At 60.7% G+C, this 57671-nt stretch carries 47 protein-coding genes, 1 other RNA gene and 1 riboswitch (1 of these 49 running past the window's edge); of the genes, 28 read left to right on the plus strand and 20 right to left on the minus strand.

Annotation, left to right across the window (positions count from 1 at the left end; all coding sequences use genetic code 11):
- Nucleotides 1-62 precede the first annotated feature (62 nt).
- The 3 genes from AC07SU_RS12635 to AC07SU_RS12645 all read right to left on the minus strand — a co-directional run bounded on the left by AC07SU_RS12635 (nucleotide 63) and on the right by AC07SU_RS12645 (nucleotide 2902).
- The gene (locus AC07SU_RS12635; protein WP_101266603.1) at nucleotides 63-647 is read right to left on the minus strand and encodes a TMEM165/GDT1 family protein; all 585 of its coding nucleotides are present in this window, start codon (nucleotides 645-647) and stop codon (nucleotides 63-65) included.
- 88 nt (nucleotides 648-735) lie between these two features.
- Nucleotides 736-857, minus strand: a riboswitch (yybP-ykoY riboswitch).
- A 50-nt stretch (nucleotides 858-907) separates the two neighbouring features.
- Nucleotides 908-1906 (minus strand): methyltransferase, encoded by a 999-nt coding sequence (locus tag AC07SU_RS12640; protein ID WP_494997197.1) that lies wholly within the window; start codon nucleotides 1904-1906, stop codon nucleotides 908-910.
- Between the two features lie 30 nt (nucleotides 1907-1936).
- Nucleotides 1937-2902, minus strand: coding sequence for a 2-hydroxyacid dehydrogenase (locus AC07SU_RS12645; protein WP_494997198.1), 966 nt, complete (start codon nucleotides 2900-2902; stop codon nucleotides 1937-1939).
- Nucleotides 2903-2986: 84 nt separating this feature from the next.
- Between AC07SU_RS12645 and AC07SU_RS12650 the strand changes: the two genes are divergently transcribed.
- The 5 genes from AC07SU_RS12650 to AC07SU_RS12670 all read left to right on the plus strand — a co-directional run bounded on the left by AC07SU_RS12650 (nucleotide 2987) and on the right by AC07SU_RS12670 (nucleotide 12129).
- A complete protein-coding gene (locus AC07SU_RS12650; protein ID WP_176995052.1) occupies nucleotides 2987-3619 on the plus strand; it encodes a LysE family translocator in 633 nt (210 codons plus the stop codon).
- Nucleotides 3620-3857: 238 nt separating this feature from the next.
- Nucleotides 3858-5540: a fatty acid--CoA ligase gene (locus tag AC07SU_RS12655; RefSeq protein ID WP_494997199.1), complete on the plus strand. Its 1683-nt coding sequence runs from the start codon at nucleotides 3858-3860 to the stop codon at nucleotides 5538-5540.
- 333 nt (nucleotides 5541-5873) lie between these two features.
- Nucleotides 5874-7736 carry a DUF1302 domain-containing protein gene (locus tag AC07SU_RS12660; RefSeq protein ID WP_176995050.1) on the plus strand — a complete coding sequence of 621 codons (1863 nt, stop codon included), beginning with the start codon at nucleotides 5874-5876 and terminating at the stop codon, nucleotides 7734-7736.
- Between the two features lie 43 nt (nucleotides 7737-7779).
- Nucleotides 7780-9144, plus strand: a complete 1365-nt coding sequence (locus AC07SU_RS12665) for a DUF1329 domain-containing protein (protein WP_494997200.1) — start codon at nucleotides 7780-7782, stop codon at nucleotides 9142-9144.
- A gap of 255 nt (nucleotides 9145-9399) precedes the next feature.
- Nucleotides 9400-12129, plus strand: coding sequence for a winged helix-turn-helix domain-containing protein (locus AC07SU_RS12670; RefSeq protein WP_494997201.1), 2730 nt, complete (start codon nucleotides 9400-9402; stop codon nucleotides 12127-12129).
- 164 nt (nucleotides 12130-12293) lie between these two features.
- Here the strand turns inward: AC07SU_RS12670 and AC07SU_RS12675 are convergent, their stop codons facing one another.
- Nucleotides 12294-14087 carry a GmrSD restriction endonuclease domain-containing protein gene (locus AC07SU_RS12675; protein ID WP_494997202.1) on the minus strand — a complete coding sequence of 598 codons (1794 nt, stop codon included), beginning with the start codon at nucleotides 14085-14087 and terminating at the stop codon, nucleotides 12294-12296.
- 231 nt (nucleotides 14088-14318) lie between these two features.
- Here AC07SU_RS12675 and AC07SU_RS12680 point away from each other — a divergent pair, with 231 nt between their 5' ends.
- Together AC07SU_RS12680 and AC07SU_RS12685 are read left to right on the plus strand one after the other, a co-directional pair.
- On the plus strand, nucleotides 14319-14963 hold the full coding sequence (locus tag AC07SU_RS12680; protein ID WP_494997203.1) for an MBL fold metallo-hydrolase: 645 nt from the start codon (nucleotides 14319-14321) through the stop codon (nucleotides 14961-14963).
- Nucleotides 14964-15195: 232 nt separating this feature from the next.
- A complete protein-coding gene (locus tag AC07SU_RS12685; RefSeq protein WP_178922755.1) occupies nucleotides 15196-15966 on the plus strand; it encodes a YiaD family glycine zipper/OmpA-like lipoprotein in 771 nt (256 codons plus the stop codon).
- Nucleotides 15967-16031: 65 nt separating this feature from the next.
- Here AC07SU_RS12685 and AC07SU_RS12690 read toward each other — a convergent pair whose 3' ends face one another.
- The 4 genes from AC07SU_RS12690 to AC07SU_RS12705 form a co-directional block, all read right to left on the minus strand.
- Nucleotides 16032-16613, minus strand: a complete 582-nt coding sequence (locus tag AC07SU_RS12690; protein ID WP_178922757.1) for a BON domain-containing protein — start codon at nucleotides 16611-16613, stop codon at nucleotides 16032-16034.
- Nucleotides 16610-17203 carry a phosphoheptose isomerase gene (locus tag AC07SU_RS12695; RefSeq protein ID WP_024073509.1) on the minus strand — a complete coding sequence of 198 codons (594 nt, stop codon included), beginning with the start codon at nucleotides 17201-17203 and terminating at the stop codon, nucleotides 16610-16612. The genes AC07SU_RS12690 and AC07SU_RS12695 overlap by 4 nt, the downstream gene beginning before the upstream one ends.
- A 92-nt stretch (nucleotides 17204-17295) precedes the next feature.
- Nucleotides 17296-17667, minus strand: coding sequence for a YraN family protein (locus AC07SU_RS12700; protein ID WP_176995041.1), 372 nt, complete (start codon nucleotides 17665-17667; stop codon nucleotides 17296-17298).
- Nucleotides 17667-19478 carry a penicillin-binding protein activator gene (locus AC07SU_RS12705; RefSeq protein ID WP_494997204.1) on the minus strand — a complete coding sequence of 604 codons (1812 nt, stop codon included), beginning with the start codon at nucleotides 19476-19478 and terminating at the stop codon, nucleotides 17667-17669. Before AC07SU_RS12705 ends, AC07SU_RS12700 begins: the two co-directional genes overlap by 1 nt.
- Before the next feature lie 176 nt (nucleotides 19479-19654).
- On the opposite strand from AC07SU_RS12705, the gene rsmI reads away from it, so the two are divergent.
- The 18 genes from rsmI to lpxC all read left to right on the plus strand — a co-directional run bounded on the left by rsmI (nucleotide 19655) and on the right by lpxC (nucleotide 39196).
- A complete protein-coding gene (gene rsmI, locus AC07SU_RS12710; RefSeq protein ID WP_178922761.1) occupies nucleotides 19655-20560 on the plus strand; it encodes a 16S rRNA (cytidine(1402)-2'-O)-methyltransferase in 906 nt (301 codons plus the stop codon).
- 96 nt (nucleotides 20561-20656) lie between these two features.
- Nucleotides 20657-21010, plus strand: an RNA gene (gene rnpB, locus AC07SU_RS12715) — RNase P RNA component class A.
- A gap of 355 nt (nucleotides 21011-21365) precedes the next feature.
- Complete coding sequence (gene mraZ / locus AC07SU_RS12720; protein WP_004371993.1) at nucleotides 21366-21821, plus strand: division/cell wall cluster transcriptional repressor MraZ; 456 nt, start codon at nucleotides 21366-21368, stop codon at nucleotides 21819-21821.
- Nucleotides 21818-22765, plus strand: a complete 948-nt coding sequence (gene rsmH, locus AC07SU_RS12725) for a 16S rRNA (cytosine(1402)-N(4))-methyltransferase RsmH (RefSeq protein ID WP_371319325.1) — start codon at nucleotides 21818-21820, stop codon at nucleotides 22763-22765. Before mraZ ends, rsmH begins: the two co-directional genes overlap by 4 nt.
- Entirely contained in the window at nucleotides 22762-23055 is a 294-nt protein-coding gene (ftsL, locus tag AC07SU_RS12730; RefSeq protein WP_003188663.1) for a cell division protein FtsL, read from the plus strand. Before rsmH ends, ftsL begins: the two co-directional genes overlap by 4 nt.
- Entirely contained in the window at nucleotides 23055-24797 is a 1743-nt protein-coding gene (locus tag AC07SU_RS12735; RefSeq protein WP_176995252.1) for a peptidoglycan D,D-transpeptidase FtsI family protein, read from the plus strand. Before ftsL ends, AC07SU_RS12735 begins: the two co-directional genes overlap by 1 nt.
- Entirely contained in the window at nucleotides 24797-26260 is a 1464-nt protein-coding gene (locus tag AC07SU_RS12740) for a UDP-N-acetylmuramoyl-L-alanyl-D-glutamate--2,6-diaminopimelate ligase (RefSeq protein WP_176995038.1), read from the plus strand. The genes AC07SU_RS12735 and AC07SU_RS12740 overlap by 1 nt, the downstream gene beginning before the upstream one ends.
- Nucleotides 26253-27623, plus strand: coding sequence for a UDP-N-acetylmuramoyl-tripeptide--D-alanyl-D-alanine ligase (locus AC07SU_RS12745; protein ID WP_494997205.1), 1371 nt, complete (start codon nucleotides 26253-26255; stop codon nucleotides 27621-27623). Before AC07SU_RS12740 ends, AC07SU_RS12745 begins: the two co-directional genes overlap by 8 nt.
- On the plus strand, nucleotides 27623-28705 hold the full coding sequence (gene mraY, locus AC07SU_RS12750) for a phospho-N-acetylmuramoyl-pentapeptide-transferase (RefSeq protein ID WP_123714635.1): 1083 nt from the start codon (nucleotides 27623-27625) through the stop codon (nucleotides 28703-28705). Before AC07SU_RS12745 ends, mraY begins: the two co-directional genes overlap by 1 nt.
- A gap of 6 nt (nucleotides 28706-28711) precedes the next feature.
- The gene (gene murD / locus AC07SU_RS12755; RefSeq protein WP_494997206.1) at nucleotides 28712-30058 is read left to right on the plus strand and encodes a UDP-N-acetylmuramoyl-L-alanine--D-glutamate ligase; all 1347 of its coding nucleotides are present in this window, start codon (nucleotides 28712-28714) and stop codon (nucleotides 30056-30058) included.
- Nucleotides 30055-31278: a putative lipid II flippase FtsW gene (ftsW, locus tag AC07SU_RS12760; RefSeq protein ID WP_176995035.1), complete on the plus strand. Its 1224-nt coding sequence runs from the start codon at nucleotides 30055-30057 to the stop codon at nucleotides 31276-31278. Before murD ends, ftsW begins: the two co-directional genes overlap by 4 nt.
- Entirely contained in the window at nucleotides 31268-32338 is a 1071-nt protein-coding gene (murG, locus tag AC07SU_RS12765) for an undecaprenyldiphospho-muramoylpentapeptide beta-N-acetylglucosaminyltransferase (protein WP_494997207.1), read from the plus strand. The genes ftsW and murG overlap by 11 nt, the downstream gene beginning before the upstream one ends.
- The gene (gene murC, locus AC07SU_RS12770) at nucleotides 32331-33779 is read left to right on the plus strand and encodes a UDP-N-acetylmuramate--L-alanine ligase (RefSeq protein ID WP_494997208.1); all 1449 of its coding nucleotides are present in this window, start codon (nucleotides 32331-32333) and stop codon (nucleotides 33777-33779) included. The genes murG and murC overlap by 8 nt, the downstream gene beginning before the upstream one ends.
- Nucleotides 33776-34732, plus strand: a complete 957-nt coding sequence (locus AC07SU_RS12775; protein ID WP_494997209.1) for a D-alanine--D-alanine ligase — start codon at nucleotides 33776-33778, stop codon at nucleotides 34730-34732. The genes murC and AC07SU_RS12775 overlap by 4 nt, the downstream gene beginning before the upstream one ends.
- A 4-nt stretch (nucleotides 34733-34736) precedes the next feature.
- Entirely contained in the window at nucleotides 34737-35606 is an 870-nt protein-coding gene (locus AC07SU_RS12780; protein WP_494997210.1) for a cell division protein FtsQ/DivIB, read from the plus strand.
- 15 nt (nucleotides 35607-35621) lie between these two features.
- The gene (ftsA, locus tag AC07SU_RS12785) at nucleotides 35622-36884 is read left to right on the plus strand and encodes a cell division protein FtsA (RefSeq protein WP_137199717.1); all 1263 of its coding nucleotides are present in this window, start codon (nucleotides 35622-35624) and stop codon (nucleotides 36882-36884) included.
- 82 nt (nucleotides 36885-36966) lie between these two features.
- Nucleotides 36967-38172: a cell division protein FtsZ gene (gene ftsZ, locus AC07SU_RS12790; RefSeq protein WP_046070969.1), complete on the plus strand. Its 1206-nt coding sequence runs from the start codon at nucleotides 36967-36969 to the stop codon at nucleotides 38170-38172.
- 112 nt (nucleotides 38173-38284) lie between these two features.
- The gene (gene lpxC, locus AC07SU_RS12795; RefSeq protein ID WP_003171886.1) at nucleotides 38285-39196 is read left to right on the plus strand and encodes a UDP-3-O-acyl-N-acetylglucosamine deacetylase; all 912 of its coding nucleotides are present in this window, start codon (nucleotides 38285-38287) and stop codon (nucleotides 39194-39196) included.
- A gap of 203 nt (nucleotides 39197-39399) precedes the next feature.
- Here the strand turns inward: lpxC and AC07SU_RS12800 are convergent, their stop codons facing one another.
- From AC07SU_RS12800 to AC07SU_RS12830, 7 genes are all read right to left on the minus strand, one after another.
- Nucleotides 39400-40896, minus strand: coding sequence for a diguanylate cyclase (locus tag AC07SU_RS12800; protein WP_494997211.1), 1497 nt, complete (start codon nucleotides 40894-40896; stop codon nucleotides 39400-39402).
- Between the two features lie 76 nt (nucleotides 40897-40972).
- Nucleotides 40973-42466 (minus strand): sensor domain-containing diguanylate cyclase, encoded by a 1494-nt coding sequence (locus tag AC07SU_RS12805; RefSeq protein WP_494997212.1) that lies wholly within the window; start codon nucleotides 42464-42466, stop codon nucleotides 40973-40975.
- 76 nt (nucleotides 42467-42542) lie between these two features.
- Nucleotides 42543-43865, minus strand: coding sequence for an OprD family porin (locus AC07SU_RS12810; protein WP_494997213.1), 1323 nt, complete (start codon nucleotides 43863-43865; stop codon nucleotides 42543-42545).
- Between the two features lie 393 nt (nucleotides 43866-44258).
- Entirely contained in the window at nucleotides 44259-45623 is a 1365-nt protein-coding gene (locus AC07SU_RS12815) for a heavy metal sensor histidine kinase (protein ID WP_494997214.1), read from the minus strand.
- Nucleotides 45613-46290 carry a heavy metal response regulator transcription factor gene (locus tag AC07SU_RS12820; RefSeq protein ID WP_176995026.1) on the minus strand — a complete coding sequence of 226 codons (678 nt, stop codon included), beginning with the start codon at nucleotides 46288-46290 and terminating at the stop codon, nucleotides 45613-45615. Before AC07SU_RS12820 ends, AC07SU_RS12815 begins: the two co-directional genes overlap by 11 nt.
- 9 nt (nucleotides 46291-46299) lie before the next feature.
- Nucleotides 46300-49395: a multidrug efflux RND transporter permease subunit gene (locus AC07SU_RS12825; RefSeq protein WP_494997215.1), complete on the minus strand. Its 3096-nt coding sequence runs from the start codon at nucleotides 49393-49395 to the stop codon at nucleotides 46300-46302.
- Nucleotides 49392-50558 carry an efflux RND transporter periplasmic adaptor subunit gene (locus AC07SU_RS12830; protein WP_494997216.1) on the minus strand — a complete coding sequence of 389 codons (1167 nt, stop codon included), beginning with the start codon at nucleotides 50556-50558 and terminating at the stop codon, nucleotides 49392-49394. Before AC07SU_RS12830 ends, AC07SU_RS12825 begins: the two co-directional genes overlap by 4 nt.
- A gap of 216 nt (nucleotides 50559-50774) precedes the next feature.
- On the opposite strand from AC07SU_RS12830, the gene AC07SU_RS12835 reads away from it, so the two are divergent.
- The 3 genes from AC07SU_RS12835 (at nucleotide 50775) to AC07SU_RS12845 (ending at nucleotide 53631) form a co-directional block, all read left to right on the plus strand.
- Complete coding sequence (locus AC07SU_RS12835; protein ID WP_494997217.1) at nucleotides 50775-51008, plus strand: hypothetical protein; 234 nt, start codon at nucleotides 50775-50777, stop codon at nucleotides 51006-51008.
- Nucleotides 51009-51172: 164 nt separating this feature from the next.
- Entirely contained in the window at nucleotides 51173-51955 is a 783-nt protein-coding gene (locus AC07SU_RS12840; protein ID WP_176995022.1) for a transporter substrate-binding domain-containing protein, read from the plus strand.
- Nucleotides 51956-52062: 107 nt separating this feature from the next.
- Entirely contained in the window at nucleotides 52063-53631 is a 1569-nt protein-coding gene (locus AC07SU_RS12845) for a methyl-accepting chemotaxis protein (protein WP_494997218.1), read from the plus strand.
- Nucleotides 53632-53715: 84 nt separating this feature from the next.
- Here AC07SU_RS12845 and AC07SU_RS12850 read toward each other — a convergent pair whose 3' ends face one another.
- From AC07SU_RS12850 to AC07SU_RS12870, 5 genes are all read right to left on the minus strand, one after another.
- Nucleotides 53716-54459, minus strand: coding sequence for a YkgJ family cysteine cluster protein (locus AC07SU_RS12850; protein WP_494997219.1), 744 nt, complete (start codon nucleotides 54457-54459; stop codon nucleotides 53716-53718).
- A gap of 108 nt (nucleotides 54460-54567) precedes the next feature.
- A complete protein-coding gene (locus AC07SU_RS12855) occupies nucleotides 54568-55050 on the minus strand; it encodes a GNAT family N-acetyltransferase (RefSeq protein ID WP_494997220.1) in 483 nt (160 codons plus the stop codon).
- 3 nt (nucleotides 55051-55053) lie between these two features.
- Nucleotides 55054-55956 carry a chemotaxis protein CheV gene (locus tag AC07SU_RS12860; RefSeq protein WP_176995018.1) on the minus strand — a complete coding sequence of 301 codons (903 nt, stop codon included), beginning with the start codon at nucleotides 55954-55956 and terminating at the stop codon, nucleotides 55054-55056.
- A gap of 208 nt (nucleotides 55957-56164) precedes the next feature.
- Nucleotides 56165-57139, minus strand: coding sequence for a 2-hydroxyacid dehydrogenase (locus AC07SU_RS12865; protein ID WP_494997221.1), 975 nt, complete (start codon nucleotides 57137-57139; stop codon nucleotides 56165-56167).
- Nucleotides 57140-57351: 212 nt separating this feature from the next.
- On the minus strand, nucleotides 57352-57671 hold the 3' end of the coding sequence (locus tag AC07SU_RS12870; RefSeq protein WP_176995016.1) for a LysR family transcriptional regulator. 649 nt of this gene lie beyond the right edge of the window; the window shows 320 of its 969 coding nt (coding positions 650-969); the start codon falls outside the window, past its right edge; its stop codon occupies nucleotides 57352-57354.

The following is a 57671-nucleotide window of genomic DNA, read 5'->3' on the forward strand; positions in this document are numbered from 1 at the left end:
CCCCCCCCCCCCCCCCCCCCCCCCCCCCCCCCCCCCCCCCCCGCGCTCCTACAGGTTATGCGTTAGATCCAGCCGCTGCTCTGCATGGCTTTGTACACCGCCACCACGGCCAGGATGAAGAACGCCGTCGCCGCCAGTCGACGAATCAAGGTCAGCGGCAGTTTCTCCGCCGCGAAATTCCCCGCCAATACCACCGGCACGTTGGCAATCAGCATGCCCAGGGTGGTGCCGATAATCACCAGCCACAACTCTGGGTACTGCGCCGCCAGCATCACCGTGGCGATCTGCGTCTTGTCACCGATTTCCGCCAGGAAGAACGCAATCAGCGTGGTCAGGAACGGCCCGAATTTGCGCGTGGTGCTGGCTTCGTCGTCGTCGAGTTTGTCAGGCACGAGGGTCCACAGGGCCGTGGCGCAGAAACTCGCGGCGAGGATCCAATGCAACACCGCATCCGAGAAGAAGCTGCCGAACCAGGCTCCCACGGCACCGGCCGCCGCATGGTTGGCCAGGGTCGCGGCGACGATGCCGGCGATGATCGGCCAGGGCTTGCGAAAGCGTGCGGCAAGGATGAGCGCGAGCAGTTGCGTCTTGTCGCCGATTTCGGCCAAGGCAACGATTGCGGTAGGTACGAGTAATGAATCCAGCATCAGGTAGGTTTCCAGGGGCGGGTCGACACGGCTATGACACGTACAGCCTTCCCGCCCCGGGTAAGGTGTGCGTGTCATAGGTCTTGTCAAACCCCGGTCCGTCTGTGCGGACTCCTGGGTCGCATACGCCATGGTCTGCTGACCAAGTATGTTGACGTATGCCGGACGAGCGTGGCGCTCGTGGGAGACTACTCCCCTAGGACGGAGCGGATTCTGCCTAGGCAAAACCCATTCGGCAAGCCTTCTTTTTCAAACGCTTGTCAGCCGCGCTTGGCACGGTAAATGCGGAAACCATTGCCTTCGGCCTTGATTGCGCACACGCCCAGATGCTCTTCGATCAGCGGTTGGTACTTGAGGAAGCTGTTGGCGACCAAGCGAAGTTCGCCGCCTTTTGCCAGGTGTTTCGCCGCTTTTCGCAGCAGGTTTTCCGTGGCGAAATAATCCGTGTGCACCCCGACATGGAACGGCGGGTTGCTCAAAATCGCGTTCAAACCCATCGGCGCGGCGTCGATTCCGTCACCGGTCAGCACTTCGGCTTCCAGACCATTGGCAGCCAGCGTCAGGCGGCTGCTGGCGGCGGCGAAGGCATCCACGTCGAGCAGGGTCACGCTGTTGTGCGGGTAGCGACGTTTGACCGCAGCCCCCAGCACGCCGGCGCCGCAACCGAAGTCCAGCAGGTGGCCGCTGGGCAGTTTGTCCAAGTGCTCCAACAGCAATTCGGTGCCACGATCCAGGCGCCCGTGGCTGAACACGCCGGGCAGGCTGACCACTTTGAGCGGCCCTTCGGCCAGCGGCACGTCGAACACCTGGGCCAGGCTTTCCAGCTCCACCGCTTGCGGGGCGTTGGCCACGGTGACTTGCCACAACTGGCAGTGCCGCGCGTTATCCAGCTTGCGCGGCTTGCCAAAGGGGATCATCTGTTTGGCGGCACTTTCGATGCCGGCCTTTTTCTCCCCCACCAGAAACAGCTCGGCACCGGGCAGGCGTGCGGCCACGGCGTTGAGCAGGTAGTCGGTGAGGTCCTTGGATTTGGGCAGGAAGATCACGGCGGCATCGAACGCACGCTCGGGCACGTTCACGCCGAAGTGGCTGCGCTCGGGGAAGCGTGCGTCCAGGGCAGCCTGGTCGCCCGCGTGCCAGCTCCAGCCGTGGGCGTTGGGCAGGCGGCCCAGCAAGTCGTCGGCAGGCAACCCGACCAGCAGCAGGTTGCCTTGAAAAAGTTCGGCCTGACGAAGCAGTACTTCACTGCGCGGATCCATGGTCTGCTCCTTGAAAAGGGGCGCAGTTTATCAACTCACGACGCGCAACGGTGCGCCGCTGAAAAAGCCCCGGGCGTTTTCCGCCAGTTGGCCGACGATGCGCTGGCGCGCCTCGCGACTGCCCCAGGCGTTGTGCGGGGTGACGATCAACCGAGGAATGTCGCCGGCCAGCAGCGGGTTGCCGTTGACCGGCGGCTCCACGCTCAGCACATCGGTGGCCGCGCCGCCCAGGTGACCGCTGCGCAACGCATCGGCCAGCGCTTGTTCGTTGATCAAGCCGCCGCGTGCGGTATTGACCACAAACGCGCCAGGCTTGAGCAACGCCAGTTCACGGGCGCCGATAAAGTCGCGGGTGTGTTCGTTGAGCGGGCAGTGCAGGGTCAGTGCGTCGACCTGGGCCAGCAGCTCATCCAGCGGCACGCGATCGGCGCGGGCAGGGCGCCCCGGAATCGCACCGAGCAGCACGCGCATGCCGAAGGCCTCAGCCAGGCGCGCTACCGCGCCGCCCAACTCGCCGTGGCCGAGCAGGCCGAGGGTCTTGCCTTCCAGCTCGACAATCGGGTGGTCCAGCAGGCAGAACTGCTTGGCTTGTTGCCACTTGCCGGCGCTGACATCCCGTTGATAGTCCTTCAAACGCGTGGCCAGGTTGAGCAACAGCATGATCGTGTGCTGCGCCACCGACGGCGTGCCGTAGCCCTGGCAATTGCTCACGGTGATGCCATGGGCACGGGCGGCGTCGAGGTCGACGTTATTGGTGCCGGTGGCCGACACCAGAATCAGTTTGAGTTCCGGGCAGGCCGCCAGGGTTTCGGTGCTGAGGGCGATCTTGTTGCTGATGACGACGTGGGCGCCCTGCACCCGTTCAACCACGTTCTGCGGGGTGGTGCCGGTGTACAGCTGCAATTCGCTGAAGCTGTCTCGCAGCTCGCTGAGGTCAAGGTCCCCCAGGTCCAGGGAAGGGTGATCAAGGAAGACCGCACGGCGATTGTTCGTCATCAACTGTACCTTTTGCGACAGGGTTTGAAGGCGTAATCTCCGGAGCCTATCAGATGAAATAATCAGTTACTTAATGGAGTGAGCATGTACGTCGCCGAGTTTTTGACCGTAGCCTTGATTCACTTGTTGGCCGTGGCCAGCCCCGGCCCGGATTTCGCCGTGGTGGTGCGTGAAAGTGTGACCCACGGCCGTCGCGCCGGAACCTGGACAGCCCTGGGCGTGGGCTCGGCGATTTTTCTGCATGTGGGTTACTCGTTGCTTGGCATTGGCTTGATCGTGTCCCAGTCCATCGTGCTGTTCAACGCACTCAAATGGGCGGCTGCGGCGTACCTGCTGTACATCGGCTTCAAGGCCTTGCGTGCCCAGCCCGCCAAGCCACCGGTCGAAGGCGAGTTGCACCGCGAAGCGGGCGAGCGCACCCCGCGCGGTGCCTTTACCGCAGGCTTCGTGACCAATGGCTTGAACCCCAAGGCCACGCTGTTCTTCCTGTCGCTGTTCACCGTGGTGATCAACCCGCACACACCGCTGGCGATCCAGGCCGGTTACGGCGTGTACCTGGCGGTCGCGACGGCGCTGTGGTTCTGCCTGGTGGCCATGCTGTTCAGCCAGCAGCGCGTGCGCGCCGGGTTTGCGCGGATGGGGCACTGGTTTGACCGCACCATGGGCGCGGTGCTGATTGCGATTGGGGTGAAGCTGGCGTTTACCAGTATGAAATAACCCTGTGGGAGCCGGGCTTGCCCGCGATGCAGGCGACTGGGTGTTTCAGAAATACCGAGTTAAGGCCATCGCAGGCAAGCCAGCTCCCACATTGGATCTCTGCAAGGCTCCAGTAATGGCTCAAAGCTAGCATTCATTGGGCTCTGCAAATCATTCCTTTGGCTGATTTGGCTGAAACATAACGTCTCTAAAGTGCAGGTCTTCAAGCCAAGACCGTGCAGTCAGATAAGGGATTCGTATGTTGCAGACCCGTGTTATCCCGCCCGCCGAAGGCGCGTACCAATACCCGCTGTTGATCAAACGCCTGCTGATGTCCGGGACTCGCTACGAGAAAACCCGGGAAATCATCTACCGCGACAAACTGCGCTACACCTACCCCACCCTGATCGAGCGGGTTGCCCGGCTGGCCAATGTGCTGACCGAGGCGGGGGTGAAGGCCGGCGATACCGTGGCAGTGATGGATTGGGACAGCCATCGCTACCTCGAATGCATGTTCGCCATCCCGATGATCGGCGCGGTGATCCACACCATCAACGTGCGCCTGTCGCCGGAACAGATCCTCTACACCATGAACCACGCCGAAGACCGCTTCGTGCTGGTCAACAGCGAATTCGTGGGGCTCTACCAGGCGATTGCCGGGCACCTGACGACCGTCGACAAGACCCTGCTGCTCACCGACGGTGACGCCAAGACCGCCGAGTTGCCAGGCCTGGTGGGCGAGTACGAAACCCTGCTGGCCGCCGCCAGCCCCGCGTACGACTTCCAGGATTTCGACGAAAACTCGGTCGCCACCACCTTCTACACCACTGGCACCACCGGCAACCCCAAGGGCGTGTACTTCACCCACCGCCAACTGGTCCTGCACACCATGGGCGTGGCGACCATCATGGGCGGCGTCGACAGCGTGCGCCTGCTGGGCACCAACGACGTGTACATGCCGATCACGCCGATGTTCCACGTACACGCCTGGGGCCTGCCGTATGTGGCGACCATGCTTGGCCTGAAACAGGTCTACCCCGGCCGCTACGACCCCGAGTACCTGGTGGAGCTGTGGCGCAAGGAAAAGGTCACCTTCTCCCACTGCGTGCCGACCATCCTGCAGATGGTGCTCAATGCCAAGGCCGCCCAGGGCGTGGATTTTGGCGGTTGGAAAATCGTGATTGGCGGCAGTGCGCTCAATCGCACCTTGTACGAAGCCTCCAAGGCCCGTGGGATTCAGCTGACGGCCGCGTACGGCATGTCCGAGACCGGGCCGCTGGTGTCTTGTGCCCACCTCAATGAAGAACTGATGGCTGGCACCGAGGATGAACGTACCACCTACCGCATCAAGGCCGGTGTGCCCGGGCCACTGGTGGAGGCGGCGATCATCGACGCTGACGGTAACTTCCTGCCCGCCGATGGCGAGTCCCAGGGCGAGCTGGTGCTGCGTGCGCCGTGGCTCAGCGAAGGTTATTTCAACGAGCCACAGAAGGGCGCCGAGCTGTGGGAAGGCGGCTGGATGCACACCGGTGACGTGGCCACCCTTGATGCATTTGGCGTGATCGATATCCGTGACCGTATCAAGGATGTGATCAAGACAGGCGGGGAGTGGATCTCGTCCCTGGCCCTGGAGGACCTGGTCAGCCGTCACCCTGCGGTACGTGAAGTAGCGGTGGTGGGCATTGCCGACCCGCAGTGGGGCGAGCGTCCGTTTGCCTTGCTGGTGGTGCGTGATGGCCATGTGATAGGTGCGCGTGAGCTTAAAGAACACTTAAAACCGTTTGTTGAATTGGGCCACCTGAGCAAGTGGGCGATTCCGAGCCAGATTGCGGTTGTTACTGAAATTCCCAAGACCAGCGTAGGAAAGCTCGACAAAAAACGTATCCGCATCGACATCATCGAATGGCAGGCCAACAACAGTACGTTCCTGTCCACCCTGTGATCCCTTCCGCCGCGCCCGTTCGGGCGCGGCAATGCTCTATCTGGCGCCTTCACTTGTGATTTGCCGATTTTCAGCCATCCTTGCCCCGCCGACCTTCGTCGGCATGGCGAAAGGGTTGTGGCAGACGGGTTGGTGATGCAAATCACACTTTAGAGGGATCAAGCGATACCCCCTGCTGGCTATAGTCCTTCCCAGAGTTTTTCAAGGATGTTGCGCTTCGGGCCATGGGGGCTCGGTTGCCGTTCGGCATTGGAATCGTTGTATTCCGGCCGTTACATGCATCTGTAAGAAAAAACTCACTGCCATAACAATAATGCACATGGAGTAGCGTCGATGACCTCAGTAAACCAGTTCTGGCGCCGGGCAAGACTGCCCTTGGCTGTCAGTCTCGCTTCTACGCTCGCCGGGCCCGCATTCGGCGTCAGTTTCAACATCGGTGAAATCGAAGGCAGCTTTGACTCCTCTCTGTCGGTGGGGGCGAGTTGGTCAGCGGCAGGTCGTAACAAAGACCTGATTGGCGTTAACAATGGCGGCAAGGGGTTGTCGCAAACGTCTGACGACGGCCATCTGAACTTTGATAAGGGTGATTCCTTCTCGAAGATCTTCAAGGGTATCCATGACCTTGAATTGAAATATGGCGATACCGGTGTGTTTGTGCGCGGCAAATACTGGTACGACTTCAAACTCAAAGACGATGACCTGGACTTCAAGAACATCAGCGACGACCACCGCCCAACGGGCGCGCGGTCTTCCGGTGCGCAGATCCTCGACGCCTTCGTCTACCACAACTATTCGATTGGCGATGAGCCAGGTTCTGTACGCTTGGGCAAGCAGGTGGTGAGCTGGGGTGAAAGTACCTTCATCGGTGGCGGTATCAACGCCATCAACCCGATCGACGTGGCCGCTTTCCGTCGCCCAGGGGCTGAGATCAAGGAAGGCCTGATTCCGGTCAACATGTTCTACCTGTCGCAGACGCTGACCGATAATGTGTCGGCTGAAGGCTTCTACCAGATTGGCTGGGACAAGACCGTTACCGACAACTGCGGGACCTTCTTCTCGCAGCCGGACATCATTACCACGGGCTGTAATGACAACTTGCGAGTGTTGAACAAGCGCTCGACGCTTCCGGCTGCAGCGTTGCCGGGTTTGGCTGCCCGTGGCGTCGATATAAACGAAGAAGGGGTGCTGGTACGCCGCGCGCCAAACCGTAATGCACGTGATGGTGGCCAGTACGGCTTCGCAATGCATTACAACTTTGAGCCGCTGGACACTGAATTCGGCGCTTACTACATGAACTATCACAGCCGCGCGCCGATCTTTAGTGCCACTGGTGCACCTCAGTCGATCTATAACCTCGCCCCCTTCTTGGGAACGGCTGCGCCTTTGGTGGTGGCAGGCAACTCGAAATACTTCGTTGATTACCCAGAAGATATCCACCTCTTTGGGTTGAGCTTCTCCACCACGTTGCCTACTGGGACGGCCTGGAGTGGAGAGGTTAGCTATCGGCCAAATGCGCCTGTGCAGTTGAACTCTACGGACATCCTGTATGCCGGCGTGGTGCCTTTGGGTGGCCCGGTGCTAGGCAACGCCTCGCTGTTGAAAGGCGTTCCCGGGCAGGACCTGGATGGCTATCGCCGTAAGGAAATCACCCAACTCCAAACCACGTTCACGCACTTCTTCGATCAGGTCATGGGCGCAAGCCGCCTGACGCTGGTAGGCGAAGTCGGCATGACCTACGTCGGTGGCCTGGAGAGCAAATCCAAAGTGCGTTACGGGCGTGACCCGGTGTTCGGCCCAGGCACATTGCCTAACGGTGCTTGCGCGGCACTCAACAACTCGACTGCACAAGGTGGTGGGTTGCCCAACGCCAGCAGCCTGAACACCAATTGCAACAACGACGGCTTCACCACCGCCACGTCCTGGGGCTACCGTGGGCGGGCCATCTGGGAATACCCGGATGTGTTTGCAGGCGTCAACCTCAAGCCTAACGTGGCCTGGTCCCACGACGTAAAAGGTTACTCGCCAGGCCCTGGCGGTAACTTCGAGGAAGGTCGCAAGGCTGTCAGCCTGGGCCTGGATGCCGAATACCAGAACACCTACACCGCGAGCCTGAACTACACCAACTTCTTTGGAGGGGATTTCAGCACCGTGGACGACCGCGATTTTATCGCCCTGAGCGTCGGCGTGAACTTCTAAGCACACACTCTTTTTGCAGTCTGTATTTCAGGAAGACCAGAACATGAAAATAACTAAAAGTCTGTTGCACGTGGGTGTGCTTGGGCTGTCGATCCTGGCGAGCAACGTCATGGCGGCAGTCTCGGCGGATGAAGCCGCCAAGCTGGGCACGACCCTGACCCCGATGGGCGCCGAGATGGCCGGTAACGCGGCGGGCACCATTCCGAAATGGTCGCCGCTGCCAACCAACGCCGGCGCCGTCGATGCCCGTGGTTTCCTGGCCAACCCTTACGCCAGTGAGCAACCGCAGTTCACCATCACCGCGGCAAACGTCGAGCAGTACAAAGACAAGCTGGCGCCAGGCCAATACGCGATGTTCAAGCGCTACCCGGACACCTTCAAGATGCCGGTCTACCCGACCCATCGCGGCGCCACCGTGCCAGCCGATGTGTTTGCGGCCATCAAGAAGAACGCCACCAATACCAACCTGGTGTCGGGCGGCAACGGCCTGGAAAACTTCGAAACGGCCATCCCGTTCCCGATCCCGAAAAGCGGCGTGGAAGTCATCTGGAACCACATCACCCGCTATCGTGGCGGCAGCGTGACGCGCCTGGTCACCCAGGCCACCCCGCAAACCAATGGTTCGTTCAGCCTGGTGTACTTCCGCGACCAGTTCGTGTTCCGCGACAAGATGAAGGACTACGACCCGAAAAACCCAGGCAACGTGCTGTTCTACTTCAAGCAGCAAGTGACCGCGCCGGCGCGTCTGGCCGGTGGTGTGCTGCTGGTGCACGAAACCCTGGACCAGGTGAAGGAACCGCGTTCGGCGTGGGTCTACAACGCCGGTCAGCGTCGCGTGCGTCGGGCACCGCAAGTGTCGTATGACGGCCCGGGTACTGCTGCTGACGGCCTGCGTACTTCCGACAACCTCGACATGTACAACGGTGCCCCGGACCGCTACGACTGGAAGCTTGAGGGCAAGAAAGAAATCTACATTGCCTCCAACAGCTACAAAGTCGACGATCCGAAGCTCAAGTACACCGACATCATCAAGGCTGGCCACATCAATCAGGACCTGGCACGTTACGAGCTGCGCCGCGTCTGGCACGTGGTCGCGACCTTGAAGGAAGGCCAGCGCCATATCTACGCCAAGCGTGACTTCTTCATCGACGAAGACACCTGGCAAGCCGCGGTGATCGATCACTACGACGGCCGTGGCCAACTGTGGCGCGTCGCCGAAGCCCATGCTGAAAACTACTACGACAAGCAAGTGCCGTGGTACGCCCTGGAAACCCTCTACGACCTGCAGTCCGGCCGCTACCTGGCCTTGGGCATGAAGAACGAAGAGAAACAGGCCTATGACTTCGGCTTCACCGCCACCACCAGCGACTTCACCCCGGCGGCCTTGCGCCAGGACGGCGTCCGCTAACCCACAGCAACATCCCCTGTAGGCGTTGGGCTTGTGTGGGAGCTGGCTTGCCTGCGATAGCATCACCTCGGTAGGTCTGATAGACCGAGGTGGCTGCATCGCGGGCAAGCCCAGCTCCCACATTTGTTTGTGTTGAGATTTTTTGTCGCAGTTCTTTTTCAGGCAAATGTTGCAAAGATCTACAAACCCGCCGCTTTTACCGCTAGTCTGCGGACATCTGCAATGCCGACAACAGCCTTCTACAAGAGCCCGGCGATGACTGATCTGTCCCGAATCCAAGGGCCTGCAAACGTCGTGATTCCGACCCTGGAAGCACGCTTTTTCAGGCCTCCGCTGCCTGACGGCTATGTGCTGCGGCCTCGCCTGTGCGAACGGTTGAGTGCCGGGTTGGAAGGGCGGTTGCTGCTGGTTAGCGCGCCGGCGGGGTTCGGCAAAAGTTCGTTGGCGGTGGAGTTCTGCCAGGGTCTTCCGGCCCATTGGCAAAGCCTGTGGCTGGGGCTGAGCCCCCGGGATAACGACCCCGGCCGCTTCCTCGAGCGCCTGCTCGACGGCTTGCAGCAATATTTCCCCCAGATCGGCGCCCAATCCCTGGGGCTGCTGAAAATGCGCCAACGCCACCAGCCGTTTGCCTTTGAAGAATGGCTCGATGGCTTGCTCGATGAGCTGACGCTGCACCTTTCCACGCGCGCGCCGTTGTTGCTGGTGCTGGATGACTACCACCTGGCTCAGGGTCCGGTGCTGGATCGCTGCCTGCAGTTTTTCCTCAACCATTTGCCCGACGGTCTGGTGGTACTGGTCACCAGTCGCCAGCGTCCGGATTGGCATCTGGCACGGTTGCGCCTGTCACGGCATCTACTGGAACTGCATGAGCAAGACCTGCGGCTGACCCACGATGAGTCGTTGGCTGTATTGGATCAGCACAGCAACTCTTTGCGTGGCGAGGCGCTGGATAACTTGATTCGGCGCAGTGAAGGCTGGGTGGCTGGCCTGCGTTTCTGGTTGCTGGCCGCCTCTGAGGCCGGCAATGAAGGTGCCTTGCCGCAGAACCTGCACGGCGGGGAGGGGCTGATTCGCGATTACCTGCTGGAAGAAGTGATCGACTGCCTGCCCGTCGAGGTCCAGGCGTTTCTCTACGACACCGCCCCCCAGGAACGCTTTTGCGCCGAACTGTGCGACGCGGTGCGCGACGCCCACGACAGCGCCGAGACCTTGCGCTACCTGCAGGCCCACCAGGTATTTTTGGTGCCGCTGGATGAGCAGGGTCACTGGTTTCGCTATCACCATTTGTTTTCCGACTTGCTGCGCACCCGTCGCGCAAAGAACGCCACATTGCCGGTGGCCAGCCTGCACCTGCGAGCGTGCCGCTGGTTCAACGCCCAGGGCCTGATCGATGAAGCGGTGGAGCAGGCCCTGCGCGCCGGTCACCTCGACGTGGCGGCGAACCTGGTGCAGAACCTGTCCGAAGAGCAACTGCTGGCCGAGCAGAACGTGGGCATGTTGCTGCGCTGGAAAATGGACTTGCCCGACAGCCTGCTGATCAGCACGCCGCGCTTGATCGTGCTGTACAGCTGGGCCCTGGGGCTGGCGTGCCAGCTGGATGCGGCGGAAGAATTATCCGGCTACCTCAGCCGCTTCCTGCCGGCGCCGTCGGCCACCGCGCAGAAGTCGATGCTGGCCCAGTGGCTGGCATTGAGCGGGATCATCGCCCGAGGGCGCGGGGATCGCGAACTGACCCAGCGCTATTGCAGCGAGGCCCTGGAAAGCTTGCCGCTCAAGCGTTATGGCCAGCGCTTGATGTGCCTGTCGACGCTCTCCAACCTGGCGATTGTCGATGCCGATTTGTGGCGTGCCCGTGGCCTGAACCGTGAATCCCTGGAGCTGGCGCAGCGCGTCGGCAACCCATTGTTTGAAGCCCTGGCTCATTACGATCGCGCCCGCGTGTTGCAGGCCAGAGGCGAAATCCTGCGTTCGCTCGATGAAGTGCGCCAGGGCTTGCAACGCTTGCATGGCCTGGCGCCCCAGCGGCTGTACGCCGTGCGAGCGCGGTTATCGCTCTACGAAGGCTATTTGCTGCTGGTGCGTTATCAGCCTGAAGCCGGCCTGGCGCGCTTGCGTGCCGGCCTGGCTGAAGCGCGTGCCTGCCGGGACATCAGTGTGCTGATCGGGCATTGCGTCATCGCCAACTTCGAGGGGCGGCGTAATGATTTCCCCAAGGCGTTCGCCGAGCTGGCCGAAGCAGAGCGCCTGATGCATATCTGGGACGTGCCGCCGATTTACTACCTGGCGATGATCACTTTGATCAAATGCGAACTGTGGCTGGCCCAAGGGCGTACCGACCTGGCCGATGCCTGGCTGGCGCGGCTGGGGCAGACCTACAACGGCGAGCATGCCGCCGCCGCACCGGAGTTTCACCCACACTTGCCGCAACATATCGGCCTGCAACAAGCCGCACTGGACGCCACGCGCCATCAACCTGTCGCCGCCCTGCAACGGCTCGATGAACTGGCGCAGCAGGCGCACAACGACGGTCGCCAGATGATTGCCCTGATGGCGCTGACCCAACAGGCGCATCTGCTGCTCGACAGTGGCCAGGAAACCAAGGCGCTGCCGGTGCTGGCTCGTGCCCTTGAAGCGGGGGCGGGAGGTGCGTTGCAGCCCTTCCAGCGCTTGCTCGAAAGCCACCCCGACTGGATGCGCGAGCAGCTTGGTAAAGACCCCCATGGCTTGCTGAATCAAAGCCTGCTGGGGCTGCTTCCGGTGGTTGCGGTTGTCGAAACCTCACCCAACCACGAAACCTTGAGCACCCGCGAACTGGCGGTGCTGCAACTGATCGCCCAAGGCTGTTCCAATCAGGAAATCAGTAACCGGTTGTTTATTTCACTGCACACGGTGAAGACCCATGCGAGCCATATCAACAGCAAGCTGGGCGTAGAGCGGCGCACGCAGGCGGTGGCTAAAGCTCAAGAGCTGAGGTTGTTGGTTTAAGGCGGAAGAATTTTGGCGTGTGTTAGTACGAATTAACTTTTGATTGGTAAGGAAAAGCGTTTTATGCAGGTGGTAAGTTAAGTGGTTGGAGTTTTTAAGTGATTAAATAGTACTTTATGCGGAGGGTTTTTAACCCTCCTATTATATCTATGTTGTGCTTTTGACTAATTGTGTGAAACGCTGTGGGCGGTGGTTGCTGTAAAGTTTTTCATGAATTGAAATATCTCCGTCTTGGTGATTGATGTGTTGTCTGACGAGATTCGTTTGTAAAAATCATCTGCGTAAGGCTGGGGCTCGTGTGTTCTTCTTGCGCTAAGAACGAGGATTTCCTTATCGCCATATTGAAATGAGACAATTTTTGATTTTATCATTTGTTTAAATTCTGCGGAAATTGGCTCTTTTTCAATAAGGTGAATTATTGTTCTTTTATAGCTTTCAATGCTGGAGTAATTTTTTTCTGCTTCGTTGTTAATGCCGACGATATAGAAGTTTGAATAGGTAAGGTAGTCCGAGTTGTATACTTCTTTATGGCTTTCAGCTGATTCTTTTGACTCACATACACCTATTACAATATGGCATTCGCCATCGCTAGTGTTTGTCATCGCGGTGAGCGTTTTGATTGCTCTAGACAAGGTTTTTTCTTTAATTGTTTTTTCTGGCGGTGTGGTTTGAATTAGTCCACTTTTGAAGTCGTAAAAAGATTGTTCTGTGCGAGATTCGTTTAATATGTTTTCCAGGTTCTTAACCCAGTAACCGAATATTCCGTCAGTTGTTGTTGTGGGTGAGGTGTGTTTCTTCAGAACTCCAACCATTGAGTCAATTAACCCGCAGCGATCGTTGTTGTTCCATTTCTTTTCAGAGTCTAATAGTCCCATGTGTTTTTTAAATGAGCCTTTTAGAGTTTCGCAAGCATCCTTGTAGTTGTTTATTTTTGACTTTTGTTCAATTATTAAAGTATATAGCGCTAAAAATATTACTTGATAGGCGCTTGCCGTTTTAGTCGCTTGCCCTTGGAATACCAAGTCCCGAAAGCCATTGTCCGAATGTTTTAAGATTTTATCTAGTTCGTCGAATATATACGCAAATTGTTTTAGGAAGTTTTCTGCGCCGATGGTGTTTAAGGACCTTGACAGTTCCTGATGTTCGTTTGTTTCAGAATCGTAAATTAAGTCGAGATATGATGCGGTTGTCTGTGAGGACTTTTTGTCGAGCATAAAAGATACAAGGTGAGCTACTAGCTCTTCGTCGCGAGATGAACGGATGTTTTCTGGTGTTATAATATTGTTCTTTGACCAGAAAATCTCTTCTAATAATATTCCGTAACCCAACTTTGTGTTACTTATGCTAATGTTTTTCATAGCATTAAGAGAAAGTTTGTCTTTGTGTGAGCTGTCTTTTCTTATGTATATTGCGCACATGTTGATTATTTTTGGTATAGGGCCTAATGCGCCAGCTTGACGGACATCATGCTTTGAGAGGCGGCGCCCCCCCGTATTTATTCTTCTAAATGTTTCATCGATTTCTTTAGGGCTTGTGAATGGAGTAATGGAAAAGGGAACTTGATAGTTGAGAATTTTTGTACAGTGTTCTGTCGAGAGTTTTGGCTCTTTCTGAATTATTTTTCCTTCCTCGTGTAGCGCTAATGTTGTTGCGGTACTCTTTAAATCGAAGTATTGACCAGCAACAGGGAATTCACCCTCTATAAATGCGGTTATCGCGTTTAAGCGTTGTAGTCCATCAAGTATTTCGTATTCGGTCCTTGAGGCGTCTGTATTTCGAGATGTGAGAATCATGGGGATAGGGTAGCCACTAATTAAAGAGTCTATGAATTTTTCTTTTTCATAGACACTCCATACTAGTTTTCTCTGGTATCTTCTATTAACTATTAACGAGTTCTCAGAGTAAAGCTGAAAAATGTTCTGAACTGATTTTGCTTGTATGCTTAGTTCGCTGCTCATTTCGGTCCCTGATTTTACTGTAGTATCAGCAGTTCTTGGTGAAGGCATAATGCTACTATTTTTTTTTATTTTTTCATAGTTCGATTTTTGTTGTTGTCACTCTGGGTTTGCTTGATGGGTCTTTAGAGTGGGCGAACTCGCTTGAGCGTATGAGTCCGCCTTTTATTGATGCTGTTCGCTGAGAGGGATGCTAGGTATTAAAGTAATGGTTCTTACTGACAGGACACTGCAATGATTTTTTTAGGATTTGAGGTTATCCGCGAAACCTTCCCCGTCGGCCCGTTGCAGTGTAACTGCACCATCATTGGCGACCCGATCACCAAAAAAGCCATCGTGGTCGACCCGGGTGGCAACCATGAGCTGATCCTGGCCCGCCTCGACGCGCTGGGCCTCAAGGTGGTGAGCATCATCCATACCCACGCCCACCTTGATCATTTCCTCGCGTCCGGTCAGCTCAAAGAGAAGACCGGCGCTACCCTGCATCTGCACAAGGAGGATCAATTCCTCTGGGATAACCTGGAAATGCAATGCCAGATGTTTCGTGTGCCCTACACGCCAGTGCCTTCCCCGGATCGCTGGCTTGAGCACGAAGAGGAATTGGCCTGCGGCTGCGGCGTGGCGCTGCATACCCCGGGGCATACACCGGGCTCTATGAGCTTCTGGTTTGCCGATGCCAAATTGTTGATTGCCGGCGACACCCTGTTTCGCCGGGGTGTGGGGCGCACGGACCTGTGGGGCGGGGACCAGGCGACTATCGTGCGGTCGATCAAGCAGCGCTTGTACACCCTGGATGAAGGGGCGACGGTGGTGGCCGGCCATGGCCCGGACACCCGCTTGGGCGATGAAATGCGCGAGAACCCTTTTGTACGGGCATAGGCGGTGATTCGGTGTTTTTCCGGATACTAAGAGGCGACCGTCCTACCGCACATGGAGTGAAAATGACAATCACCGTTCAGGAAGCGTCTGCTAGGGTTTTAGTGTGCTCACCTGTTGTAGAGCCGGAGCCTGTCGGGCAGGGAATTTTTGCCGTTTGTCGTGTTCCAAGCTCGGCACAGGTCCATTGCCAATGTCCTCTGCATCACAGAATGCAAAAGTAGGAGCTTCCTTCATGTTCACTTCGCGTCGTCTGCTTGTCGTTGCCACGGCTGTTGCCTTGTTGTCCGGCTGTGCGTCTCCTAATCCATACGATGGTAGCCAAGGACAGGCAAACGGCTCATCGGGTATCAGCAACACGGCCAAGTACGGCGGCCTGGCTGCACTGGCCGGTGGTTTGGCCGGCGCTGCCATCGACCATAACAACCGTGGCAAAGGTGCCCTGATCGGCGCTGCCGTGGCCGGCCTGGGTGGTGCAGGTTATGGCTACTACGCCGATCAGCAGGAAAAGAAACTGCGAGCCAGCATGGCCAACACCGGGGTTGAAGTTCAACGTCAGGGCGATCAGATCAAGCTGATCATGCCGGGCAACATCACCTTCGCGACCAACTCGGATGCGATCTCCAGCAGCTTCTACCAGCCGCTGAACAACCTGGCTAACTCGCTCAAGCAGTTCAACCAGAACACTATCCAGATCGTCGGCTACACCGACAGCACCGGCAGCCGCCAACTGAACATGGACCTGTCCCAGCGTCGTGCGCAGAGCGTGGCCAACTACCTGACGTCCCAAGGCGTGAGCCCGACCAACCTGAGCGCACGCGGTGCCGGCCCGGATAACCCGATCGCCAGCAACGCCGACGTCAATGGCCGTGCCCAAAACCGTCGTGTAGAGGTGAACCTGGGCCCTATCCCCGGTCAGCAATATGGCCAGCCTGCCCAACAGCAGCAACAGGCGCCACAGCAGAACAACCAGTTCCAGGGCAACCCGTACCAGCAGTACCAATAAACGCTGGTCACTAAAAAGGGCGCCGTGCAGTCAATGCACGGCGCCCTTTTTTATTGCCGGTTACATCAGTCGATGTATTCGAACAGCTTCACGATCTTCTGTACGCCCGACACGCCCTGTACCAGGTTAGCGGCGCGGGTGGCTTCTGCCTGGGTCAGCAGGCCCATCATGTAGACGATGCCGTTATCGGTGATCACTTTGATCCGCGAGCCCGGAATGGCGTTGTCAGTCAGCATCTGCGCCTTGATCTTGGTGGTCAGCAAGGCATCGTTGCTGATGGCCAGCAGCGTGATCGGGTCCATGACCTGCAGTTCGTTGTGCACCTTCTTCACGCGCTGCACGGTCGAGGCGGCTTGTTCGGCCTGGGCCTTGAGGTCGGCACGCGGTGTCTGGCCGGCCAGCAGTACTACGCCGTTGAAGCTGGTGACCACGATGCGCGAAGCGCCATTGCCCAGGTCGGTGGCGGCCTTGGCGACGTTGACTTCAACCTTGGTTTCGATCAGCGAGTCATCGATCTTGCTGCCGAAAGTGCGAGTGCCCTTGTCGTCCTGGATAGGGGTGTCACGTGTTGCAGTGATGGCCGTGCTGCAGCCGCTGATAGCGAGACACAGGGTGATGGCCAAAAGGCTGAGGCGGTTAACGGTCATTCTTCACTCCCAAACAGTTGGCTGTCGATCAGATCGCACAGGCAGTGGATCGCCAGCAGGTGGACTTCCTGGATACGTGCGGTGACAGTGGCCGGGACGCGAATTTCCACGTCCTCTGGCAGCAGCAATGACGCCATACCGCCGCCATCACGACCGGTCAATGCTACGACAATCATTTCGCGATCATGTGCGGCCTGGATCGCCTGAATAATATTGGCCGAGTTGCCACTGGTGGAAATCGCCAGCAAGACATCGCCGGGTTGGCCCAGGGCGCGGATCTGCTTGGAAAAGATTTCGTTGTAGCTGTAGTCGTTGGCGATCGAAGTGATCGTCGACGAATCGGTGGTCAAGGCGATGGCCGGCAGGCTCGGGCGCTCACGCTCAAAGCGGTTGAGCAGCTCCGAGGAGAAGTGCTGGGCATCGCCGGCCGAACCGCCGTTGCCGCACGAAAGCATTTTGCCCTCGTTGAGCAAGGCATTGACCATGACCTGACTGGCTTGCTCGATGTGCGGTGCAAGTACGTCCATCGCCTGTTGCTTGGTGTCGATGCTGGCCTGGAAAAGCTGGCGAATTCGGGATTGCATGTCCATCTGTGTGACCTTAAGTAGCGCGGCTGTTTGGCACAGGAATGTGCAGCCCGCAAAGCAAAGAGCAAAAGTGTGTGGTGAAGATGTCCGGTGAATCAGCTGTCGAAGGCATCTTTGAGCCAACTCAGATCAGCCTGACCAGACGGTGTGCTTTCTATGGCAACCACATCGAAACGGCAGGGGGAATCAGCCCAGCGATGCTCTTTTTGCAGGAAAAACTGCGCGGCGAGTATCAGCTTCTGACGCTTGCGCCCGTCGATACTGGCGAGCGCGCCACCCCATTGTGCGTGTTTTCTGTAGCGGACTTCGACGAATACTACTGTATCGCCGTCAAGCATGACCAGATCAAGCTCACCGCGTTTACACAACCAGTTCTGCGCCAGAAGGCGCAGACCCTGTTGTTGCAAGTGCTTCAGAGCTTGAAGTTCGGCATCCTTGCCGCTTTGTGCGCTGGACCGCTCGGGCATCAGCGCGGGGTGTCTGGCAGGCGCTGGATGTCGCCGCCCACGAACTTCGCCCATGGCATCTGGCGATCAACGCGCTGGTTGGCGTTGATGCCCAGGCTGCCCGACAGGCCGTCAACGCGGGTGTCCGGCAGTGCCTTGAGCTGGCCCAGGCGCGGCGCCAGGCGGTAGGCATCGACGCCCATCGCATACAGGCGGCCCAGGCTGCCATTGGCTTGCGGCCATTGTGCGGCGACCTGGTTGCGCAGCGGGTCGGTAGTGCTGAGCAGCCAAGGGGTTTCGCAGAACATGACGTTGGTCATGTCCAGGTACTGGTTCTTGTCGCCGCTCGCGCTGAACACGTGGGAGGTCGCGTACACCGGTACGTCACCGGCGTACTGGAAGTTCAGGGTCGGCTTGATCTGCTGGGCCAGTTGCGGGGTCACGGCCAGGAAGATGAACTCGATGTCCTGACGGCGCGACGGCTGCGCCGCTACGTCGGTACCCACGGTGCTTTGCAGGCTCTTGGCGCGACCTTCGCTCTTGCGCAGTTGGAACAGGTCGGCGATCTGCTGGGCGAGTGCTACCGGCTGGTCGACGTACTCGACGCCGACGACGGTGCCGCCATTCGCTTCCCAATCCTGGCGGAAGGCTTTGTAGACACGCTCGCCCCACTCGCCACGCGGCACCATGGCTGCGGCGCGGTGCAGGCCGTCGGCGCGGGCACGACGCGAAACTTCGCGGGCTTCGTCCTCAGCCGCCAGGCCAAACTGGAACAGCTGCGCCGGGTTCTGGTCGGTTTCGCTGTAGTTCAGGGCCAGGGTGGTGATCGGCAACTGAGGGCGAGCGGCGAGTTGTTTGACCAGCGGCTTCTCCAACGGGCCGACAACCAGTTGCACGCCGGCAGCCTTGGCCTTGGTGTAGAAGTCGTCGAGAGAGGTCAGGCGCGAGCTGTCATAGAACTCGATGACCGGAGGTTTCTGCCCGGCCTGTTCGGCCTGGTAGTGGGCGGCCATGAAGCCTTCACGCAATGCTTTGCCGACGGAGGCCAACGGGCCGTCCTGTGGCAGCAGCAGGGCGATCTTGTTCAAGGGCTGGCTGGCCAGCTCCTTGAGCTTAGTCAGTGGCAATGGCAGTTCCACTGCGGCCGGGTGGCCCGGGTTTCGCGCACGCCAGGTGTCGATGGCCGCCTGTTGTTGTTCCAGGGTGCCGGCACCCTTGACCGCCTGGGCCAGGGTGATCCAGCCGTCGAGGGTCGGGTTGCCGCTGGCTTGCAGCTGTTCGGCCGGCAGGGCGGCAATCAGCGCCCAGATGGCTTCATGGTTGTTTTTGGCCGCATCACCGCTGAGCAGCGGGGCCATGGCCACGCGCTCACGCGCGGCGGCCAGGGTCTGGCCGTCGGCTTCATAAGCGCGGGCATGCACAGTGCCGGTGCGCACCTGCTGGTCTGCCGGCAGGTCACGCAGGCTTTGCAGGCTCGGGTGGCTCAGGGCCGTCAGCGCAGCCTTGGGCTGGTTGCGCGCCATGGCCAGTTCGGCGGCCAGGGTGCTGGCAAAGACTTGCGCGGCTGGCTTGAGAACATCCAGCGGCACCTGTGCAAGGATCTGCGACGAGCGGGCCGGGTTATTCTGCTTGTAGGCCATGTCTGCCGCACTCAGGCGCAACAGGGCGGCCTTTTCTGGCGTCTTGGCGGTAGTGGCCTGTTCGAGCAGTTGCTCGATACTGGCGTCCGGGGTCCGTGGAAGGTCGCCAAGGCTGGACGAGGGCGAGCTGGCGCAAGCGGCCAGCAAGGCAGCGAGGCAGAGGGCGGAGAGCAGCCGCAGGCAAGCGATCATGTAAGTGTTCCTGATACCGATCAAATTAGCGTGGAATTGTACCCAAGCACTGGCCCAGGCGCGATGTTACTGGCGTGAAACCGTCGATTTAGGTCGTGCAAATGTTGCTATTGGCGATCGGCGGCTGAAAAGGCATCGGCCGTGATGGCATATTTTCAATCCATCTACGCGCTACAATGGCGCTTTTGCCAACCATCGAGGTGTGCGTTTTGACTGCTCCAGGTCCTTTGAATTCCACTGCAGGCTCGCTTTTTGTCGTGGCGACGCCCATTGGCAACCTGGATGACATCAGTGCCCGGGCACTGAAAGTGTTGCGCGACGTAAAATTGATCGCGGCCGAAGACACCCGTCACTCGCAACGCCTGATGCAGCATTTTGGTATCAGCACGCCATTAGCGGCCTGTCACGAGCACAACGAGCGTGAAGAAGGCAGCCGCTTTATCGTGCGCCTGTTGGCCGGTGACGATGTGGCGCTGATCTCCGATGCGGGCACGCCGTTGATCTCCGACCCGGGCTACCACCTGGTTCGCCAGGCGCGGGCCGCTGGTATCAATGTAGTGCCTGTTCCGGGAGCGTGCGCACTGATTGCCGCATTGTCGGCAGCGGGGCTGCCTTCGGACCGCTTTATCTTTGAAGGTTTCCTGCCAGCCAAGGCGGTGGGGCGGCGTGCTCGCCTGCAGGCGTTGAAGGAAGAACCGCGCACCCTGATCTTCTACGAAGCCCCCCATCGCATCCTTGAATGCCTGCAGGACATGGAGTTGGTGTTCGGGGGTGAGCGCCTGGCGTTGCTGGCGCGCGAATTGACGAAGACCTTCGAGACCCTTAAAGGCCTGCCGCTTGAAGAGCTGCGGGCCTTTGTCGAGGGGGACAGCAACCAGCAGCGTGGCGAGTGTGTGGTGCTGGTGGCGGGCTGGGCCGCTCCCGAGAATGAAGACGCGGTCGGCAGCGAGGCCATGCGTATCCTGGATCTATTGCTCGCGGAGATGCCGCTTAAAAGAGCAGCGGCGTTGGCAGCGGAAATTACCGGTGTGCGCAAGAACCTCTTATATCAAGCTGCGCTGGATAAACAAAAAGGCGAATAGTTCCGGGGTTAAACCTGTATTCCGTCTGAACGTGATGGCCATTCTGAACTTTTATTACTTGTCCTAAGTCCGCCGTGCCGTTAACCTGCGCGGCGGAGAGTCGATTGGACAGTCGCTGCCCTCTATGAGAATTAGGGGGGGGAGGAAAGTCCGGGCTCCATAGGGCGAAGTGCCAGGTAATGCCTGGGAGGCGTGAGCCTACGGAAAGTGCCACAGAAAATAACCGCCTAAGCACTTCGGTGCCGGTAAGGGTGAAAAGGTGCGGTAAGAGCGCACCGCACGACTGGCAACAGTTCGTGGCTAGGTAAACCCCACTTGGAGCAAGACCAAATAGGGTCCCAAGGCGTGGCCCGCGCTGGGACCGGGTAGGTTGCTAAAGATGTCCAGTGATGGCCATCGTAGACGAATGACTGTTCAAGACAGAACCCGGCTTATAGATCGACTCTCCACCTTTTTTCCTTCTGTCCGAATCTCGAGCAGAAACCCGGTAGTAACGCAAGAATCCCTCCCTGCCGAATCATTGGCAGATGCATCTTCGTAATACCAAAAAAATCTTACTCTTAATAAATTACTTTAACTTTAAGCCATAGCTCTTTGAGCTATTTGCGCTTGCTGGGCCAAAAACATCGCCGAACTCTGGTTTCTCCTCCTTTTACGCTCCTAAATCTCCGTTCTGTAAGGCTTTTCCTTGAATCCGCGCCTTGACGGTGTGGTGGGCGCATTCCTATAGTGTGCGCAAGTGGCGGAAAGTGGCACAAAGTGGGTTTTTTGAACGTAAAACGCTAAAATTTGGAGAAACGCATCTGTGTTTCGCGGAGCTAACGCTATCAGTCTCGATGCAAAAGGCCGTCTCGCCATGCCGAGCCGGTATCGTGACGAGCTCATTTCGCGAAGTTCCGGACAGTTAATCATCACCATTGATGCCGTTGACCCTTGTTTGTGTGTTTACCCCCTCGATGAGTGGGAGTTGATTGAAACCAAGTTGCGCGCGCTGCCTTCATTGCGTGAAGAAAACCGCCGCCTCCAGCGTTTGCTGATTGGTAATGCCGTCGACCTCGAGCTCGATGGCAGTGGTCGTTTCCTGGTGCCGCCGCGTTTGCGCGAGTACGCCAGGCTGGATAAACGCGCAATGCTGGTGGGCCAACTGAACAAGTTCCAATTGTGGGACGAAGATGCCTGGGATGCTGTGTCTGCAGCGGACCTGGCTGCTATTCAACAACCGGGCGCCATGCCTGATGAACTGCGTGATTTGATCCTGTGACTATTGATAGCGGCTTTAACCACATCACCGTACTGCTTGACGAAGCCGTTGAGGCTCTCGCCGTACGCGCGGATGGCTGCTATTTGGATGGCACCTTCGGCAGGGGCGGGCACAGTCGGTTGATACTCAGCCAGCTCGGGTCCGACGGCAAACTCCTCGGGTTCGACAAAGACCCTCAAGCGATTGCCACCGGGCAAGCGCTAGCGGCCGAAGACGGCCGCTTTGTCGTTGTGCAGCGCAGCTTTGCCGAGCTGGGCGCCGAAGTGGCCGAGCGTGGCATGGCAGGCAAGGTGGCCGGGGTTTTGCTCGACCTTGGCGTGTCTTCGCCACAGCTCGACGACCCGGAACGCGGCTTCAGTTTCATGAACGACGGTCCGCTCGACATGCGCATGGACCCCACCCGGGGCATCAGCGCTGCACAGTTCATCGCCACCGCGCCGGTGGAAGAAATCGCCCGCGTCTTCAAGGAATACGGTGAAGAACGCTTCGCCGGCCGCATGGCCCGTGCCGTGGTCGAGCGCCGCGAGATCCAGCCGTTTGAGCGCACCGCCGACCTGGCCGAAGTGCTGAAGGTCGCCAACCCGGCGTGGGAAAAAGGCAAGAACCCGGCAACCCGTGCGTTCCAGGGCCTGCGCATTCACGTCAACAACGAACTGGGCGACCTGGAGGCTGGCCTCGAGGCGGCCCTCGAGTCGCTGGAAGTGGGCGGTCGCCTGGTGGTGATCAGCTTCCACTCCCTGGAAGACCGCATCGTCAAACTGTTCATGCGTCGTCTGGTCAAGGGCGAGTCCGACAACCTGCCGCGCAACCTGCCGGTACGTTTCGAAGCCTTTGTGCCGAAAATCAAAATCCATGGCAAAGCGCAGTTCGCTTCCGAAGCCGAACTCAAGGCCAACCCACGTTCCCGTAGCGCTGTCATGCGTGTCGCGGAGAAGTTGCGGTGAGCAAGCTTTTCGCCAAGCCCCTCCCGGGCGGCAGCTTCTTCATGTTGCTGCTGTTTGTCGGCGTGCTGGTGTCCGCGATTGCGGTGTCCTACAGCGCCCACTGGAACCGTCAGTTGCTCAATACCCTGTATGGGGAATTGAGTGTGCGTGACAAGGCACAGGCGGAATGGGGTCGGTTGATCCTTGAGCAAAGCACCTGGACGGCCCACAGCCGTATCGAAGTGCTGGCCACCGAACAGCTGAAAATGCACATCCCGGGCGCGGCCGAAGTCCGCATGGTGGCGCCATGATGAAACTCGAAGGCGCACTCTACCCATGGCGCTTCCGCGTGGTGCTGGGCCTGCTCGCGCTGATGGTGGGCGCGATTGCCTGGCGCATCATCGACCTGCAAGTGGTCGACCGCGACTTCCTGATCGGCCAGGGCGATGCCCGTAGCCTGCGTCATATTCCTATTCCTGCGCACCGCGGCCTCATCACCGACCGTAACGGCGAGCCGCTGGCCGTCAGTACCCCGGTGACGACCCTGTGGGCCAACGCCAAGGAATTGCAGGTGGCCAAGGACAAGTGGCCAGAACTGGCTGCCGCCCTTGGCCAGGACCCTAAGGCACTCGCCGAGCGCCTGGAAGCCCAGGCCAATAAAGAATTCATCTACCTCGTTCGTGGGCTGACTCCCGAGCAAGGCCAGCAAGTGCTCGACCTTAAAGTCCCCGGTGTCTATGGCATCGAGGAATTCCGTCGTTTCTACCCGGCCGGTGAAACCACCGCCCACATGGTCGGCTTTACCGACATCGATGACCACGGTCGCGAAGGTGTGGAGTTGGCCTACGATGAATGGCTCGCCGGGGTTCCCGGCAAACGGCAAGTCATCAAGGATCGGCGCGGCAGACTGATCAAGGATGTCCAGGTCACCAAAAACGCCAAGGCCGGTAAGCCCTTGGCGTTGTCGATTGACCTGCGGCTGCAATACCTGGCCAACCGCGAACTGCGTAACGCGATCATCGAGAACGGCGCCAAGGCCGGCAGCCTGGTGATCATGGACGTGAAGACCGGCGAGATTCTGGCCATGGTCAACCAGCCGACCTACAACCCGAACAACCGTCGCAACCTGCAGCCGGCGATGATGCGTAACCGCGCCATGATCGACGTGTTCGAGCCGGGTTCGACCATGAAAGCCATCTCCATGAGTGCCGCCCTCGAAACCGGCCGCTGGAAACCCAGCGACAAAGTCGAGGTGTACCCAGGCACCCTGCAGTTGGGCAAATACACCATTCGTGACGTATCGCGTACCGAAGGCCCGGTGTTGGATCTGACAGGTATCCTGATCAACTCCAGTAACGTTGGCATGAGTAAGGTCGCCTTTGATATCGGCGGCGAGACCATCTACCACTTGGCGCAAAAAATCGGCCTGGGCCAACCCACTGGCTTGGACTTCCCAGGTGAGCGCGTCGGCAACCTGCCGAACTACCGCGACTGGAAAAAAGCCGAGACCGCCACGCTGTCCTACGGCTACGGCCTGTCGGTGACCGCGATTCAACTGGCTCACGCCTTCTCGGTACTGGCGAACAATGGCCGCATGGTGCCCCTGAGCCTGATCCATGTTGACGAAGCACCGAAATCGACCCAGGTGATTCCGGAAAACGTCGCCAAGACCATGCAAGGCATGCTGCAACAAGTGATCGAAGCGCCACGCGGTGTGTTCCGTGCCCAGGTGCCGGCGTATCACGTTGCGGGCAAGTCGGGTACTGCGCGTAAGACGTCGGTGGGCACCAAGGGTTACGCCGAGAACTCCTACCGTTCGCTGTTCGCCGGCTTCGGCCCGATGAGCGACCCACGCTACGCCATCGTCGTCGTGATCGATGAACCCAGTAAAGCGGGCTACTTCGGTGGCCTGGTATCGGCGCCGGTGTTCAGCAAAGTGATGTCCGGCACCCTGCGCCTGATGAACATCACGCCGGACAACCTGCCGCCGACCCAACAAGCGAACGCCGGACCACCGGCCGCTGCTGCAAAAGCCAATGGAGGGCGCGGCTGATGTCTCTTAGCCTAAACAAGATTTTTGCCCACGCCGGTCGTGATCTGCTCATTCGCGAGTTGAGCCTGGACAGCCGTAACGTACGCGCCGGTGACCTGTTCCTGGCGGTACCCGGCGGTAAAGTTGATGGTCGCGCGCACATCGCCGACGCCTTGCAGCGCGGTGCGGCCGCCGTGGCCTATGAAGTAGAGGGCGCCACCGTTCTGCCGATCACCGACGTGCCGTTGATTCCGGTCAAGGGCCTGGCTGCACAACTGTCGGATATCGCCGGGCGTTTTTATGGCGACCCGAGCCGCCAGCTGAACCTGGTCGGCGTCACCGGCACCAACGGCAAGACCAGCGTGACCCAATTGATCGCCCAGGCCCTTGATCTGCTTGGTCAGCACTGTGGCATCGTCGGCACCTTGGGCACTGGCTTCTATGGCGCGCTGCAAAGCGGCCTGCACACCACGCCAAACCCGATTGCCGTGCAAGCGACCCTGGCCGACCTGAAAAAGGCCGGTGCCAAGGCGGTTGCCATGGAAGTGTCGTCCCACGGCTTGCATCAGGGGCGCGTTGCGGCGCTGGCCTTTGATGTGGCAGTGATGACCAACCTGTCCCGCGATCACCTGGATTACCACGGCACCATGGAGGCCTACGCTGCCGAGAAGGCCAAGCTGTTTGCCTGGAATGACCTCAAGTGCCGCGTGGTGAACCTGGATGACGAATTTGGCCGCCAACTGGCTGCCGAAGACCGCGAGTCGCGCCTGATCAGCTACAGCCTGGAAGATTCCAGTGCGTACCTGTATTGCCGTGATGCCCACTTCAATGACGAGGGTGTGCTCGCTACCCTGGTAACGCCGCAGGGCGAACATCATTTGCGCAGCACCTTGCTCGGTCGCTTCAACCTGAGCAACACCCTGGCGGCCATCGGCGCCTTGCTTGGCCTGGATTACGCCCTGGATGAAATCCTGCGTGTCCTGCCGAAGCTGGAAGGCCCGGTAGGTCGCATGCAGCGCCTGGGCGGCGGCAAGCAGCCACTGGTGGTGGTCGATTACGCCCACACCCCGGATGCCCTGGAAAAAGTCTTGGTCGCCCTGCGCCCACACGCCAAGGGCAAGCTCCTGTGCCTGTTCGGCTGCGGCGGTGATCGCGATCGCGGCAAGCGTCCGCTGATGGCCGAGATCGTCGAGCGTCTGGCCGACGGTGTACTCGTCACCGACGACAACCCGCGCAGCGAAGACCCGAGCCAGATTTTCGATGACATCCGTGTCGGCTTCAAAGACGCCTCCCATGCGACCTTCGTTGCCGGTCGTGGTGCAGCCATCGCCCAATTGATCGCCAGCGCCAGTGCTGACGACGTGGTGGTGCTGGCCGGTAAAGGCCACGAGGACTATCAGGAAATCAACGGCGAGCGTCATGCCTTCTCCGATCTGGTCGAGGCCGATCACGCCCTGACCGCCTGGGAGGTTGCCCATGCTTAAAGCGATGACATTCAGCGAGCTGACCGGGGCCCTGTCCGCCCGTGTGCTGTCGAGCGATTGCAGCTTCGACGGCGTCAGTATCGACAGTCGCAACATCAAGCCGGGCCAGCTGTTTGTGGCGCTGGCCGGCCCGCGTTTCGATGGTCACGACTACCTGAATGATGTCGCCGCCAAAGGCGCCGTGGGTGCCTTGGTGCAGCGTGAAGTGGCCGATTCCACCTTGCCGCAGTTGCTGGTGGCCGATACCCGTTTGGCCCTGGGACAGCTGGGCGCGCTCAACCGCGCCGCCTTCGACAAGCCTGTGGCCGCCGTCACCGGTTCCAGCGGCAAGACCACCGTCAAGGAACTGCTCGCCGGTGTCCTGCGCACGCGCGGGCCGGTGCTCGCCACCCGTGGCAACCTGAACAATGATTTCGGCGCACCGCTGACCCTGCTCGAACTGGCCCCGGAACACACGGCGGCCGTCATCGAGCTGGGCGCTTCGCGTATCGGCGAAATCGCCTACACCGTGGCGTTGACCAAGCCTCACGTGGCAATCATCAACAATGCCGGCACCGCCCACGTAGGCGAGTTCGGTGGCCCGGAAAAGATCGTCGAGGCCAAGGGTGAAATCCTCGAAGGCCTCGATGCGTCGGGCACCGCTGTACTGAATCTGGACGACAAGGCTTTTGAAACCTGGCGTGTACGTGCCGCCGGGCGCAAGGTCCTGACGTTTGCCGTGCTCAACGCTGCCGCCGATTTCCATGCCTCCAATATCACCGTGGATGCCCGTGGTTGCCCGTCTTTCACCTTGCACACCCCGCAAGGCAGCGATCACGTGCAGTTGAACCTGCTGGGCAATCACAACGTCGCCAATGCCTTGGCGGCTGCGGCTGCGGCTTACGCCTTGGGCGTGTCGCTGTTCGGCATCGCCACAGGCTTGGGCGCGGTGCAGCCGGTCAAGGGGCGCACCGTCGCGCAACTGGCCAGCAATGGCATGCGCGTCATTGATGACACCTACAACGCCAACCCGTCCTCGATCAATGCCGCTGTTGACCTGCTCAAGACCTTTGCCGGGCGCAAAGTGCTGGTGCTGGGTGACATCGGCGAGCTGGGTGATTGGGCCGAGCAAGGCCACCGTGAAGTCGGTGCCTATGCCGCTGGCAAAGTCGACGCGCTGTACGCCGTCGGCACGAACATGGCCCACGCCGTCGACGCCTTCGGCCTCGGCGCGCGGCATTTTTCGAGCCAGGCCGAGCTGATCCAGGCGCTGGTCGCGGCTGAACAAGACAAACAGACAACCATTTTGATCAAGGGATCGCGCAGCGCGGTGATGGAAAACGTCGTCGCGGCCTTGTGTGGTTCAAGTACGGAGAAACATTAATGCTGCTGCTGCTGGCTGAGTATCTGCAACAGTTCTACAAAGGCTTCGCGGTCTTCCAGTACCTGACCCTGCGCGGGATCCTGGGTGTGCTGACCGCGTTGTCTCTGTCGCTGTTCCTGGGGCCGTGGATGATCCGCACCCTGCAGAACCTGCAAATTGGTCAATCGGTTCGCAATGACGGCCCGCAGTCTCACCTGTCCAAGTCCGGCACCCCGACCATGGGCGGTGCGTTGATCCTGTCGTCCATCGGCATCAGCACCCTGCTGTGGGCCGACCTGCACAACCGCTACGTGTGGGTGGTGCTGCTGGTGACCCTGTTGTTCGGCGCCATCGGCTGGGTCGATGACTACCGCAAAGTGATCGAGAAAAACTCCAAGGGCCTGCCGAGCCGCTGGAAATATTTCTGGCAGTCGGTGTTCGGCCTGGCCGCAGCGATCTTCCTCTACACCACGGCGCCAAGCGCGGTGGAAACCACCTTGATCATCCCGATGCTCAAGGACGCCAGCATTCCACTGGGCATCGGCTTCGTTGTGCTGACCTACTTCGTGATTGTGGGCTCCAGCAACGCGGTCAACCTGACTGACGGCCTCGACGGCCTGGCGATCATGCCGACGGTGATGGTGGGCGGCGCGCTCGGCATCTTCTGCTACCTGTCGGGTAACGTGAAATTCGCTGAATACCTGCTGATCCCTTACGTACCGGGCGCAGGTGAGTTGATCGTGTTCTGCGGCGCGCTGATCGGTGCCGGCCTGGGCTTCCTGTGGTTCAACACCTACCCGGCGCAAGTCTTCATGGGTGACGTCGGCGCACTGGCGCTGGGCGCGGCCCTGGGCACCATCGCGGTGATCGTTCGCCAGGAAATCGTGCTGTTCATCATGGGCGGTGTGTTCGTGATGGAAACCCTGTCGGTGGTCATCCAGGTGGCCTCCTTCAAATTGACCGGGCGCCGCGTATTCCGCATGGCGCCGATTCACCACCACTTTGAACTCAAGGGCTGGCCCGAGCCACGCGTGATCGTCCGCTTCTGGATCATCACCGTGATTCTGGTGCTGATCGGCCTTGCCACCCTGAAACTGAGGTAGAAACGAGTGTCCCTGATCGCTTCAGACCACTTCCGCATCGTTGTCGGCCTCGGCAAGAGCGGCATGTCCCTGGTTCGCTTCCTGGCGAACCGGGGCACGTCGTTTGCCGTGGCCGACACGCGGGAAAATCCACCGGAGCTGGTCACGCTGCGCCGTGACTACCCGCACGTGGAAGTGCGTTGTGGCGAGCTGGATGTTGAGTTTCTGTGCCGCGCCGATGAGCTCTACGTGAGCCCCGGCCTGGCCCTGGCGACACCGGCCCTGCAAGCCGCTGCGGCCCGTGGCGTGAAGCTGTCCGGCGACATCGACCTGTTCGCGCGTAACGCGAAGGCGCCGATCGTGGCCATCAGCGGCTCCAACGCGAAAAGCACCGTGACCACCCTGGTCGGCGAGATGGCGGCTGCGGCCGGCAAGCGCGTAGCCGTGGGCGGCAACCTTGGCACCCCGGCGCTGGACCTGCTCAGCGACGATGTCGAGCTGTACGTGATGGAGCTGTCGAGCTTCCAGCTGGAAACCACCCACGACCTCGGCGCCGAAGTGGCGACCGTGCTGAACGTGAGTGAAGACCACATGGACCGCTACAGCGGCCTGCCGGCGTATCACCTGGCCAAGCACCGGATCTTCCGGGGTGCCAGGCAAGTGGTGGTCAACCGCCAGGATGCCCTGAGCCGTCCGCTGATGGGCGAAGGCCTGCCGTGCTGGACCTTTGGCCTGGGCAAACCCGATTTCAAAGCCTTTGGCATTCGTGAAGAGAACGGCGAGAAATACCTGGCCTTCGAATTCCAGAACCTGATGCCCGTGCGCGAGCTGAAGATCCGTGGCGCGCATAACCAGTCCAATGCCCTGGCGGCGTTGGCGCTGGGGCATGCCGTGGGCCTGCCGTTCGATGCCATGTTGTCGAGCCTGCGCACCTTCGCCGGGCTTGAGCACCGTTGCCAGTGGGTGCGCGACTTGAACGGCGTGAGCTACTACAACGACTCCAAGGCCACCAACGTCGGTGCTGCATTGGCCGCTATCGAAGGCCTGGGTGCCGATATCGAAGGCAAGCTGGTGCTGATCCTCGGTGGTGACGGCAAAGGCGCCGACTTCAAAGACCTTAAAGGCCCGGTGGCTGCTCAGTGCCGCGCCGTGGTGCTGATAGGCCGTGACTCCGACCTGATCGCCGCCGCCCTCGGTGACGGCGTGCCCCAGGTACGTGCCACCTCCCTGGACGATGCCATCGCTCAGTGCCACGCCCTGTCCCAGCCCGGCGATGCCGTGTTGCTGTCGCCGGCGTGCGCCAGTTTCGACATGTTCAAGAACTACGAAGAGCGCGGCCAGCTGTTCGCCCGCGGCGTGGAGGCCTTGGCATGAGTATCAACTTCCGTAACATCATCAAGCCCTACCCGTCGCCGATCATTACCGGCCGTGGCATCGACCTGGATTTCCCGATGCTCGCCGGTTGCCTCGCGCTGCTGGGCCTGGGCCTGGTGATGATCACCTCGGCGTCGTCCGAAGTGGCCGCGGTGCAGTCGGGCAACACCCTGTACATGATGATCCGTCACCTGGTGTACCTGGTGATCGGCCTCGGCACGTGCATCGTCACCATGATGATCCCAATCGCCACCTGGCAACGCCTGGGCTGGTTGATGCTGATCGGTGCGTTTGGCTTGCTGATCATGGTGATCCTGCCCGGCATCGGGCGCGAGGTGAACGGTTCGATGCGCTGGATCGGCTTCGGCGCGTTCAACGTACAGCCGTCGGAAATCGCCAAGGTGTTCGTGGTGATCTACCTGGCCGGTTACCTGGTGCGTCGCCAGAAAGAAGTGCGCGAAAGCTGGATGGGCTTCTTCAAGCCGTTCATCGTGCTGCTGCCCATGGCCGGCCTGTTGCTGATGGAGCCCGACTTCGGTGCCACCGTCGTGATGATGGGCGCTGCGGCGGCGATGCTGTTCCTCGGCGGCGTGGGCCTGTTCCGCTTCACCTTGATGGTGGTGCTGGCGGTGGCGGCCGTGACCATTCTGGTCCAGGCGCAACCCTACCGGATGGCTCGTCTGATCACCTTTACCGACCCATGGTCCGACCAGTTCGGTTCTGGCTACCAGTTGACCCAGGCGTTGATCGCCTTCGGTCGCGGCGAGTGGCTGGGCGTGGGCTTGGGCAACAGCGTACAGAAGCAGTTCTACCTGCCGGAAGCGCACACCGACTTCGTGTTCTCGGTGCTCGCCGAAGAGCTCGGCGTGGTCGGTTCGCTGTGCACCGTCGCACTGTTCGTGTTCGTGTGTGTGCGTGGCATGTACATCGGCTTGTGGGCCGAGAAGGCCAAACAGTATTTCGCCGCGTATGTGGCCTACGGCTTGTCGTTCCTGTGGATCGGCCAGTTCCTGATCAACATCGGTGTGAACGTCGGCCTGCTGCCGACCAAAGGCCTGACCTTGCCGTTCCTCAGTTACGGCGGCAGTTCGTTGGTGATCTGCTGCGCGTGCCTGGGCTTGTTGCTGCGCATCGAGTGGGAGAGTCGAACCCACCTGGGCAGCGAAGAGATGGAGTTCAGCGAAAGCGACTTCGCCGAGGAGCCGACCCATGGGCGCTAATGTGCTGATCATGGCCGGCGGCACCGGGGGGCATGTGTTCCCGGCCCTGGCGTGTGCGCGGGAATTCCAGAGCCGTGGCTACACGGTGCACTGGCTGGGCACGCCCCGAGGCATTGAAAACGAGCTGGTGCCCAATGCCGGTTTGCCGCTGCACCTGATCAATGTTTCCGGCCTGCGCGGCAAGAGCAAGTTGTCCCTGCTTAAAGCACCGTTCGTGTTGCTCAAGGCGGTGTGGCAGGCGCGCAAGGTCATCCGTGAATTGAAGCCTGTGTGTGTGCTTGGTTTTGGTGGGTATGTGACCGGGCCGGGTGGTGTTGCCGCCAAGCTCGCCGGCGTGCCGGTGATCGTGCACGAGCAGAACGCCGTGGCCGGTACCGCCAACCGCCTGTTGGTGCCCTTGGCCGCCCGGGTGTGCGAGGCCTTCCCGAAGACCTTTGGTGCCTCCGACAAACTGCGCACGACTGGCAACCCGGTGCGCCCTGAACTGTTTATGGACATCGCCCGTGACGCGCTGGCAGGGCGCAAGGCGCACCTGCTGATCATGGGCGGTAGCCTGGGCTCCGAGCCCTTGAACAAATTGCTGCCCGAAGCGCTGGCGCAACTCCCGGTGGAATTGCGTCCGGAGATCTTCCATCAGGCTGGCAAGAATCACGGTGAAGTCACCGCCACGCGTTATCGCGAAGCCGGTGTGGAGGCGAACGTACAGCCCTTCATCAAAGACATGGCCCACGCCTATGGCTGGGCCGACCTGGTGGTCTGCCGCTCCGGTGCGCTGACCGTCAGTGAACTGGCTGCCGCCGGTCTGCCGTCCTTGCTGGTGCCTCTGCCCCATGCCATCGACGATCACCAGACCCGCAACGCCGAATATTTGGCCGGGGAGGGCGCTGCCTTCCTGCTGCCGCAAAGAACGACTGGCGCCGCCGATTTGGCCGCACGCCTGACCGAGGTTTTGATGCAACCGGAACGACTCAACAGCATGGCGAGCACCGCAAGCCGCCTGGCCAAACCTGACGCAACCCGCACCGTGGTCGATATCTGCCTGGAGGTGGCCCATGGTTGAGAATCAGAAAGCCATGCCGCAACCCGAGATGCGCCGCATCCGTCGTATCCACTTCGTCGGCATCGGCGGCGTGGGCATGTGCGGTATCGCCGAAGTTTTGTTGAACCTGGGCTACCAGGTGTCCGGCTCCGACTTGAAAGAGTCGCCGGTGACCGACCGCCTGAAAACCTTTGGCGCGCAGATCTTCATCGGCCACCGCGCCGAGAACGCTGCCGAGGCCGACGTGCTGGTGGTGTCCAGCGCCGTGAACACCTCCAACCCGGAAGTGGCCACTGCCCTGGAGCGTCGCATTCCCGTCGTGCCACGCGCCGAGATGCTGGCCGAGCTGATGCGCTATCGCCACGGTATTGCCGTGGCCGGTACCCACGGCAAAACCACCACCACCAGCCTGATCGCTTCGGTGTTCGCGGCCGGTGGCCTGGACCCGACGTTCGTCATCGGTGGCCGCCTGAACGCTGCGGGCACCAATGCCCAGCTTGGCACCAGCCGTTACCTGATCGCCGAAGCCGATGAAAGTGACGCCAGCTTCCTGCACCTGCAGCCGCTGGTCGCCGTGGTCACCAACATCGACGAAGACCACATGGCCACCTACGACGGTGATTTCAACAAGTTGAAGAAAACCTTCGTCGAGTTCCTCCACAACCTGCCGTTCTACGGCCTGGCCGTGGTGTGCCTGGACGACCCGGTGGTGCGCGAGATCCTGCCGCTGGTCAAGCGTCCGACCGTGACCTATGGCTTCAGCGAAGACGCCGACGTGCGCGCCATCAACGTGCGCCAGGAAGGCATGCAGACCTTCTTCACCGTGCTGCGCCCGGACCGTGAACCACTGGATGTCTCGGTGAACATGCCGGGCAACCACAACGTGCTCAATTCCCTGGCGACCATCTGCATCGCCACCGACGAAGGCGTCAGCGATGAAGCCATCGTCGAAGGCCTGTCGCGCTTTGCTGGCGTGGGGCGTCGCTTCCAGGTCTACGGCCAGCTGCCGGTAGAAGGCGGCGACGTGATGTTGGTGGACGACTACGGTCACCACCCGACCGAAGTGGCGGCCGTGATCAAGGCCGTGCGCGGAGGCTGGCCTGAGCGCCGCCTGGTGATGGTCTACCAGCCGCACCGCTACAGCCGCACCCGCGATCTGTACGACGACTTCGTCAATGTATTGGCCGATGCCAACGTGTTGCTGTTGATGGAGGTCTACCCGGCCGGTGAAGAACCGATCCCGGGCGCCGACAGCCGCAAGCTGTGCAACAGCATCCGCCAGCGTGGCCAGTTGGACCCGATCTACATCGAGCGGGGTGTGGACCTGGCGCCGCTGGTCAAACCGCTGCTGCGTGCCGGCGACATCCTGCTGTGCCAGGGTGCCGGTGACATTGGGGGCCTTGCGCCTAAATTGCTGGCGAGCCCGCTGTTCGCTGCTGCCGAAAAGGGAGCGTCGAAATGATCACTGACTACGCCTCCCTGTTTTCGACTATTTCGCCTGCCGACTTCGGCCGCGTGGCCGTCCTGTTCGGCGGCAAGAGCGCTGAGCGCGAAGTGTCGCTCAAGTCCGGCAATGCTGTGCTCGAAGCCCTGCAAAGCGCCGGCGTGAACGCCTTCGGCATCGATGTGGGCGATGATTTCCTCGCTCGTTTGCAGGCTGAGAAGATCGATCGCGCCTTCATCATTCTCCACGGCCGTGGCGGTGAAGACGGCAGCATGCAAGGCCTGCTGGAATGCGCTGGCATCCCGTACACCGGCAGCGGCATCCTTGCGTCGGCACTGGCGATGGACAAGTTGCGCACCAAGCAGGTGTGGCACAGCCTGGGCATTCCAACCCCGCGTCACAGTGTTCTGTGCAGCGAAGACGATTGTATTTCTGCAGCCAAGGAACTGGGCCTGCCTTTGATCGTCAAACCTGCCCATGAAGGCTCCAGTATCGGCATGGCCAAAGTGAACTCGGCCGCCGAATTGATCGACGCATGGAAAGCGGCAAGTACCTACGATTCGCAAGTGTTGGTGGAACAGTGGATTTCCGGTCCCGAGTACACCATCGCCACCCTGCGTGGCCAGGTATTGCCGCCTATCGCATTGGGCACGCCCCACACCTTTTACGACTACGACGCCAAGTACCTGGCTTCCGATACCCAGTACCGGATCCCGTGCGGCCTTGACGCAACCAAAGAACAGGAGTTGATGGACCTCACGGCGAAAGCCTGTGAGGCGCTGGGTATCGCCGGTTGGGCGCGGGCAGACGTGATGCAGGATGACCAAGGGAATTTCTGGTTCCTGGAAGTCAACACCGCGCCAGGGATGACCGACCACAGCCTGGTTCCTATGGCAGCTCGTGCCGCCGGTTTGGACTTCCAGCAGTTGGTGCTGGCGATCCTTGCAGCCAGCATTGAGCCTCGAGGCTAAGCACATGAACGGCGCATCGCTTCGTCATCAGCCCCCACAAGCTCCCGGCCGCAAGCCGGTGCCCCGGGGTGCCAGCCGGATGGTGGCTAAAGAGCCGATGTCGGCGCGCCTGCCGAAAGCCAATTTTGGTTTCCTCAAGGCGTTGTTCTGGCCGGTGCTGCTGGTGGTGTTGGGCTTCGGAACCTACGAGGGCGCGCAGCGTCTGTTGCCGTATGCCGACCGGCCGATCACCAAGATCAGCGTGCAGGGCGACTTGAGCTACATCAGCCAGCAAGCCGTGCAACAGCGCATCGGCCCGTACCTGGCGGCGAGCTTCTTCACCATCGACCTGGCCGGCATGCGCTCGGAGTTGGAGCAGATGCCGTGGATCGCCCACGCCGAAGTCCGCCGCGTATGGCCGGACCAGGTGACGATCCGCCTCGAAGAACAACTGCCCGTGGCCCGCTGGGGTGACGAAGCGCTGTTGAACAACCAGGGCCAGGCGTTTACGCCGCGTGAGCTGGCCAACTACGAGCACCTGCCGCAGCTGTTCGGGCCGCAGCGGGCGCAGCAGCAAGTGATGCAGCAGTACCAGGCCCTGAGCCAGATGCTGCGGCCGCTGGGCTTCTCCATTGCACGCCTGGAACTGCGTGAACGGGGTAGCTGGTTTTTGACGACCGGGGCAGGCAGTTCCGGCCCGGGCATCCAGTTGTTGCTGGGACGCGACCGCTTGGTGGAAAAGATGCGCCGCTTCATTGCCATCTATGACAAGACCTTGAAAGAACAGATTACGAACATTGCGAGCGTCGACCTGCGTTACGCCAACGGCCTTGCCGTCGGCTGGCGTGAACCGGCTGCGCCCACGGCAGCCCAACCCGCTGTCGCGAAGAATTAAGAAGAGGCAGGACCCATGGCAAACGTGCAAAGCGGCAAAATGATCGTCGGTCTCGATATCGGCACCTCCAAGGTGGTGGCGCTGGTCGGCGAGGTCGGGGAAGACGGCACGATCGAAATCGTCGGTATTGGCACGCATCCGTCCCGGGGCCTGAAGAAGGGCGTGGTGGTGAACATCGAGTCCACCGTGCAATCGATCCAGCGCGCCATCGAAGAAGCGCAGCTGATGGCCGGTTGCCGGATCCACTCGGCGTTCGTCGGCGTGGCGGGCAACCATATCCGCAGCCTGAACTCCCACGGCATCGTGGCGATCCGCGACCGCGAAGTCAGCTCGGCCGACCTTGAGCGCGTCCTCGACGCCGCCCAGGCCGTGGCGATCCCGGCTGACCAGCGCGTGCTGCACACCCTGCCGCAGGACTACGTGATCGACAACCAGGAAGGCGTTCGCGAGCCCCTGGGCATGTCGGGCGTACGTCTGGAGGCCAAGGTCCACGTGGTGACCTGCGCCGTTAACGCCGCACAGAACATTGAAAAATGCGTGCGTCGCTGCGGCCTGGAAATCGACGACATCATTCTCGAGCAACTGGCCTCGGCCTACTCGGTACTGACCGACGACGAAAAAGAACTGGGCGTGTGCCTGGTCGACATCGGCGGCGGCACCACCGACATCGCGATCTTCACCGAGGGTGCGATCCGTCACACCGCCGTGATCCCGATTGCCGGCGACCAGGTGACCAACGACATCGCCATGGCGTTGCGCACACCGACCCAGTACGCCGAAGAAATCAAGATCCGCTACGCCTGCGCCCTGGCCAAGCTGGCCGGTGCCGGCGAGACCATCAAGGTGCCAAGCGTGGGCGACCGTCCACCGCGCGAGCTGTCGCGCCAGGCCCTGGCCGAGGTGGTCGAGCCACGCTACGACGAACTGTTCACCCTGATTCAGGCGGAACTGCGCCGCAGCGGCTACGAAGATTTGATCCCGGCCGGCATCGTGCTGACCGGTGGCACCTCGAAGATGGAAGGCGCGGTCGAACTGGCCGAGGAAATCTTCCACATGCCGGTTCGCCTGGGCGTGCCCCATGGCGTCAAAGGCCTGGGCGACGTGGTGCGCAACCCGATTTATTCCACTGGCGTGGGCTTGCTGTTGTACGGGCTGCAAAAGCAGACCGACGGCATTTCCCTGTCGGGCCCGAGCATCCGTGACAGCTACCGCAGCGACGACGAAGCGAAAGCGCCGTTGTTCGAGCGTTTGCAGGCCTGGGTCAAGGGCAACTTCTAAGCGATTTACCGCAACACCGACACACCGCAGCACCGTTGTAAGCAGTAGGCGAAAAAACTAGAGAAATGAAAGGAGAGGGAACATGTTCGAACTCGTAGACAACATCCCCGCAAGCCCGGTCATCAAAGTGATCGGTGTCGGCGGTGGCGGCGGCAACGCTGTCAACCACATGGTCAAGAGCAACATTGAAGGCGTTGAATTCATCTGCGCCAACACTGATGCCCAGGCGCTGAAAAGCATCGGCGCGCGGACCATCCTGCAATTGGGCACCGCTGTGACCAAGGGCCTCGGCGCTGGCGCGAACCCGGAAGTCGGTCGTCAAGCCGCCCTGGAAGACCGCGAGCGTATTGCTGAAGTGCTGCAAGGCACCAACATGGTGTTCATCACCACGGGCATGGGCGGTGGTACCGGTACCGGTGCTGCACCGATCATTGCCGAAGTGGCCAAGGAAATGGGTATTCTGACGGTTGCAGTCGTGACCCGTCCGTTCCCGTTCGAAGGTCGCAAGCGCATGCAGATCGCCGACGAAGGTATCCGTCTGCTGTCTGAAAGCGTCGACTCGTTGATCACCATCCCCAACGAGAAGCTGCTGACCATCCTGGGCAAGGACGCAAGCCTGCTGTCCGCTTTTGCCAAGGCTGACGATGTACTGGCCGGTGCCGTTCGCGGTATCTCCGACATCATCAAGCGCCCAGGCATGATCAACGTCGACTTTGCCGACGTACGTACTGTCATGAGCGAAATGGGCATGGCCATGATGGGCACTGGCTGCGCCAGCGGTCCGAACCGTGCACGTGAAGCCACTGAAGCGGCCATCCGCAACCCGTTGCTCGAAGACGTGAACCTGCAAGGTGCACGCGGCATCCTGGTGAACATCACCGCCGGTCCTGACCTGTCCCTGGGTGAGTACTCCGACGTGGGTAGCATCATCGAAGCCTTCGCTTCCGAGCACGCCATGGTCAAAGTCGGTACCGTGATCGACCCGGACATGCGCGACGAGCTGCACGTCACCGTGGTTGCGACCGGCCTGGGTGCAAAAATCGAGAAGCCTGTGAAGGTCATCGACAACACCCTGCACAACAGCCAAGCCAGCCACGCCAGCCAAGCGGCTGCTGCTCCAGCGCCTGCGCGCCAGGAACTGCCGTCGGTGAACTACCGTGACCTGGACCGTCCGACCGTGATGCGCAACCAGGCTCAGGCCGGTGCTGCGGCGTCCCGTAGCCCGAATCCGCAAGATGATCTGGACTATCTGGACATCCCGGCATTCTTGCGTCGTCAGGCCGATTAATGGAATGTATCAGGGCTATGAAGGTGATTGGTGTTCAGCAAAGGTCTGGTCTGCTATTATCGCCAGCCTTTGTTGATACCAGTTCGCAATTTGCGCTCAAGCGGTCCAAGCCATGATTAAACAACGCACCCTGAAGAATATTATCCGTGCCACAGGTGTAGGTCTGCACTCCGGGGAGAAGGTATACCTGACCCTCAAGCCTGCACCTGTCGACACCGGCATCGTGTTTGTTCGTGCCGACCTGGACCCTGTGGTGCAGATTCCTGCTCGCGCGGAAAACGTTGGCGAAACCACGATGTCGACCACATTGGTCAACGGTGACGTCAAAGTGGACACGGTGGAGCACTTGCTCTCGGCCATGGCTGGCCTGGGCATCGATAACGCCTACGTCGAGCTCTCCGCGTCCGAAGTCCCGATCATGGATGGCAGCGCTGGACCCTTCGTATTCTTGATTCAATCTGCCGGCCTGGAAGAACAGGACGCAGCCAAGAAGTTCATTCGCATTCTGCGGGAAGTGACAGTAGAAGACGGCGACAAGCGCGCCACCTTCGTCCCGTTCGAAGGCTTTAAAGTGAGCTTTGAGATCGATTTCGATCACCCGGTATTCCGTGACCGCACCCAAAGTGCAAGCGTGGATTTTTCCAGCACTTCGTTCGTAAAAGAAGTCAGCCGCGCCCGTACCTTTGGTTTCATGAGTGACATCGAGTACCTGCGCAAGCACAACCTCGCACTCGGCGGCAGCGTTGAAAACGCCATCGTGGTCGACGCGGATGGTGTACTGAACGAAGACGGCCTTCGCTACGAAGACGAGTTCGTGAAGCACAAGATCCTCGATGCAATCGGTGACCTCTACCTGCTGGGCAATAGCCTGATAGGCGAGTTCAAAGGCTTCAAGTCGGGCCACGCCCTTAACAACCAGCTGCTGCGCAAGTTGATTGAGCAGACAGACGCTTGGGAAGTCGTGACCTTCGAAGATGCCAGCACCGCACCGATCTCTTACATGCGTCCCGTTGCGGCGGTGTAAGTAACAACTCTCTTTCTTTAGTTTTGAAAGGCCACCCTCGGGTGGCCTTTTTTTATGCCTGTAGTTCAGGTTTATGAAGATCAAAAATGTGGGAGCGGGCTTGCCCGCGAAGGCAATGTGTCAGCTACACATTTGTTGCCTGACACTCCGCTTTCGCGGGCAAGCCCGCTCCCACATTTGATTTCACAAGACTTGAAGTCTGCTTAAGACTCTAGTGCCGCAGCATCCACGATCCGGTTGCGCCCCGTGTGCTTGGCCTCATATAACGCCTGGTCCGCACTCAACAACAACGCTTCCAACGACACACGGCTGCGCTTGTTCCAGGTGCTCATGCCAATGCTCACCGTGATCGGCTGCGCATCACCCGCCATCCGAGGCAGACGCTCGACGCTGCAGCGAATGTGTTCGGCAATCACCCAGGCGCCCTTGGCGTCGGTATGTGGCAGCACCACCGCGAATTCCTCCCCGCCATAGCGCGCCGCCAAGTCGGCAGGGCGGCGGATGTTGTCGCCGATCACCTGGGCAACCCTGCGTAGCGCCTCATCACCGCCATGATGGCCATGGCGGTCGTTGAAAGCCTTGAAGTGGTCCACGTCGATCATCAGCAGGGTCAGCGGTTCGGTTGAGCGCTGTGCCCGGTCCCATTCCAGGCGCATGCGTTGGTCCAGTGTGCGGCGGTTCGCCAGGCCGGTCAGGGCGTCGGTGGCTGCCAGTTCTGACAGCACCTGTTCGGCGCGATGGCGGCGGCGCAGTTCCTTGCTCAGCATCCACGTCAGCCACAACAGCCCCGCGCACAGCACCCCGGTGGCCAGGCTGATCAGCACGGCGGCGCGCTTCCACTGTGCGAACACCTCATCGCTGGACAGCGCCACCGCCACGATCAACGGCAAGGTGCCCACGGTGGAAAAGGTGTACAGCCGCTCCTGTCGGTCGACGCTGGAGATGCCCTGGAAGCTGCCGTCGCGCTCCTTGAGCATGCGTGCCACGTTCGGGCGCTGGCTGAGGTCCTTGTCGACCATGTCCAGCTCCAGCATCGGTTGCTGCGCCAGCAGGATGCCCTGGTGATTGATCAGGTTGATGGTGCTGTTGCTGCCGATGTTCAGGCTGCTGAACAGCTGGTGGAAGTACGACAGCCGCATGGACGCCACCGCGACGCCCTGGAAGCGCCCATCCGCCGACGAGATACGCCGGCTGAACGCGATGCGCCACTGGTCATCGCAGATGCAGCGCGCCATGAATGGGCGGCTGATGTACAGGCCGATATCGGGCGCTGCCCGGTGCACCTGGAAATAATCCCGGTCGGCGAAGTTACCGGTCTTGGGCGTCAGCAGCGAAGAGTCGGCAATCACCTCGCCATTGGCATCCAGCAGCAGAATATCGCCCTTGTAGGGCGCAGCGGCGGAGCGATCGAACAGCACCAGGTGGCGAATACTCGCGGAGACGCCCTGCAGGTCATTGCGCTCGGTGGCGGCGATCAGGCCCTTGAGGGCCATGTCGTACAGTTCGACGTTGCGCAGCACATCGGCGTCGATCAATTGGGTGATGTTATTGGCGGTACGCTTGGCGGTCTGCAGGGTATTGGCGTGTTCGCGGACCAGCAGGGCCGCCACGATCGCCACGATCAGCAGCACCGTAAGGACGCTGCCCAGGATCAGCAAGCGTTCCGGGCGACGTGTAGGGCGGGGCAGGCTTGGACTCATCGGGCGTACTTCTGCTGCAAGGATGCCCATAGCGTAGCCCTTGAATCACCTTGCCGGGTAACGCCAATGGTCCCATTCAGCAAGCGCTGGCCTCTGCCACCCGGTTGCGCCCGCTGTGCTTGGCCTCGTACAGCGCCTGGTCGGCACTGAGCAGCAGCGCCTCCAGCGGCTGGCGGTGGCGTTTATGCCAGGTGCTCATGCCGATACTCACCGTGATCGGCCGTTCGGCGCCGGCCACGCGGGGCAGAAGCTCGATGCTGCTGCGGATGTGTTCGGCGATGACCCGGGCGCCCTTGGCGTCGGTATCGGGCAGCACCACCGCAAACTCCTCGCCACCATAGCGTGCGGCCAGGTCGGCGGGGCGACGGATATTGCTTCCGATCACCTGGGCCACCGTGCGCAGTGCCGCGTCGCCACCGTGATGACCGTGGCGGTCATTGAACGCCTTGAAGTGGTCCACATCGATCATCAGCAGGGTCAGCGGCTCGGTCGAACGCTGTGCGCGGTCCCATTCCAGGCGCAGGCGATCATCCAGGGTTCTGCGGTTGGCCAGGCCCGTGAGGGCATCGGTGGCCGCCAGTTCCGACAGCACCTGCTCGGCGCGATGGCGACGGCGCAACTCGCGGCGCAACATCCAGGTCAACCATAACAGGCCAATGCACAGCACCCCGGTGGCGCCGCTGGTCAACAATGCGGCGCGCTCCCAGGGCGCGAATACATCTTCACTGGCCAGAGCCACCACCACGATCAGCGGCAACTCGCCGACATTGCTGAACGTATACAGCCGTTCTGTACCCGAGAGCGATGAGATCGCGCGAAAACTCCCTTCGCCTTCATGCAGCATGCGTTTGAAGTTGGGCCGATCACTCAGGTCCTTGTCGATCATGTCGCGTTCCAGCAGCGGTTGCTGGGCCAGGAGAATGCCGTGGGTATTGAGCAGGTTCACCGAGCTGCCATTGCCGATGGTGAGCCGGTTGAACAGTTGATCGAAGTACGCCAGGCGCATGGTCGCCACCGCGACCCCGGCAAACTCGCCATTGGGCCCCGACACTCGGCGGCTGAATGCAATGCGCCAGACCTGGTCGCAATCGCAGCGAATCTTGAACGGGCGACTGATGAACAGCCCAACCTGGCTGTTGTTCTGGTGGGCCAGGAAGTAATCCCGGTTGGCGAAATTGCGCGGTGTCGGGTGCAGCGTCGAGGAGTCGGCGATGACCGCACCGTTGGCATCCAGCAACAGCACTTCGCCCTTGAAGGGCGCGGCGGTGGATTGATCAAACTGCACCAGATGCTGAATATCGGCTGACACATGCGCAAGGTCATTGCGCGTGGTCGCGGCGATCAACCCTTGCAGCGCCAGGTCGTAGAGTTCGACGTTGCGCAGCACATCGGCATTGATCAGTTGGGTAATGTTGGTGGTCGATCGCTTGGCGGCCAGCAGGGTGCTGTCATGTTCGCGGCTGAGCAGGGCAGCCACGATGATCACGATCAGGAGGACGGTGAAGCCACTGCCCAACATCAGCAACAGCTCTGAACGAGAGGGCAAGTTACGAGTACGGGGTTGACTCATCGCGCAGACTTCAACGGAGTAGATGCTGGCAGTTTAGTGCTGCGCGATGAAAATTAAATGATTGGTTAACAGGAAATCAGAATACGTTGATCGGGTAGTCCACGATCACCCGGTATTCGTCCACGTCCCGGTCTACCGCCGAGTAGCCATTGCCACCCCGGTTGGTTGCCCATTGCAGGCGTACCGCCAGGTCCTTGGCCTTGCCGCCTTGCACCACATATTTCAGGTCAATGTCGCGTTCCCAGTGCTTGGCATCCTTGCCATCGGCGCTGTACCAGGCACTGTAGCCACGGCTATTGGGGTCGACTTTGGTCAGGTCGGTCTTGCCGCTGATGTAGGACACGGCAGACGTCAGGCCGGGCAGGCCGAGGCCGGCAAAGTCATAAGCGTACTTGAGTTTCCAGGAGCGCTCGTTGGGGCCGTTGAAGTCCGAGTACTGCTGGGAGTTGTCCAGGTAGATGCTGTCGCCCTGGGTGATGTAGTCGAACGGCGTGTTGCCGTTCACCCGCTGATAGGCCGCGGTGATGCTGTGGTTGCCCACGCCCACGGTGAAATGCAGGCTGTAGGTGTTGTTGTCGATCGCGCCCAGCAGCGATTGCCCGGTGTCCTGGGTGTGGTAGTAGTGCAGGCCTGGGTTGAGGCTGACCAGGTCGTTCAGGGCGTAGGTGTAGTCCAGGTCGTAGTAGTACTGGTGCCACACATCCTTGAGTTCGGACGCATACAGGTTGCTGGTCAGGCCTGGAATGCCGCTGAAGGACACGCCGGCCCAATCCAGATGCTGGCTGTCGGCGTGATCTGGCAGGGTGCCGTAGCTGGTGCCGATGCGACGGTGGCCGCTCTGGTTGTAGAGCTTGGTGAAGCTGGCTTGGCCGCCTTCGAACATCCAGCCATCGAAACTGTGGTTGGTCAGGCTCACACCGCGGAACGTCTGCGGCAGCATGCGGGTCATGCCGCCAGCGATCACCGGGTTGTTGAGGAACAGGTCGCCGGCTTTCAATTCGGTGTCAAACGCGCGCATTTTCAGCGTGCCGCCTGCGGTCGAAAACGACCCCGGGGCTTTACCGTTGCCCGAGCCCACGGGCAGGATGCTGGAACCGTCGGTACCGCCACCGCCGTCAAGCTTGAGGCCGAGCATGGCGTGGGCGTCCAGGCCAAAGCCGACGGTGCCCTGGGTGTAGCCGGATTCGAAGGTGCCGAGAAAACCCTGGCCCCATTCCTTGCTGTCATCGGTGTGGATGTCGCGACGGTCGCGGTTCATGTAGTAGTTGCGGGTGTTGATCGTGAGGTGGGCGCCTTCGACGAAACCGTCGGCGGGGGTGGAGTCTGCCGCGTGGGCAAGAGGGGCAATCGTTGCTGCAATAGCGAGGAATAGCGGGGTGAACGTCAGCGAGTTCTTCACCGGTGGAGCTCCTTTGGGTCAATCAAAAACGGCCAATGTCGTGGGGGTGTGCCTGGCCTTTTTTACGGCAAAAAAAAGCCGCTGAAGTCAGCGGCTTTGAACAGATTCCCAGTGTAGAGCCCTGGAAATAAGTCGAGGGGAATTCGGGTGAGCGGGAAGCTGCCTTGCCGTCTCGCTCATCGGTGCGTCAAATTAACGCAGGTGAGCGGTGCGATACAGAGTGTAACAAGATAATGACTGTTGCCCAAATCGCAACAGTTAGAGACGTGGAGGGCTTACCTGATACACCGCGATCCAAATGTGGGAGCTGGCTTGCCTGCGATAGCGTCGGTGAATTCAACACCGCCATCGCAGGCAAGCCAGCTCCCACATTTGGGCCAAGGTGTTTTGGGGCTATACGGGCAGGGTGATGCCAAAGGTATTGCCGCCGCCATCACTGCGCACAAACACATCCCCGCCATGCATCAGCGCAATCGCCTTGACGATGGCCAGCCCCAGCCCGTGATTGGCGCCGCTGTTGCTGCGCGAGGCATCCACCCGATAGAAGCGCTCGAACAGACGCGGCAAATGTTCGCTGGCAATCTCGTCACCCGGGTTGGTGACCCCGATCGCCACCTGATGATCCTGCATTTCAATGTTCACTTCGATGACCCGCCCGGGCGCGGTGTGCTGCACCGCGTTGCTGAGCAGGTTGATCAAGGCGCGGCGCAGGTGGGCTTTTTCGATGTGGACCAAGGCATCCCCGCGCACCCGCACCTTGACCTGGGCGTCTTCGAGGATGAAGTCCAGGTAATCGAGGGTGGTCGCCACTTCATCGGCCAGGGAGCTTTCGATCAGCTTGGTGGCCTTGCTGCCCTGGTCGGCGCTGGCGAGGAACAGCATGTCGTTGATGATCGAGCGCAGCCGTTCCAGTTCTTCAAGGTTCGATTGCAGCACCTCGAAGTAGTGCTCGGCCGAGCGCCCACGGGTCAGCGCCACCTGGGTCTGGCCGATCAGGTTGGTCAGCGGCGAGCGCAGTTCGTGGGCCACGTCGGCATTGAACGACTCAAGGCGCGAGTAGGCTTGTTCCACGCGGTCGAGGGTGGAGTTGAACGAGTTGACGAATTGGCTCAATTCCGGCGGCAGCGGCGACAAGTGCAGGCGCCCGGACAGTTTGGGCGGGGCGAGCTTCTGCGCTTCGTCCGAGAGTTTGCCCAGTGGCTTGAGGCCGATGCGCGAGACCCAGAACCCCAGCAGCGCCGCCAGCGCTACGCCGATACAGGCCAGGCCGATCAAGGCCATCAGCAGTTGGTGCTGGGTGGCGCGGAAGTTCTCGGTGTCGATAGCAATCATGAAGCGCAGGGGCGGGCGCTGTTCCTTGGCCGGGAACTGGCTCAGCAGCACCTTGAACGGGTATTCATGCCCGGGCAGGCGCAGGTCGCGCTTGCCGGTCGGCCCTTCGGCGAAGGCGCGGATCTGGGCGTCGGGGTTGCCGTACTCGTACGTCGGGTCACTGCTCACCACCCAGAAGCGGATGCGCTTGTCTTCCTCGCCGAGCAGCTTGAGCTTGGCGGTGATTTTTGCCCAATGGTCCGGTGTGCCGAAGCGGTTCACCGACGACTCCAGCACGCTGTAGCGCGCGTCCAGTTCGGCACCCGGCAACAACCCCAGTCCACGGTCCACTTGCTGGTACAGCGCGCCGCCGATCAGCATGAAGATCAACAGCGCCACCAGCGTGAACATGCCGCTCAGGCGCAGAGCGATGGAGTTAGACGACACTTCGGCTCTCCAGTACGTAGCCCATGCCGCGAATGGTGTGCAGCAGTTTCTGCTCGAACGGCCCGTCGAGCTTGGCGCGCAGACGTTTGATCGCGACTTCGACCACGTTGGCGTCGCTGTCGAAATTGATGTCCCAGACCATTTCCGCGATGGCGGTCTTGGACAGGATTTCACCCTGGCGCCGCGCCAATACGCTGAGCAGCGAGAACTCCTTGGCCGTCAGGTCCAGGCGCAGGCCGTTACGGCTGGCCTTGCGGCTGATCAGGTCGATCCACAGGTCGGCGACGGTCACCTGCACCGGCTCATGGCCGCCGCTGCGCCGGGTCAACGCCTGCAGGCGCGCCACCAGCTCCAGGAACGAAAACGGTTTGCCCAGGTAGTCATCGGCGCCCTCACGCAGGCCGCGAATGCGGTCTTCGACGCGCTCGCGGGCGGTGAGCATGATCACCGGCGTCTGCTTGCGTGCACGCAAGGCGCGCAGCACACCAAAGCCATCGAGGCCCGGCAGCATCACGTCGAGCACGATCACGGCGTAATCGTTCTCCAGCGCCAGGTGCAAACCCTCGACGCCCTCACGGGCCACATCGACGGTGTAGCCTTGTTCGGTCAGGCCGCGGTGCAGGTAGTCCGCGGTTTTTTCTTCATCTTCAATAATCAGGACGCGCATGACACCGCCTCAGTGTGTGGTCGCCAACGCAGGCGCAGGTGTGGGCCGGTGAAAAAACTTTTCAAGGTACAAGTATATGACCGGTGTAGTGAACAGCGTCAGCGCCTGGCTCACCAGCAAGCCGCCGACCACGGCGATGCCCAGTGGCTGGCGTAACTCGGCGCCGGCGCCATAGCCCAGCATCAGCGGCAGGGCGCCGAGCAGGGCGGCCAGGGAGGTCATGATGATCGGGCGGAACCGCGTGATACAGGCCTCGAAGATCGCATCATGAGGTGTCAGGCCACGCGTACGTTGCGCCTCCAGGGCAAAGTCGATCAACAGGATACCGTTCTTCTTCACAATCCCGATCAGTAGCACCAGGCCGATCAGCGCCATGATCGAGAAGTCCTGGCCCAGCAGCCACAACATGATCAGCGCGCCCAGCCCGGCCGAGGGCAGGGTCGAGATGATGGTCAGCGGGTGCACAAAGCTCTCATACAGCACGCCCAAAATGATGTAGACCGCCACCAGCGCCGCAAGGATCAGCCACGGCTGGCTGGCCAGTGAACTCTGGAACGCCTGGGCCGCGCCCTGGAAATTGCCGATGATCGAGGTCGGCATGCCGATCTCGTTTTTCGCCTGGTTGAGCAGGATCACCGCATCACCCAGCGCCACGCCGGGCGCCAGGTTGAACGACAGGTTGGCCGCCGGGAACATACCGTCATGGCTGATCGACAACGGGCCAACGGTGGGCGCATCGACGCTGGCCACCGCCGACAGCGGCACCATTTCATTGGTCAGTGGTGAGCGCAGGTAGAAGTAATTCAGGCTTTCGGCCTTGCCGCGCTGGCGGGTGTCCAGTTCCAGCACCACCTGGTACTGGTTGATTTCGGTCTGGAACTCATTGACCTGGCGTTGCCCGAAGGCGTCGTACAGCGCCTGGTCGACATCGGTGGCGGTCAGGCCGAAGCGTGCCGCCGCGCGGCGGTCGATGGTGATGTGGGTGATGCTGCCGCCCAGCTGCAAGTCGTTGGAGATATCGCGGAACGCCGGAATGGAGCGCAGCTTTTCGGTCAGGCGTTGGGTCCAGGTATTGAGCGTCGCGCCGTCGTTGCTTTTGAGCACATATTGGTACTGGCTGCGGCTGGGGCCCGAGCTGAGGTTGATGTCCTGGCCGGCGCGCAGGTACAGGACGATCCCCGGCACGGCGGCCAGCTTGGGGCGGATGCGGTCGATGAACTGGCTGGCGGACACGTCCCGGTCACCCCGGTCCACGAGGGAGATCCAGAAGCGGCCGTTGGCGATGGTCTGGTTGCTACCGGTGACGCCAACAGAGTGGGAGAACGCCCGCACGGCGGGGTCAGCCTTCATGATTTCGGCCAGCGCCTTGTGCTTGGCAACCATGTCGGGGTACGACACGTCCGCCGCCGCTTCGCTGGTTCCTAGGATGAAACCGGTGTCCTGCACCGGGAAAAAACCCTTGGGGATAAACACATAACCCGCCACGGCCAGGCCCAGGGTCAGGAGGAAAATACCGGCCATCGTGCGCTGTTGGGCGAGGGCGCGGCGCAGGTTCCGTTCGTAACCTGCCAGCAGGCGTTCGCCAAAGCCGGGTTTGTCGTGGGGGCGATGGCTCGGCGCTTTCATGAACAGCGCCGCCAGGGTCGGCGCAAGGGTCAGGGACACCACGACGGAAATCAGGATGGTCGATGTGGCGGTCAAGGCAAACTCCTTGAACAGCCTGCCGACCACACCGCCCATGAACAGCAGCGGAATAAACGCGGCCACCAGCGACACGCTGATGGACACCACGGTGAAGCCAATCTCGCTGGCCCCCTTGATCGCCGCCTCGCGCTTGTCCAGGCCGGTTTCGAGGTGGCGATGGATGTTCTCCACCACCACGATCGCGTCGTCCACCACAAACCCCACGGCCACCACGATGGCGACCAGGGTCAGGTTGTTCAGGCTGAAGCCCATCACGTACATCAGCGCAAAGCTGGCGACCAGTGACACGCCCAGCACGCTGGACACAATGACGGTGGCTGACCATTGGCGCAGGAAGATCGCCATGACCCCCACCACCAGCAGGATGGCGATCAGCAGGGTCATTTCCACTTCGTGCAGCGAGGCGCGGATGGTGGTGGTGCGGTCCATCAGCACGCTGACCTGGACCGAGGCGGGTAGCATGGCTTCCAGGCGCGGCATTTCGGCCTGGATGCGTTCTACGGTCTCGACAATGTTGGCGCCGGGCTGGCGGGTAATCACCAGGTTGACGCCGGGGGTGTCAACCGCCCAGGCCTGGACGTAGGCATTTTCCGAGCCATTGACCACCTTGGCCACATCCCGCAGTTGCACCGGTGCGCCGTTCTTGTAGGAGATGATCAGGTCGCCGTATTCATCCGGGTGAAACAGCTGGTCGTTGGTTGCCAGGGTCGACACGCTGTTCTTGCCGTACAGCGCGCCTTTGGCCAGGTTCAGGCTGGATTGCTGGATGGCCAGGCGAACATCCGCGAGGGTCAGGCCGATGGCCGCGAGCTTGTCGGGCGAGGCCTGTACGCGGATCGCCGGGCGTTGCTGGCCGGTGATGTTGATCTGGCCGACGCCGTCGACCTGGCTGAGTTGCCGGGCCAGCAGGGTTTCTACCAGGTCGCTCAACTCGGTACCGGGCATGTCATGGGAACTGACGCTGATGATCAGCACCGGGCTGTCTGCCGGGTTGACCTTGCGCCAAGTCGGCAGGCTTGGCATGTCGCTGGGCAGCTTGCCGGCCGCGGTGTTGATGGCGGCCTGCACCTCTTGGGCGGCCGTGTCGATGCTCTTGTCGAGGGTGAATTGCAGGGTCAGCAGGCTTGAGCCGAGGGCGCTGCTGGAGGTCATCTGGGTCATGCCGGGAATGGCACTGAACTGCACTTCCAGCGGCGTCGCCACGGAGGACGCCATAGTGTCGGGGCTGGCGCCGGGTAGCTGGGCGGTTACCTGGATCGTCGGGAACTCAGCTTCCGGCAGCGGGGCGATAGGCAGTTTGGGGAACGCAATCAGCCCCAACAGCACCAGGGCAAATGTCAGCAGCAAGGTGGCGACCGGGCGGTCGATGCACCACGCGGAAACCGACCCCCGCGACGTCATGGCTGCACCTTGGCGTCAGCGGTCTGGATCACCTGCGGTGGCTCTTTGAGAATCTCGACCTTGGCACCGGACTTGAGGCGCGACTGGCCATCACTGACCAGCACGTCACCGGCCTGGATGCCCTTGAGGATATTGAATTCGCTGTCCTGGTACACCACCTGCACCGGCACGATGTCCACCTTGTCGCCATTGACGCGGTACACGAAGTGCGAGTCCAGGCCTCGCTGCACCACGGTTGGCGGCACGGCCAGGGCGTTGCGGTCGAGGGCGGTCTGGATCTTGATCGTCACCAGCTGGCCCGGCCAGAGCTTCTGCGTGTTGTTACGGAACTCGGCTTTGGCGCGGATAGTGCCGGTGGTGCTGTTGATCTGGTTGTCGATCAGGCTCAGGCGGCCTTCGCCCAGCAGCTCGCTGTGTTCACCTTCGGTATCGGCACCGAGAAAGGCGTCGACGCTGGCCGGGTGCTCGGCGGCGATCAGCCCCTGCAAGGTCGGCAGCATTTGCTGTGGCAGGGAAAACTCCACGGCGATGGGGTCGATCTGGGTGACCGAGAACAACCCTTGGGTGTCGCTCATGCGCAGAAAGTTGCCCTCGTCCACCGTACGAATGCCGACGCGGCCAGTAACCGGGGAACGAATCTGCGTGTACGAAAGCTGAACCTGGGCCGAGTCGATCGCGGCCTGATTGCCTTGCGCCGTGGCCTTCAACTGGTTGACCAGAGCCTGTTGCTGGTCGTAAGTCTGCTTCGACACGCCATCGTCGATGCTCAATTCCTTGTAGCGCTTGAGGTTGACCAACGCCACTTGCAACTGCGCCTGGCTCTCGCCCAACTGTGCCTTGGCCTGGTCGAGGCTGGCGCGGATCGAACGGTCGTCGATGGTGGCCAACAGGTCGCCGGCCTTGACCAGTTGGCCTTCCTTGACCAGCAGTTTGGTGAGGATACCGTCGATTTGTGGACGAATGACCACGCTGTGCAGCGACAGCACCGAGCCGATGCCCGTGACATAACGCGGCAAGTCCTGCTCCACCACTTTCACGACCCGTACTGGCACGGCTGTGGACGCAACCAGTTTGGTCTTGGCCGGCCGGGTCAACGCCCAGGCAGCTATCGCCAATACCACGAGGACACCCACGATCAGGGCGGTTTTTCGTTGAATGTGCATGGGGTGGGGCGCCGGGGCAGAGGGTTGGGAGAATGTAGGTGCTTTATAGCCCGCCAACCCGGTCAGCACGGTGACTGCTAACTGACAGGGCTGTCAGCAAACTGAAGACCATTCGTACAGGCGGTGGTTAAAGATCTGAAGCGCGCAGGTATACTGCGCCCCAGTGCGGCCCGCAAGCTGGCCGCGCCTCATTTTCTGCACGCCCCCGGAGCTTCCATGACTTCCCCGACACAACCCCCTGTTGAAGCGGCCGACCTCGTCGACCCGGCCGACGCTCAAAGCGTTGAAAAAGCCGAGATCCCGGCGTTTAAGTTTCCGTTCAAGCCGGGTGAACTGGCCGGGGCCAAGAATGCCACCCAGCCTTGGTACAAAGGTGGCGCGAAGAACGGTCATACCAAGACTCCAGGCATGGCCCCGCCAGGTACCCGTCGTTCGATGGGTAAACGCTGAGAGTAAAAGGTCGCAACCTGTGTCGACTTTTGCCTACGTCGTCCGTCGATATTTCCGATTGTAGGGCCGCATCCATTTCTTGAAAGCTTGCGCAGCATTGGCTTCGCCCCGGTCAATTTTTACCGGGGCGTGTGATGCAGCACTTTTAGGGAAAGGATGTTCCGGTGGCCTTGATACGCATTTGTGTAGCGTTTGCCCTGCTGCTTTGCGCTGACGCCGTTGTCTGTGCCGAAAAAAACCGTGATGAAATCCGTTTCGGCGTGGCAGCACTCTTTCCTCCTTTTCAAAGCCGCAACCCCCAGGGGCAATTGGTTGGCCTGAACATCGAGCTGGGTAACGCCCTGTGCACGCAACTCAACGTGCGTTGCACCTGGGTCGACCAGATGCTTGTCGAAGACTTTTCCGCACTTGAAGCCCGGCAATTCGACGCGATCATGGGCATTGCCTCTACGCCGAAGCGGCGCCAATGGGTGAGCTTCACCGACAGCCTGTATCCCTTCACCACGCAACTGGTCGGCCGCAGAACATCCTGCTTGATGCCCACCGCACGCTCTCTGAAGGGCAAGCGCGTGGGGGTGCTGCTGGGGAGCAATCGTGAAGCCTTTGCCCAGTCACAATGGGCGCCCAGGGGCGTCATCATCAAGAGTTTCTGGCTCAATCAGGAATTGATCCGCAGTCTGATCGCCGGTGATATCGACGCGACGCTGCAAGGCACGGTAGAAATCCGTGAGGCGTTGCTCGACACCCCCGACGGCCAGGATTTCGGTTTTCTTGGCCCCGCCGTTTCAGCGGACCTGCTGGGGGACGGCGTGGCGATAGCGCTGCGCAAGCCTGATACGGCGTTGCGCGAACAACTCAACCGCGCGCTTGAACAACTGATGCAAAGCGGTGAATACCAACGCATCCTCCAGCCCTATCGTCTCGATGCCCCGCTTGCCCATCCATGATGGCTAATTAATTGCTCGGAACATGAGCTGGATCAATCTTTGCCCTTTCGGTGCGCTTAGAGTCGACGCCCTGCCGACTCCTCCAACAATTACGAGCGCGCTTATCCATGAAGATCAATCTGCCGGTCACCGGTCGAGGTGTGGACTTTGCCCCTGACGCCAACATCCTTTCGACCACGGACCTGACAGGCGCGATTACCTACGCCAACGGGGACTTCATCGACGTTTGCGGCTATACCCGCGAAGAACTGCTCGGTTCGCCACACAACCTGTTGCGTCATCCGGATATGCCGCCTGCTGCGTTTGCGCACATGTGGCAAACCCTGAAGAGCGGTCGCTCGTGGATGGGCATGGTGAAAAACCGTTGCAAGAACGGCGACCATTATTGGGTCAGCGCCTACGCGACGCCGGTGACGCGCGAGGGGAAAACGGTGGAGTACCAATCGGTACGCACCAAACCTGCCACGCACCGGGTGGTGGCAGCGGAGCGCGCGTATGCGCAGTTGCGGGCGGGCAAACGCCGCAAACTGCCGGCGTTCGGCATGGGGGTGAAGTTATCGGCTTGGGTGATTGGCTCCAGTGGTATGACCTGGGCCTTGGGCTTGGTCACCTATTCTCTCGCTTGGCAACTGCTGGCCCTGGTGGCGGGGTGTGCGGTGGGGGCAGCGGGGGTCAACGTGATCCTGCGCCCGCTCGCACAGTTGAATCAGCGGGCGCGGCTGATCGCAGACAACCCCCTGAGCCAGGCGATCTACACCGGGCGCAGAGACGAGTGCGGGCAGATCGAGTTCGCCCTGCAGATGCTCGAAGCCCAGGTGGGCGCGGTGGTGGGGCGCATCGGCGATGCGTCGTTGCGCTTGTCCGGGCACGCGGCGCAACTGGTGGCACATCTGAACGCGAGCCAGGCCAGCAGCCAGGGCCAGCAGGCCCAGACCGACCAGGTGGCGGCAGCGATCCACCAGATGGCCGCCAGCGTCGCCGAAGTGGCCAGCCATGCGCTGGAAGCCTCCAAGGCCGCCGACCAGGCCGGCAGCGAAACCCGTGAAGGTCACCAGCGCGTCGACGATAGCCGTGATGCGGTACTGCGCCTGTCCGACGAGTTGGCGCGCGCGACCCAAGTGATCCAGCAACTGGAAAGCCACAGCGCTGAAATCAGTGGCGTGCTTGAGGTGATCCGCACGATTGCCGAACAGACCAACCTGCTGGCGCTCAACGCCGCCATCGAGGCGGCGCGCGCGGGTGAACAGGGACGAGGTTTTGCCGTAGTCGCCGATGAAGTGCGCGGCCTGGCCCAGCGCACCCAGCAATCCACCAATGAAATCCAGCGCATGATCAGCACCCTGCAAGGTGGCGCGCGCGATGCTGTGCAAGCCATGGCCCACAGCAGCGAACATGTCGAGGCCAGTGTCCAGCAGGCACAGCGGGCGGCGGCAGCGTTGGACGGTATCAGCCAGCGTGTCACTCAGATTACCGCCATGAGCCAGCAGATTGCGGCAGCGGTGGAAGAACAGAGCGCGGTCAGCGAAGACATCAATCGCAATATTGTCGGCATCCGCAACGCCGGTGAAGCCACTGTCAGTGCCGCCCAGCAAAGCCAGCTCAGCTCCGGCGATGTGGCAATGCTGGCCGATGACCTGCGCCAGCTGGCGCAGGAGTTCTGGGGCAAGCGGCACTGATCTGGGGTTGCGTTGAATGTGCTGGCCTCATCGCGAGCATTTTAAATGTGGGAGCGGGCTTGCCCGCGATGAGGCCAGTCGGCCTTACGCAGCCCTCAACGAAATAAACGCATAGTTGGCCGGCACCTCCGTTGCAATCTGAGCGCCGGCATCCAGCAACTGTTCGGCGATGTCCATCCCCGACACATGGAACACCCACTCGTTGGCCACAGCGGGCTGGTCAACGGCCAAGGTGATCGCCTGGGCAAAGGCACTCATGTCCGGCAGGTAGGCGGTAAACCCGTCGCCCTTGAGGGCCGTAGTGCGAATGCCCAGCAAGGCGCAAACCGCCTCTTTGGTTTGCACGTCATCACGGTCGGCCTGGCGTGAACGGCGAATCAGTTCCGCCAACTCCTGGTCCATCAGTTCGCCGCCAACAATTAGCGCCGGCCCTTGCTCCCAGGATTCTGGCGGGCAGTCCTTGGCGGCCGGGTTTAATGGAATGTGTGGATTGATCTCCATCGGGTAGATACGGCACACCAATGGCCGGCGCTCGTAGATGCGGCAGCGGTCGTCTTCGTCAAGATTCCGGCAGCGTCCGGCGTTGTAAGCGGCAAAGGTGATTGCCACAAACGCCTCGGTATTGCCGCTGGGCACCACCACCGAACGGCGCTCGGCATGCTCGCGTTGCGCCTGTGGCAGGCCCAGGCCATTGCCCAGGAAACCTTCCACCAGAACAATGACATTACCGCCGTCAGCCGCCCACTGCCGGGCTTCGTCGAGGGTCAGGGGCACGTGATGGTCGGTGCAGCATTTGCCGCAACCCACGCAGGAAAAGTGAGTATTCATTGAGGATCTGTCACCAGGCAAGGTCAGAGGGCACTCTCGAACGGCGGCGGGTTTTTACCTCTATCCACCGTTCAGGCTCTCTTGAAGCAAGTTGTGCGCCAGTGCCTGTCAGTGTTCTTGCACGACATCGCGCAGCACAAACCGCATGCCCTCGCTTTCATACAACTGCCGCGCACGGAGATTGCTCTCCAGCACCTTCAGGTCCACGTAGGGTTCGCCCCGTTGCTTGAACACCTGGAAGGTGTGCAGCAACAAGGCGCGACCCAGCCCCTGGCCTTGGGCGCAGGGGTGTACGGACAAGTTCTTGATAAAGGCGCTGGTCCAGCACTGGGCCACGCCAAGGATACCGTCACGGTTGCTGGCCACCAGGCACAGGCTGGGGTCGAACTCGGCATCGGTGGTGAATTGCTGGCGCCATTCTTCCAGGCTGGCCACACGACCACCGCCTTGCGCCTGGGTCATGCTCAACACGGCATGAATTGCCGGGGCCAGTTCATCGCGGTAGTGGTCCAGCTGTGTACCTGCCGGCCACTGCGGTGCCGGCAGGCTGCCGATGAGGTCGCGGCGCAGCAGCTGGAAGTATTCGGCCAAGGCTTACAGGCCCTTCTGCGCCACAGTCTGGGCGGCGACCACCAGGCACTTGGTCAGCTCGGGCGAGGAGAATTTGGTCAGCACCGCATCGGCCCCGGCCAGGCGGGCTTTCTCGCTGTTCATCGCGCTGTCCAGGGAGGTGTGCAACAGCACGTAGAGGTCCTTGAAATCCGGGGTCTCGCGCAGGGTGCGGGTGAGGGCATAGCCGTCCATTTCAGACATCTCGATGTCCGACACCACCACGTTGATCTGCTCCACCGTGCCTTGCAGCTCCAGCAGCACATCAATGGCTTCCTTGGCGCTGCGGGCGGTGTGGCAGGTCAGGCCGAGGTTGCGCAGGGTGTGCACCGATTGCTGCAGGGCGACCTGGCTGTCGTCCACCACCAGGATCCGCGCATTGCCCAGCACTTCCGCCTCTTCCATGGTCAGGTCGGTGGGCGCCGCTTCAATCGGTGCCGGTGCGATGCCGTGGATAACTTTTTCGATATCCAGCACCTGCACCAGCCCGCCTTCCACCTGGGTGACACCGGTGATGAACGCACGGTTGCCACCGGACCCATAGGGCGGTGGGCGAATGTCAGTGGTCAGGCAGTGCACGATCTTGCTCACCGCCTGCACATGCAGGCCCTGCTTGGAGCGGCTCACGTCGGTGACGATCAGGCAGCCGCCGTCGGGGTCCTGCAGGGGCATTTCCCCCAGGGCACGGCTCAGGTCAATCACCGATAGTGAGGCGCCGCGCAGGGTGGCGATGCCTTTGACGTGCGGGTGGGATTCCGGCAGCCGGGTCAGGGGTGGGCAGGGGATGATTTCGCTGACTTTCAGCAGGTTGATCGCCATCAGCTTGCCGCTGCGCAAGGTAAAGAGCAGAAGCGAGAGTGAATCTGCGCGGGCTTTGGTGGTGGACATAAAAACCTTCTGTGGATCAGGGATGACGATCTATACAGAGTTATCGACTTGGAAAAGCCAGGCTTTAACCGGATTTTGTGGCGGAATAGATATGTGTGGGAGCTGGCTTGCCTGCGATGCAGGCACCTCGGTCTTTCAGTTGCACCGAGGTGATGCTATCGCAGGCAAGCCAGCTCCCACATAAACCCCATTCCAAAAGAGGTATGGGTCAGCCCTTCCAGACTTGCGGATTCACCAGATCCTGCGGACGCTCGCCCAGCAAGGCGCTGCGCAGGTTGGCGAGGGCGCGGTTGGCCATGGCTTCGCGGGTTTCGTTCGTCGCCGAACCGATATGCGGCAGGGTCACCGCGTTGCTCAGTTGGAACAGCGGCGACTCCGCCAACGGCTCCTGCTCGTACACATCCAGCCCGGCGCCACGAATGCGCTGGGTCTGCAAGGCTTCGATCAGCGCCGGTTCATCGACCACCGGGCCACGGGAAATGTTGATCAGGATCGCACTGGACTTCATCAAGCCCAGCTCGCGGGTGCTGATCAGGTGGCGGGTTTTTTCGCTCAACGGCACCACCAGGCACACGAAATCCGACTCGGCCAGCAGTTGCTCCAGGCTGCGGTACTGCGCGCCCAGCTCCTGCTCCAGCGCGGTCTTGCGGCTGTTGCCGCTGTACAGGATCGGCATGTTGAAGCCCAGGCGCCCACGTCGGGCCACGGCGGCGCCGATATTGCCCATGCCGACGATGCCCAGGGTCTTGCCGTGCACATCGCAGCCAAACAGCGGTGCGCCGACGCTGGCTTTCCACTGGCCGGCCTTGGTCCAGGCGTCCAGCTCGGCCACCCGGCGCGCGCTGCTCATCAGCAGGGCGAAGGCCAGGTCGGCGGTGCTTTCAGTGAGCACGTCGGGGGTGTTGGTGAGCATGATCCCGCGCTCGTTGAAGTAGGGCACGTCGTAGTTGTCGTAGCCCACCGACACGCTGGACACCACCTCCAGCTTGCTCGCACCTTCCAGTTGCGCGCGGCCCAGCTTGCGGCCGACGCCGATCAGTCCGTGGGCGTGGGGCAGGGCTTCATTGAATTGAGCGTTGATGTCCCCGCGCTTGGGGTCGGGCACGATCACCTCGAATTCCTGTTGCAGGCGTTCGATCATTGGCGGGGTGATACGGCTGAAGGCGAGAACAGTCTTTTTCATTGCAGGCGGGCTCATCGACTACGGGAGAATGCCAAGCACGCTAACATTCTTATCCAGAGTTGTCAGGACACCGCTGAACCAATGTGAACACTGCTCAAAATGTGGGAGCTGGCTTGCCTGCGATGCAGACAACTCGGTGCGTCAGTCAGACCGAGTTGATGCTATCGCAGGCAATCCAGCTCCCACATTTGAATTCGGTTACCTGATAAAAATCAGGTGGCCATGCGCACGCCGCCGAGGCCGCCGCTCAGTTCATAGGCGGCCAACTCCGCCTGGTGCGCCGCGAGGATTTCCGGCAGCGAGCCGCGCAGGTATTCCACCCAGGTCTTGATCTTCGCATCCAGGTACTGGCGCGACGGGTAGATGGCGTACAGGTTCAGTTCCTGCGAGCGGTAGGTTGGCATCACCCGCACCAGCGTGCCGTTGCGCAAACCTTCGATGGCCGCGTACACCGGCAACAGGCCGACGCCCATGCCGCTGGTGATCGCGGTTTTCATCGCATCGGCGGAGTTCACCAGGAACGGCGAGGTGT

This window comes from Pseudomonas sp. GW821-FHT05H12 (assembly GCF_059419385.1).

What these genes read in the sequence shown, in the direction of transcription:
- AC07SU_RS12740 (WP_176995038.1), top strand. Translation starts at nt 24,797, where the DNA reads ATGTCTCTTAGCCTAAACAAGATTTTTGCCCACGCCGGTCGTGATCTG.
- AC07SU_RS12655 (WP_494997199.1), top strand. Translation starts at nt 3,858, where the DNA reads ATGTTGCAGACCCGTGTTATCCCGCCCGCCGAAGGCGCGTACCAATAC.
- AC07SU_RS12645 (WP_494997198.1), bottom strand. Translation starts at nt 2,902, where the DNA reads ATGACGAACAATCGCCGTGCGGTCTTCCTTGATCACCCTTCCCTGGAC.
- rsmI (WP_178922761.1), top strand. Translation starts at nt 19,655, where the DNA reads ATGGCGCTTTTGCCAACCATCGAGGTGTGCGTTTTGACTGCTCCAGGT.
- AC07SU_RS12665 (WP_494997200.1), top strand. Translation starts at nt 7,780, where the DNA reads ATGAAAATAACTAAAAGTCTGTTGCACGTGGGTGTGCTTGGGCTGTCG.
- AC07SU_RS12685 (WP_178922755.1), top strand. Translation starts at nt 15,196, where the DNA reads ATGTTCACTTCGCGTCGTCTGCTTGTCGTTGCCACGGCTGTTGCCTTG.
- AC07SU_RS12690 (WP_178922757.1), bottom strand. Translation starts at nt 16,613, where the DNA reads ATGACCGTTAACCGCCTCAGCCTTTTGGCCATCACCCTGTGTCTCGCT.
- AC07SU_RS12865 (WP_494997221.1), bottom strand. Translation starts at nt 57,139, where the DNA reads ATGAAAAAGACTGTTCTCGCCTTCAGCCGTATCACCCCGCCAATGATC.
- AC07SU_RS12830 (WP_494997216.1), bottom strand. Translation starts at nt 50,558, where the DNA reads ATGCACATTCAACGAAAAACCGCCCTGATCGTGGGTGTCCTCGTGGTA.
- AC07SU_RS12700 (WP_176995041.1), bottom strand. Translation starts at nt 17,667, where the DNA reads ATGCCCGAGCGGTCCAGCGCACAAAGCGGCAAGGATGCCGAACTTCAA.
- AC07SU_RS12695 (WP_024073509.1), bottom strand. Translation starts at nt 17,203, where the DNA reads ATGGACATGCAATCCCGAATTCGCCAGCTTTTCCAGGCCAGCATCGAC.
- AC07SU_RS12780 (WP_494997210.1), top strand. Translation starts at nt 34,737, where the DNA reads ATGAACGGCGCATCGCTTCGTCATCAGCCCCCACAAGCTCCCGGCCGC.
- AC07SU_RS12735 (WP_176995252.1), top strand. Translation starts at nt 23,055, where the DNA reads ATGAAACTCGAAGGCGCACTCTACCCATGGCGCTTCCGCGTGGTGCTG.
- AC07SU_RS12820 (WP_176995026.1), bottom strand. Translation starts at nt 46,290, where the DNA reads ATGCGCGTCCTGATTATTGAAGATGAAGAAAAAACCGCGGACTACCTG.
- AC07SU_RS12670 (WP_494997201.1), top strand. Translation starts at nt 9,400, where the DNA reads ATGACTGATCTGTCCCGAATCCAAGGGCCTGCAAACGTCGTGATTCCG.
- AC07SU_RS12675 (WP_494997202.1), bottom strand. Translation starts at nt 14,087, where the DNA reads ATGAGCAGCGAACTAAGCATACAAGCAAAATCAGTTCAGAACATTTTT.
- AC07SU_RS12680 (WP_494997203.1), top strand. Translation starts at nt 14,319, where the DNA reads ATGATTTTTTTAGGATTTGAGGTTATCCGCGAAACCTTCCCCGTCGGC.
- AC07SU_RS12835 (WP_494997217.1), top strand. Translation starts at nt 50,775, where the DNA reads ATGACTTCCCCGACACAACCCCCTGTTGAAGCGGCCGACCTCGTCGAC.
- AC07SU_RS12800 (WP_494997211.1), bottom strand. Translation starts at nt 40,896, where the DNA reads ATGAGTCCAAGCCTGCCCCGCCCTACACGTCGCCCGGAACGCTTGCTG.
- AC07SU_RS12745 (WP_494997205.1), top strand. Translation starts at nt 26,253, where the DNA reads ATGCTTAAAGCGATGACATTCAGCGAGCTGACCGGGGCCCTGTCCGCC.
- ftsA (WP_137199717.1), top strand. Translation starts at nt 35,622, where the DNA reads ATGGCAAACGTGCAAAGCGGCAAAATGATCGTCGGTCTCGATATCGGC.
- ftsZ (WP_046070969.1), top strand. Translation starts at nt 36,967, where the DNA reads ATGTTCGAACTCGTAGACAACATCCCCGCAAGCCCGGTCATCAAAGTG.
- lpxC (WP_003171886.1), top strand. Translation starts at nt 38,285, where the DNA reads ATGATTAAACAACGCACCCTGAAGAATATTATCCGTGCCACAGGTGTA.
- murC (WP_494997208.1), top strand. Translation starts at nt 32,331, where the DNA reads ATGGTTGAGAATCAGAAAGCCATGCCGCAACCCGAGATGCGCCGCATC.
- mraY (WP_123714635.1), top strand. Translation starts at nt 27,623, where the DNA reads ATGCTGCTGCTGCTGGCTGAGTATCTGCAACAGTTCTACAAAGGCTTC.
- AC07SU_RS12650 (WP_176995052.1), top strand. Translation starts at nt 2,987, where the DNA reads ATGTACGTCGCCGAGTTTTTGACCGTAGCCTTGATTCACTTGTTGGCC.
- ftsW (WP_176995035.1), top strand. Translation starts at nt 30,055, where the DNA reads ATGAGTATCAACTTCCGTAACATCATCAAGCCCTACCCGTCGCCGATC.
- murG (WP_494997207.1), top strand. Translation starts at nt 31,268, where the DNA reads ATGGGCGCTAATGTGCTGATCATGGCCGGCGGCACCGGGGGGCATGTG.
- AC07SU_RS12805 (WP_494997212.1), bottom strand. Translation starts at nt 42,466, where the DNA reads ATGAGTCAACCCCGTACTCGTAACTTGCCCTCTCGTTCAGAGCTGTTG.
- AC07SU_RS12705 (WP_494997204.1), bottom strand. Translation starts at nt 19,478, where the DNA reads ATGATCGCTTGCCTGCGGCTGCTCTCCGCCCTCTGCCTCGCTGCCTTG.
- AC07SU_RS12635 (WP_101266603.1), bottom strand. Translation starts at nt 647, where the DNA reads ATGCTGGATTCATTACTCGTACCTACCGCAATCGTTGCCTTGGCCGAA.
- AC07SU_RS12640 (WP_494997197.1), bottom strand. Translation starts at nt 1,906, where the DNA reads ATGGATCCGCGCAGTGAAGTACTGCTTCGTCAGGCCGAACTTTTTCAA.
- AC07SU_RS12660 (WP_176995050.1), top strand. Translation starts at nt 5,874, where the DNA reads ATGACCTCAGTAAACCAGTTCTGGCGCCGGGCAAGACTGCCCTTGGCT.
- AC07SU_RS12860 (WP_176995018.1), bottom strand. Translation starts at nt 55,956, where the DNA reads ATGTCCACCACCAAAGCCCGCGCAGATTCACTCTCGCTTCTGCTCTTT.
- AC07SU_RS12850 (WP_494997219.1), bottom strand. Translation starts at nt 54,459, where the DNA reads ATGAATACTCACTTTTCCTGCGTGGGTTGCGGCAAATGCTGCACCGAC.
- AC07SU_RS12825 (WP_494997215.1), bottom strand. Translation starts at nt 49,395, where the DNA reads ATGACGTCGCGGGGGTCGGTTTCCGCGTGGTGCATCGACCGCCCGGTC.
- AC07SU_RS12775 (WP_494997209.1), top strand. Translation starts at nt 33,776, where the DNA reads ATGATCACTGACTACGCCTCCCTGTTTTCGACTATTTCGCCTGCCGAC.
- AC07SU_RS12845 (WP_494997218.1), top strand. Translation starts at nt 52,063, where the DNA reads ATGAAGATCAATCTGCCGGTCACCGGTCGAGGTGTGGACTTTGCCCCT.